Here is a 56,123-nt window from a genome sequence, read left to right as displayed (position 1 = left end):
GCAGCAGGTGCGCCGGGTCGGTGAGGCCGCAGGCCCGGCGGACGGCGGCGTCGTGGGCGGCGGCGAGGGCGTCGAGGCGGGTCAGCCGGGTGCGGCCCTGGCGGGAGAGGTGGGCGGTGATCCGGCGGCGGTCCTGGTCGTCCTGGCGCCGGTAGACCCAGCCGGAGTCGCACAGCGAGTCCACCAGCCGGCTCAGGCTCGCCTGCGGGATCAGCAGGGCCTGGGCCAGCTCTCCCATCGCGTGCCCCAGGCCGTCCGCGAGGGCGCGCAGCAGCCGCCACTGGTCGACGGTGCAGTCCTCCTCGGCCAGGGCGGCGGCGAGGCCGCCGGAGAGCCGGCGGTGGGCCAGCGTCACCAGCTCGACCAGCAGTGGCTCGGGGGCGGCGGGACGGTCGCCGGAGGGCTCACTCGTGGACGCGCCCGCGGACTCGCCCGGGGACCGGTTCGCGGCCGGGCCGACGGGATCACCGGGACGGGCGTCGATCCCCGGCGCGGCACCAGCTGCGGTCATCGGACGCTCCCTCTCCGGCCTTTCCCGATATCGGCGGTACGACGATACTCGCACCGTGAGCGTCGAGGTGAGCTTGATCGATCCGCTCGACGCGCTGCACTCGGCACGGGAGGGGGCGGCGCTTCGGGTGGGCCTCGTCGTGCCGCAGTCCGGCCCGCTCGGTCTCACCGGCCCGTCCGCGCTGGACGGGGCGCTGCTCGCCGCGCACGAGGTCAACGCGGCCGGCGGTGTCCGGGGCCGCCCGCTGGAGCTGGTGCTGGTGGACGGCGGCGGAGCGCCGGGCCGGGTCGCCGGCGAGGTGCGGCGGCTGTTGGACGCCGGGGCGCTGGACGCGCTCGCCGGGTGCCACACCAGCGATGTGCACCGGGCGGTGGAGAGCGTCGCCGCGGGCCGCGTCGCGTACGTCTTCACCCCGCCGCACGAGGGCGGTTCCCGGCTGCCCGGCGTGCTCTGCACCGGCATCGACCCGTACCGTCAACTCGGCTCGGCAGTACGGGAGGTGACGGTTCGTCACAGAGTTCGCCGCTGGGCGCTGATCGGCAACGACTACATCTGGCCGCGCGCCGTCCACCGGGCCGCCGAGGGTCTCGCGGCGCGGGCCGGTGCCCGGGTGGTGCTGGAGCGTCGGGTCCCGCTCGGGGCGGTCGAGGAGATGCTCGACCCGCTGCTGGACGCGCTGCGCGCCGCTCGCGCGGACGCCCTGCTGCTCAGCCTGATCGGGCGCGACCTGGTGCACTTCAACCGGGCGCTGCGGCGCAGCGGGCTCGACCGCACGCTCGTGCGGCTCTCCGGCGCCCTGGAGGAGAACGGCCTGCTCGCGCTCGGCGGCGACGACACCGGGACGCTCTACGCCGCGATGCCCTCCTTCGCGACGCTGGCGGAGGAGTGCCGGCAGAGCCTCGCCGAGCGGCACCGGGCGCTGTGCGGCCCGTGGGCGCCGGTCCTGGACGCCTACGCGGTGGGCCTGTACGAGGGTCTGCACCTGCTCGCCGACCTGGCGGCCCGCGGGGCGCTGGCCCCGGACGGTCTGCTGGCGGCGGCCGGCCGGCTGCTGCGCCGCGAGGGCGCGGGCCGGGCGCGGATCCACCTCGCCCGGGCCGAGGGCCTCGGCTTCGCGGTGCTGCCGCACTGATTGCGGGTGCCTCCTTCCCGTCAGGTGGAATGCCGCGGCAAAACCCTTCCATCTGGAAATAGTTGCCTCTACAGTCTCCCCACACACCCGCAGGGTCGTCACGGAGAGAGAGCACCATGGCCGACACACCCGCGCCCCAGGGCATCGAGAGCTACGGCTACCAGCAGGAACTGCGCCGTTCGCTCGGCTTCACCGACCTGCTCGTCTACGGGCTGGTGTTCATGGTGCCGATCGCACCGTTCGGCATCTTCGGCGGCGTCTTCCAGGGCTCCGGCGGCATGGTCGCCCTGGCCTACGTCCTCGGCATGGTGGCGATGATGTTCACCGCCCTGTCGTACGCCCAGATGTCCCGGGCCTTCCCGATGGCCGGCTCGGTCTACACCTACGCGGGCCGCGGCATCGCCGCCCCGGTCGGCTTCCTGTCCGGCTGGATGATCCTGCTCGACTACGTGCTGGTGCCCGGACTGCTCTACCTGATCGCCGGCGTGGCCATGAACTCGCTGGTGCCGTCCATCCCGGTCTGGCTCTGGCTGATCGGCTTCGTGCTGCTCAACACCGTGGTCAACTACCTCGGCATCGAGACCACCAACCGGGTCAACAGGGCGATGCTGATCGGCGAACTCGTCGTGCTGGCCCTGTTCGTGGTGGTCGGGGTCATCGCCCTGGCCAACGGCAAGGGCCGGGGCTTCGACTTCACCCCGCTGTACGACCCGCACACCTTCTCGTGGAGCCTGGCCTTCGGGGCGGTCTCGATCGCGGTGCTCAGCTTCCTGGGCTTCGACGGCATCTCCACCCTCTCGGAGGAGAACCGCGACTCCGCCAAGGCCATCGGCCGGTCCATGGTCGCCGCGCTGCTGCTCGCGGGCACACTGTTCATCGTGCAGACCTGGGTCGCCTCGCTGCTGGTCGCCGACCCCGACGCGCTGATCCGGGACGGCGACCCGAACGGCACCGCCTTCTACGACGCGGCCCGCACCGCCGCCGGCGGCTGGCTCGCCACGCTGACCGCCGCCTCCACCGCCGTGGCCTGGGGCTTCGCCAACTCGCTGGTCGCCCAGGCGGCCACCTCCCGGCTGCTGTACGCGATGGCCCGCGACCGCCAGCTGCCCGCCTTCCTGGCCCGGATCCACCCCACCCGCCGGGTGCCCGTCAACGCGACCCTGCTGACCGCCGGGATCTCGCTGGTGCTCGGCCTCTGGATGGCCTCGCGCGAGGACGGCATCACCCTGCTCAGCACCCTGGTCAACTTCGGGGCGCTGACCACCTTCCTGGTCCTGCACGTCGCCGTGGTCGTCCACTACCTCGTCCGCAGGCGCAGCAAGGACTACTGGCGGCACCTGATCGCCCCGGCGCTCGGCTTCGCGATCCTCGCGTACGTGGTCGTCAACGCCAACATCGCGGCCCAGCGGCTCGGCTTCGTCTGGCTGCTCGTCGGCGGGATCGTGCTCGCCGGGCTGACGGCCACCGGGCGCAAGCCCCGGCTGGCCGTCGCCGAGGCCGCCACCGACGGTTCCGCCGCCACCGCCGCCGCCCCGAACACCGCCAAGGAGAAGCAGTGAGCCTGCCCGAGATCGTCCGGCTGAACCCGGCCCTGGAGGACTACGCCTACACCTTCGGCGGCCGCGACCCGCTGGTCACCGTCCGGCCCGGCACCGTCATCGAGCTGACCACCGAGGACTGCTTCGGCGGCAAGGTGCGCGGCACCGGCGACCTGCCCAGCCAGGTGTGCGTCTTCCCCTACCTCAACCCGGTCACCGGCCCGATCGCGGTGGCCGGCGCCGAGCCCGGGGACGTCCTCGCGGTGCACTTCGTGGAGATCACCCCGGCCCGGGAGTACGGCATCTCCAGCACCTTCCCGCACTTCGGCGCGCTGACCGCGACCCACTCCACCGCGATGCTCCACCCGCCCCTGGAGGAGCGGGTCTGGGTCTACGACCTGGACGTCAAGTCGGGCGTCTGCCGGTTCCGGGCCCGCACCGGTGACTTCACGGTGGAGCTGCCGCTCGACCCGATGCACGGCACGGTCGGCGTCGCCCCGGCGGCCGGCGAGGTGCTGGCCTCCATCACCCCGGGCGCGCACGGCGGCAACCTGGACACCCCCGAGATGCGGGCCGGCACCACCGCCTACTTCCGGGTCAACGCCGAGGGCGGCCTGCTGGCCATCGGCGACGGCCACGCCCGTCAGGGCGAGGGCGAGGTCTGCGGCACGGCGGTGGAGGCGGCGATGCGCACCACGGTGATCGTCGACCTGATCAAGGGCGGCGGCCCGGCCTGGCCGCGGCTGGAGAACGACGACTTCCTGATCAGCACCGGCTCGGCCCGCCCGCTGGAGGACGCGTTCCGGATCAGCCAGCACGACCTGGTCGGCTGGACCGGCGAACTGCTCGGCCTCGACCAGCTCGACGCCTACCAGCTGGTCAGTCAGGCCGGGCTGGCTCCGGCGGCGAACGTCTGCGACACCAACTACACGATGGTCGCCAAGCTGCCGAAGAACCTGCTCGGCCGGGCCCGCGCCTACGACGGGCTGCACGACCGCCTGCGCGAGACCGCCGGGGCGTACCTGCGGCACCGGTAGCGGCGCCCCGCCGGTCCGGGCCCGCCGATCCGGACGCATCGACCCGGACGCATCGACCCGGACGCATCGACCCGGACGTGCCGGCCCGAACGCACGACGTCGACCCGCGGGTTCGCCCGCGCGGGTCAAAGTCCCGGCAAATCCCACGGACCCCCACCCAGCCCCCACCCGGGGCCCGTCGGCACCCCCACGCCGACGGGCCCGCGGGGGCGCCCAGGGGCGCCCCGGGGTGTCTCAGGGGTGCGGCGCGCAGACCAGCAGGTACGGGAGCAGCGGCAGCACCGGCACCCCGAACCGCCAGACCGGTCGGCGCCGTCCGGTCCCCGGCCGGGCCAGCCGCCGGACCCGGGCGAGCACCCCGGTGGACGCCACCCCCAGGGCCCCGCCGGCCTCGGCCCCAGCGGCCGGAGCCGGGCCGCTGGTCGCCAACGCGCAGAGGGCGGAGGCCAGTTCGTCGCGCGAAGCCCGCTCGAGCGCCGCGTCGTCCGCCGCCATCTCCAGCAGCAGCGCCACCTCGGAGCGCCCCAGCCGAGCCAGCGGCAGCGGCCCGAGCAGCAGCGCGAAGGTGTCGGCCGGCAGCCGGAACAGGTGGTGGCGGCCGCGGATGTGCCCGTGCTCGTGCGCGACGGCCGCCGCGAGCTGCCGCTCGTCCAGCAGCCGCAGCGCCCCGCGCGACAGCACCACCCGGGAGCGGCGCCCGGGCAGGCAGTAGACGGTCGGTCGGCCGTGCTCCAGCACCAGCGCGTCCCAGCGCCGGTCCGGTACGCCGACCACGTCCAGTACCGTCCGATGCCGTCGCCGGTCCCGTCCGGTGCGCAGACCGACGGCCGTCACCAGGGCGGCGAACAGGGCCCCGCCGACGGTGAGCAGCCACCAGTCGTGGGTGTGCGGCAGGCCCGGCCCGTCCGGTTCGCCGTGCGGGGGGCGGCCGAACAGGCCGAACAGGTCGAGCAGCCCGAGCAGTCCGGCCGGCCGGTGGGCGAAGGGCTCCACCGCGTGGTGCGCGGTGAGCAGCAGGGCCACCGCGAACGAGGCCATCAGGGCGAGCCAGAGCGCCGCGCCCGTCGCCGGACGGGCCTGGAGCCGGACGGAGCCGGCCAGCCGGCGGGGCAGCAGGACGCCGGTCACCAGCAGGTGGAGGCAGAGCACCGCGAGCGTCACTCAGGGCCCCGGGACTTCACCTGTTCGAGGGCGGCGAGCAGGGCCGAGGCCTCGTCCCCGCTGATCCGGTCGACGAAGTGGAGCAGTGCGCCCGCCCGGTCGGGGGTGGTCTCCAGCGCCTGGTGCATCAGCCGGGCGGTGTACTCCTCGCGGGTGCAGGTCGGTTCGTACACCCAGGCGCGGCCGACCTTGTCGCGGCGCAGCCAGCCCTTGGTGTGCAGGATGTCCGCGACCGTGGTGACAGTGGTGTACGCGACCGCCCGCTCCCGCTGGAGGTCGTCCACCACCTCGCGCACCGTGGCGGGCCGGCCCCAGGACCAGAACCGGTCCATGATCTCGGCCTCCAGATCGCCGAAGCCCCGTAGCACCGCCCTCTTCTCCCTCGCCGAGCCGACCACCGGCGCCTTTCGCCCGCCGGAACGCGGCCCATGGTACGGCGAGCGCCGGGCGCCCGCCCCCGGGTGAAGGGGACGGGCGCCCGGCGTGCCGCGGGTGGTGTCCAGGTGATGGTCGGCGGGTGTGCAAGCCGTGTCCGAAGCCGCCGACCGGGACTGGGGGCGGGCGGCTTCGGTCAGGGCGGCCACCCGCCCGGGACTCAGGACAGCCGCCGCCCGAGCGGGATGCGGGAGCGGGTGAAAAGGGCCGCGAGCAGCCCCGCGACCACCGGCAGCAGCAGCACGATCAGCAGCAGCTCGCCCCAGGGCGCGGTGATCAGCGCGGGCTTGGCCCCGAACCCGCTGGCCCGGGACTTCAGCAGCCCCACCGCGGGCACGAAGCCGTTGACCGCGCCGAGCAGTGCGCCCAGCAGGGCGATCAGCGTGCACTGGAGGCCCGCCATGGTCCGCCGGATCCGCGGTGGCGCGCCGACCGCGGCCAGGGTGGCCTGGTCCTGCCGGGAGTCGGCGGCCGCCAGGCCGGTGGCGATCCCGGCCGCGCCGAGCACGACCAGTCCGGCGAAGCCGGTGAGCGCCAGGGTGAGCGCGTCGCTCTTCGGCTGGTAACCGCGTTCGACCTCCAGCGTGGAGAAGCGGTCCAGTCGGGCGGCGGCCGCCTCGGCCCGTTGCTGCGCCTTGCGGTCGGGCGGGGTGGCGGGCAGCCAGACCGAGCCGGTCGGCCGGGCGGCGAGCCCGAGTCCGGGCAGGGCGGAGGGCAGCGCCAGGCCCTGGGCGAAGTCGGCGGCGGCCGGGTTGTCCACCAGCACCGCGTCGACCGGGACCTCCTGCAGGTCCGGCTTGGGTATCTCGCCGGGCTGCAGCGGAGCGCCGCCCCCGCCGCGCAGGATCATCACGGCCTTGCCGTCGGCGCCCACCAGGGCCCGGTCGAAGACCAGCAACTTCCCTGCGGCCAGAGCCTGTTCGGCGGCCGGGTCATGGATGCCGAACAGGTTGTGCAGCACGGTCGCGTCACCGGCGGCGAGGTGCGGCGGTGCGCCCAGGCCGCGCCGCTCCGGCGGGCCCTTGAGCTGGACGGTGCTGGCGCAGTTGTCGCAGAAGCGGTACTCCACCTGGCCGAGGTCGCCGCGCGGGCCGAGCCCGGACAGCTGCTTCTCCAGCTCGGCGCGCTCCTCGGCGAGCCGGGGCCCCTCGACGTGGCTGGTCAACTGGACGGCGCCGTAGGGGGCCTGGGGCCGGTAGTCGCGCCGGTTCTCGGCGTCGGTGCTGGTGGTGTAGACGCCGATGGCGACGGCTCCGGCCACCGCGGCCATCACCGCGGCCACCGCCGGAGCGGTGCGCGAGCGGTGCCGGGCGGAGTCGCGCAGGGCCAGCCGGGGGCCGAGCGGCAGCCGGCCGGCGGCCCGGCCGATCAGCGCGATCAGCATCGGGGTGCACAGCAGCAGGCCGAGTTCGGCGATCACCGAGCCGCCGAGCACGGTGAGGGTGCGGGTGTCGTAGCCGCCGACGCCCGGCCGGTCGCGCTGCACCGAGGCCGCGCCGTACATCGCGAGCACCGCGCCGAGGGCGAGCAGTGCGAAGCCGGACACGGTGACCAGGCGGTTGGGTCCGCGGACGGTGTCCCGGCCGGTCAGCCCGGCGGTGACGCTGCGCCGGGCGGCCTGCAGCGCGGGCAGCGCGGCCGCGAGCAGCGCGGTGGCCAGGCCGATCCCGGCGATGGCGATCAGGTCCAGCGGCGGTACGGCGAAGTGGCCGAAGCGCGCGCCGCCGATCTGCTCGATCCACGGTCGCAGCACGGCGACCACCGCGGTGCCGAGTACCACGCCGACCACGGCCCCGGCCGCGCCGAGGACCAGGCCGCCGCCGAGCACCACCGCACCGACGTGGGCACGGCTCCCGCCGGCCGCGCCGAGCAGGGCGAGCTGGCGGCGCGAGCGGCGGGCGCCGACGGCGAACGCGGGCCCGGCGAGCAGGGCGACCTCCAGCAGGGCCATCCCGGTGACGGTGGCGACGACCATCCTGGTGTTGTTGGCGGCCGTCGGGTCGCTGTAGCGGTGGGCGTCCCGGTAGTAGGGGACGGCCTGCTCCGGTGGCGGGGAGAGTGCCACCGAGCGTGCGGTGAGGGTGTAGCCGTGGGCGTTGAACCGCTGGACCTCGGCCCAGCCGAGGGAGGCGCCGGACGGCAGCCGGACCAGCCAGGCGGACCGGGCGGCCGAGGGCTTCTGCGCGGTGGGTCCGGCGCCGGCCAGTGCGGTGTTCAGCGGGTCGACCAACTCGCCGGGCCGGGCGACGAGTTCGACCCGTCCCAGCTCGCCCGGGTGCTCCACGACACCGGTGATGGTGTAGGTGGTGCCCTCCAGGCCCTGGACGGTGGTGGTGGCGCCGGGCCGGAGCCCGGAGCGGTCCAGAAAGGCCCGGGTGACGGCCACCTCGTGCGGGGCGCCCGGGGCGCGGCCCTCGACCAGGTCGAGCCGGCCGCGCCAGACCGGGTCGCCGAGATCGGCCTCGGTGGTGAGGGTGCGGACCAGGCCCTCGGGCGAGGTCGCGCCGGCCTCCGGGCCGGGCCGGGCCGGGGTGAGCACGCTGCCGGGCGGCAGCAGCGAGGTGATCAGGGCGGCCGGGGCGGTGCTCGCGCCCTTCTCCTGTTCGGCCGTCGGCTGCTCCCCGGGGCGGGGCTGGACGGAGAAGGCGCCGTCCTCGGCGATCGGGGCCTGCTCGACCGTCTGGCCCGGGTCGAGCGAGGTGACCAGGGCGTCCGCGCCGCCCACCACCCGCTCGACCCGTTCGGCCGGGGTCAGCTGCCCGCTGCGGTGGACCACGTCGGCGCCGGTGACGCCGAGGACGGGCAGCGCGATCATGGCGGCGATCAGCGCGCTGCGGCCCTTGGCCCGCAGGGCGTCGCGGCGGGCGATGCGCAGGGCGACCCGCCAGGCTCCGATCCTCACGGTGCCACCTCGCCGAGCACGCCGGTCGGGTGCACCGCGGCGAGGCGGGCGGAGGACCGGCGGCCGGGGGTCTCCGAGGCGACCGCGCCGTCCCGCAGGTGGACCACCCGGTCCGCCCAACTGGCGTGGGCCGCTTCGTGGGTGACCATCATGGCGGCGGCGCCGGCGTCGCAGCGGGCGCGCAGGACGGCGAGCACCGCCTCGCCGGTGGCCGAGTCGAGGGCGCCGGTCGGCTCGTCGGCGAGCACGAGCCGGCGCTCGCCGATCAGGGCCCGGGCGATGGCGACGCGCTGCTGCTGGCCGCCGGACATGTCGTCCGGGAAGCGGTCGGCGAGTTCCCCGATGCCCAGCTCCTCCAGCGCGGCCAGCGCCTCCCGGCGGGCCCGGCGTCCCGGGACGCCGTCGAGTTCGCGCGGCAGGGCGATGTTCTCGGCGGCGGTCAGGGCCGGGATCAGGTTGTAGTCCTGGAAGACGTACCCGATCGAGCGCCGCCGCAGGTCGGCGAGCCTGCCGCGGCCGAGGCCGCCGAGCGCGACCCCCTCCACCAGCACCTCGCCGCCGCTGGGCTGGTCCAGCCCGCCGGCCAGGGTCAGCAGGGTCGACTTGCCGGAGCCGGACGGGCCCATCACGGCGACGAACTCGCCCGGGTGGACGGCCAGGTCGATGCCGCGCAGGGCGTGCACCTCGGCGGCGCCCCGCCCGTGCACGCGGGTGACGCCCGCCAGGTGCAGGACGGGTGCGGGCCGGGTCGGATCGGTGTGGGACACACTTCCCCCTCGTGAGCTGCTCAACTGCATATGTCGGTGAACTATATATGCCGGAGGACGTGCTGCGCGGCGGGATGGTTCCCGGATGGTTTCCGGAGGGTTCTCCGGCGAGGGTGATCGGGTTCGGTCAAACTTCTACAAAGCTGTCGAGGATGTGGGCGGAAACCCGGCCCGGGTCGTTCGGGGGCGGTCTATGCTCGGGGCGGTTCGCGGTTCGCGGTTCACCGCTCGGGGGTCCGTGCCGTGCCGCGTCGCCGAGCGCGTCACCCGACGCGCGGTCGGCCCCGGGTGCGGCAACCGGCGGGGGGTCGGTGCGACCGTCCTGCGCGCCTACCCGTCGGCCGCGGGGGCGATGGCCATCATCGAGGTCGTCAAGACCGCGCGCCGAACCGTCGGCCGTGCCGACCGCACGTCACCGCCCGCCCCGCACGGACGGTCGGTGGGCGGCGGCTCGCCACCCGTCCGTACCCTCCTCCCGTGAAGGAGGTGCCGTCGTGCACACCCTGACCACCGTCGACTTCCTCGTCCGGCTCGCCACCGGCGTCGCCTGCGGCGCGCTGATCGGCGTCGAGCGCCAGTGGCGGGCCCGGATGGCCGGCCTGCGCACCAACGCCCTGGTCGCCGCCGGCGCCACCCTCTTCGTGCTCTACAGCGAGGCCGTCGTCGACACCGGCAGCCCCACCAGGGTCGCGTCGTACGTCGTCTCCGGCATCGGCTTCCTCGGCGGTGGAGTCATCCTGCGCGACGGCGCCGGCGTGCGCGGCCTCAACACCGCCGCCACACTGTGGTGTTCGGCCGCCGTCGGGGTACTGGCCGCCGCCGGCAAACTGCAGCTGGCCGTCCTCGGCACGCTCGCCGTGCTCGCCGTCCACCTGGTGCTGCGCCCGGCCGGCCGACTGCTCGACCGGGCCCCGCAGTCCGGCAGCGACCCGGACTCCACCAGCCGCGCCACCATCCACCTGGAGTGCGACCGCAAGTCCGAGGCCCACATCCGGGCCCTGCTGCTCCAGGCCCTCGCCGCCTCCGGACTCGCCCCGACCGGTCTGCGGGCCCGCCGCACCGACAGCGGGGACGCCACCAGCCTGCGGGCCACCGTCGCGATCACCGGGTCGGTCGCCCCGGCGCTCGAACAGGTCGTCACCCGGCTGTCGTTGGAGCCGGGCGTGCGCGACCTGCACTGGCACCTGGAGGACGAACCGGAGGACCCCGGCAACCCGGCGCTCGCCTGAGGCCGTAGCGCCGCAGTGCCGCAGTGCCGCAGTGCCGCAGTGCCGTGCAGCCGTGCAGCCGTGGCACCGAAGGCCCGGCACACCCCGGAACCGCCGCCCGACCCCACCCGAACCGACCGGAGGCCCGATGTTGACCCCCGACCCCGAGCACGGACCGCTGGTTCCGATGCTGCTGGTGCTGACCGTGGTCACCGGAGTGGTGGACGCGGTCAGCTACCTCGAACTCGGCCACGTCTTCGTCGCCAACATGACCGGCAACGTGGTGTTCCTCGGCTTCGCCCTGGCCGGTGCGGCCAACCTCTCCGCCACCGCCTCGCTGGCCGCCCTCGCCGCGTTCCTGCTCGGCGCGCTGGCCGGCGGTCACCTCGCCCGTCGCCTGCCCGGTCACCGCGGCCACCTGCTGACCGTCGCCGTCGCCGTCCAGTCGGCGCTGGTCGCGGCGGCCACCGTGCTGGCGGCCGTGGCCGGCCACACCGGCGACCCGGCCCGCTACACCCTGATCGGGCTGCTCGGCTTCGCCATGGGCGGCCAGAACGCGGTGGTCCGCGCCCTGAAGGTGCCCGACCTGACCACCACCGTGCTCACCATGACCATCACCGCCCTGGCCGCCGACCGCACCGGCCCCCGCCGTCTCGCCTCCGCCGTCTGGATGTTCGCCGGCGCCCTCCTCGGCGCCGTCCTCGTCCTCCGCGCGAACGTCCCGCTCGCCCTCGCCCTGGCCCTCGCGCTGCTCCTCGCCGTCGCCGCCTTCACCCACCGCGCGGCCGGGTCCACCCCCGCCCCGGCCTGGACCCGCCCTCGCTGACCGGGCGGCGACGCCCCCCCGGAGCCGCGGCCCTCCCGGTACGCTGTCGTCCCGGCAGGCCGCGGCCTGCGGATCGTCGTGAGGGACGGGTGAGTTGCATGGGCGCCGGCGCCTGGTCGTACGCGGTTCCCCACCGGGAGGACCTCCAGGCCGCCCTGGACGCGCTGAGGGAGAAGGTCTTCGGCGAGGACGAGTCCTACCGGGAGGAGGGGCTCGGATCGCTCGCGGAGCTCATGGTCTCCGGCCGGCTCGACGAGCAGGGAGCCCACTCCGTGCTCGATGTGGTCACCGTGGTCCACTGCGCCGTCGACGAGGAGGACCACGGCGACGTCCGGGTGGTGGAGGGTGCCGAGGTCGTGGAGCTGTTCGGCACCGGCCGGCCTTCGCTGGACATCGTCCGCGCCGCCGAGGAGAAGGGCGTGGGTGACATCGACTTCCCGCCCTCCTTCCGGGGCTCGGGCTGCTGCACGGTCACCTACGGGCCGGACGGCGCTCCTGACGGCCTCTACTTCTGGGGCGTCACCGGCGACTGACGGGCCGGGCCCGGGGCCCGGTCAGTCCTCGCTGCGGTGGCCGGCGCGGCCGCTCCAGCGGGGTTCGAGGCGGGCCCAGCCGGTGCTCCAGGCGGTCTCGGCGCGGCGGTCGAGGGCGTGCAGGCGCAGCCGGAGGGCGAGCGCGAGCAGGGCCAGGAGGGCGAGGAGGCCCCCGGCGCCCGTGCAGGCGGCGGAGACCGCGAGGGCCGCGCGGTCGGCCGGGGGAGCGGAGACGGCGCCGGCCTGGTCGACCCAGACGGGGACGCGGCTGCCGGTGACGGCGGAGTGCGGGGCCTGGACGGTGCCGACGCGCCGGGTGCCGTCGGGGGCGGTCCAGGCCGCGTCGGCGTCGATCCGGTTGCTGTAGCCGCCGGCGAAGCGGCTGCCGGCGGCGGTGGCGCGGTCCGGGACGCCGCGGACCACGGCGTCGACCTGCTGCAGCCGTGCGCGGTCGGTGTCGGCCAGGTGGGCGGTGGAGCGGTAGAGCAGCAGGGAGCCGCCCGCGGCGAGGGCGAGCGCGAGCACCGCGCCGAGCAGGGCGGACAGCCAGGCGCGGGCCCGGGAGCGGTCGAGGGGGCGGACGAGCGGCTCGTGCCGGGCACCGAGGGCCCGCCGCAGCTGTCGGCCGGCGCGTCGGGGGAGCGACGCGGGCCGGGCCGGACGGGGTGTGCTGGACACGGTGAGGGCTCCTCAGGGACGCGGGGGCGCAGGGTGGTTCCCGCCCCAATGTCCCCCCGGCGGGCCTCCGCGCACAAGACTCGTGCGCGCCCGGAGGATCGCCAGGGCCGCTCGGCCCCGCAGTCGGGACGTTCGGCCCTCGGCATCCGCCGGGCGGTCCGGGCAGGCTGGGGAGCGGCGGCGCCCTCCCGGTGCTTGGGCGCGGCCGTGGCCCGGTTCGGCCGTGGGGGCGCCGGGTCGAGGTATGGGGCAGGGGGTGGTCGTGGGGTCACCCCCTGCCTGTGCCGTGCCCGGCACCTGCCCGCTCTCCGCCCCTGCCCCGCAGGGAAGCTGACGACGTCCCAGGTCATGGCCGTATTCTGCCCAGATATACACTCGGAGTATACGCCGGGTGTATGTTTCCCCCATGAGTGTTCCCTTGACCCTCCTGGGGCTGCTGGAGCGTGAGCCCAGCCACGGCTACGACCTCAAACGCGACTACGACGCCCTCTTCGGCCGGGGCAAGCCCCTTCCGTACGGCCAGGTCTACTCGACCCTCGGCCGGCTGGCCCGCGACGGCAAGGTGATGGCCGGCGAGGCGGAGCCCGGCGACGGGCCCGAGCGCAAGCGGTACGTCATCACCGAGACCGGGGCGACCGAGTTCGAGACCTGGCTGCGGGAACCGGTCGCGCCCGAGCCCAACCTCCAGTCCGTGCTGTTCACCAAGGTGGTGCTGGCCCTGATGCTGGGCCGCGACGCCGAGCACTATCTGGACACCCAGCGCGCCGCCCACCTGCGCCGGATGCGCGAACTCACCGAACTGCGCCGCACCGGCGCCCTGGTGGACGCCCTGCTCGCCGACCACGGCCTGTTCCACCTGGAGGCCGACCTGCGCTGGATCGACCTCACCGCCGCCCGCCTGGACGCGCTCGCCGCGGAGGTGAACGCGTGACCGCCGTGATCGAGGCCCGGGACATTGCCCTCGCCTTCGGTGAGACCCCCGCCCTGCGCGGGGCCAGCCTGTCCGTCCAGGCCGGCGAGGTGCTCGCCATCATGGGCCCCAGCGGCTCCGGCAAGTCGACGTTACTGCACTGTCTGGCCGGCATCCTGGTGCCCGACGCGGGGGAGGTGCTGTTCGACGGGCAGCGCCTGGACACCATGCCGGAGGCCCGGCGCAGCGCCCTGCGCCGCGACAGGTTCGGCTTCGTGTTCCAGTTCGGTCAGCTGGTACCGGAGTTGACGGCCGAGGAGAACGTCGCCCTGCCGCTGCTGCTGAACGGCGTGCGCCGCTCCGCCGCGCTGGCCCAGGCCCGGCCGTGGTTCGCCCGGCTCGGCCTGGACGGCCTGGAGCAGCGCCGCTCCGGCGAGCTGTCGGGCGGTCAGGCGCAACGGGTCGCGCTGGCCCGCGGGTTGGTGGCCCGCCCGCAGGTGCTGTTCGCCGACGAGCCGACCGGCGCGCTGGACTCGCTGACCGGCGCGCTGGACTCGCTGACCGGCGAGCAGGTGATGGAGCTGATGGTCGCCTCGGCCCGCGAGCAGGGCACCACCGTCGTCCTGGTGACCCACGAGCCCCGGGTCGCCGCCTTCGCCGACCGCGAGGCGATCGTCCGCGACGGCAAGGCCCGCGCGCTCTCGGCCGGAGCCGGAACGGTGGCCCCGTGATCGCCTTCTCGCTCCGCCTGGCCGTCAGCGGCGGCCGGGAGGCGGTCGCCCGGCTGCTGATGATCGCGGCGGCGGTCGCGATCGGCGTCGGGCTGCTGCTGTCCACGCTCGCCGGCATGAACGCGATCGAGCGGGCCAACCAGCGCCAGGTCTGGCTCGACACCGGTGCCGCGAGCCGGACCGGGACCGCGCAGGTCGATCCGCTCTGGTGGCGGCCGCACCAGGACTACTACGACGGCTCGGACATCCGCGAGATCGATCTCGCCGCCACCGGGGCGACCTCGCCCGTCCCGCCGGGGCTCGACCGCCTGCCGGACCCCGGGGAGTACTACGCCTCCCCGGCCCTGGCCGAGCTGCTGCGCAAGGTCCCGGCCGCCGAACTCGGTGACCGCATCCCGGGCCGGATGGTCGGCACGCTGAACGACTCGGCGATGCCGTCCCCGGACACCCTGGCCGTGCTCGTGGGCCGGACGGTCGACGAGGTCAAGGGCGCGCACGGGGCCGTCGCCGTCACCACCATCGCCACCACCCGACCCGAGTGCGGGAACGGCGACTGCCTGAGCCGGGGCATCCGGGGCGATGCGATGGTGCTCATCCTGTCCGTCGTGGGCGGTGCGATGATCTTTCCGGTGCTGATCTTCATCGGCACCGCGACCCGTCTGTCCGCCGCCACCCGGGAGCAGCGGTTCGCCGCGATGCGGCTGGTCGGCGCCACCCCGCGGCAGATCGCGGTGATTGCCGCGGTCGAGTCCACCGTCGCCGCGGTGGCCGGTACGGTCGCCGGCTTCGGCCTCTACCTCGCGCTGCGCCCGCTGACGGCCGACGTGCCCTTCACCGGCGGCCGCTTCCACCTCGACGACCTGACCCTGACCGGGCTCCAGGTACTGGGCACCGCCCTGGCCGTGCCGTTGGCCGCAGCGGTCGCGGCCCGGTTCGCGCTGCGCCGGGTCGCCATCTCCCCCCTGGGCGTCAGCCGGCGGGTCACCCCGCGGCCGCCCCGGGCCTGGCGGCTGATCCCGCTGCTGGCCGGGCTCGCGGAGCTGGTGTACTTCGTCGGCCGCCGCCCGGCCACCGGCAACGGGCAGGCCGCGGCCTACCTGCCCGGGTTCCTGCTGGTGATGCTGGGTCTGGTGATCGCCGGGCCGTGGCTGACCATGGTCGCCGCCCGTACGGTCGCCCGCCGCACCGGCCGCCCGGCCACGCTGATCGCGGTGCGCCGGCTCGCGGACGACCCGAAGACCGGGTTCCGCGCGGTCAGCGGCCTGATCCTGGCACTGTTCGTCACCACGTCCACGGTGTGCATCATCGGCACGATCAACGCCAACCGCGACTCCCTGGACGGCGATCCGATGTCCCGGGCGTCCGTGGTGCAGGGCGAGTTCCGGGACGGCCGGCCGCCGCTGGCGCGCTCGACGCCGGAACAGGTGCTGGCCGAGGTGCGGGCGGTGCCGGGCTTCAAGGGCCTCGCGGTGGTCCACAGCAATCCGGACGGGCTCGCGAAGCTCCCCGTGAACCCGGGCCCGGACGCCCCGCTCATGACCCCCGGCCTGGTGTCCTGCGCGGACCTCGCCCGGATCCCCGTGGTCGGCCACTGCGCGGCCGGGGCGAGCGTCGCCGCCGTCCCGCCGCGCGACTTCCTCAACCTCACGTCGCACCCCGACGCCGAGTGGCCCGCCGCCCCGATCTCCGCGGAGGAGGTCGCCGGGCTCCCGGTCCAGGCGCTCTACGCCACGACCGACGGATCGGCGGCGGCGAAGGAGCGGGTCCGGACGGTCTTCGCCGCGGCATGGCCGGACCACGACGCGCACACGGTCGGCGACTGGGCCACCGAAGGGCAGCAACGGCTCGCCGGATGGCGGCAGTTGGCGAACGTCGTGCTGCTGACCACGCTTCCGATCGCCGGGTGCAGCCTCGCGGTCAGCGTGGTGGCCGGGCTCTCCGACCGCAGGCGGCCGTTCGCGATGCTGCGGCTCGCGGGGTCGCCGCTGCGCCTGCTGCAGCGGGTGATCGCGCTGGAGAGCGTGCTGCCGCTGCTGGCGGTGGCGGTGATCTCGCTCGGCGCGGCCTTCGCCGCCGCGGCTCTGTTCCTCTCGTCCCAGATGGACTACGGCCTGGTGTCGCCCGGGGCGGTGTACTTCGGCGTCGTCGCCCTCGGCATCGGCGCCTCGGTCGGGATCATCGCCTCCACCCTGCCGCTGCTGAGGCGGATCACCGGGCCGGAGGCGGCCCGCAACGGCTGACCGCCCCGGCCCGGAGGCCGCCCCGCCGCCCGCCCTCAGCGGGCGACGGGGTAGCCGTGCGTCCCGGCCCGCACCCGCGGGGACAGCCCCGGCAGCCAGCTGCCGAGGACCAGCGCGGACGGGTAGAACATCGGCTCCGGCAGCGCGTCCACCGGGAAGCGCTCCCAGCCGGCGCAGGCGTGCGGCTCGGTGAGCACGGCCTCGGCCAGGCTGGGCGGCGCCAGCACGGCGGCGGTCAGCCGGGGCCGCCCGAGCTCGTGGTCGAGGTGGACGGCGAGCACCCGCATCTCCTCGGCGGGCAGCACGATGCCGGTCTCCTCGGCGAGTTCGCGGGCCGCGGTCCGCTCGAAGGACTCGCCGAGGTCGACCTTGCCGCCGGGCAGGCTCCAGGTGGGCGGCTCGCCGGCGGTGGTCCGGCGGCCGATCAGCACCCGGCCGTCCCCGGTGGGCACGATGATCCCCGCGCCGAGCAGCGGTGCGGTCGGTGCTGTGCTCAACTCGCCATCTCCTTCAGCAGGTCACCAGTTGGCGCGGTCGTAGTCCTTGAGGAAGCAGCCGTACAGGTCCTCGCCGGCCTCGCCGCGCACGATCGGGTCGTACACCCGCGCCGCGCCGTCGACCAGGTCGAGCGGGGCGTGGAAGCCCTCGTCGGCGAGCCGCATCTTGTCCGGGTGCGGGCGCTCGTCGGTGATCCAGCCGGTGTCCACGGCGGTCATCAGGATGCCGTCGGTCCGGAACATCTCCTCCGCGCTGGTGCGGGTGAGCATGTTGAGCGCGGCCTTGGCCATGTTGGTGTGCGGGTGGCCGGCGCCCTTGTAGCCGCGCGCGAACACGCCCTCCATCGCGGAGACGTTGACCACGTACTTGCGGCGGGACGCGGAGGCGGCCATCGCCGGGCGCAGCCGGCTGATCAGGATGAACGGCGCGGTGGAGTTGCAGAGCTGGACCTCCAGCAGCTCCATCGGGCCGACCTCCGAGACGGTCTGCACCCAGCTGTTGGTGTCCGCGAGGTCGGGCACCAGGCCGCCGGCGTCGATCGCGGTGCCGGCCGCGATCCGGGCGGGCGTGGCGGAGCCGGTGACCAGGGCCAGCGAGGTGACGTCCTCGGCGGTGATCCGCTGCACGTCGCCGCCCGCCTGATGGGGGAGTGCGGGCAGGTCGACGCTGCCGCTGCCGAAGCGGCCGATGGTGGTGGCCTGCGGCAGCTCGCCGGCCGGCAGCGGCGCGGACTCGGCGTTCACCAGCTCGCGGTAGGACTCCGGCGGGCGGCGCACGGTCTGCGCGGCGTTGTTGATCAGGATGTCCAGCGGGCCGTCGGCGGCGACCTCGTCGGCCAGTGCCAGCACCTGGGCCGGGTCGCGCAGGTCGATGCCGACGATCTTGAGGCGGTGGATCCACTCGGCGCTGTCCGGCATCGCCTTGAAGCGGCGGATCGCGTCGTTGGGGAAGCGGGTGGTGATGGTGGTGTGGGCGCCGTCGCGCAGCAGCATCAGCGCGATGTACATCCCGATCTTGGCGCGGCCGCCGGTGAGCAGCGCGCGCTTGCCGGTGAGGTCGGCGCGGGCGTCCCGGCGGGCGCGGTTCCTGACCGCGCAGTTCTGGCAGAGGTTGTGGTAGAAGGCGTCGACCTCGACGTACCGCTGCTTGCAGGTGTAGCAGGAGCGCGGGCGCTCCAGAATGCCGGCGATCTCGGTGGTGGTGACGGTGGTCAGGCCGAAGGCGCCGGCCGTCTCGTCGTCGATCCGGCTCGGCGCACCGGTGGCGGTGCGGGCGGTGACCTCGCGGTCGTTGGCGGTCTTGCGGGCCCGGGTCTCCTGGCGGCGCCGCTGCTTCAGGGTGCGGAATATGCCGCCGACGGCCTGGCGGACGGTGATCGCGTCCGGGTGGTCCACGTGCAGCTCGTCGAGCTCGGCGATCACCTCCAGGCAGAGCTTCAGCCGCTCGGGGTCGAGGCCGGGACCGTAGTCGATCTCCTCGGCGTCCCCGATCCGGTCCGGCGCGATGTCCGGCCGCGCGATGTCCGTCTGTTCGATGTCCGTCTGCCCGATGCTCACGCCTGCTGCCGCTTTCCCGTTCGCCACGCCCACACGCGTGAAGCCATGCCCGTTACCGCGTGAATGCTACGGGAGCGGTCCGGACCGGGGCGAAAACCGGACGTCGGAGGGGGTCTTTGGATGATCCTCCATGTCTACGCGCGGAGCATTGATCACGGTTTGTGGACAGCCCCAGCAAAGCTCCTCGAACTGGCTTTTGACCCCGCCCTCACGGAGAATCGAATGCTGGGTGCCGGGCGCCCGAGTGCGCTCCGGCGGCATCGCCGCAACCGCACCCGAGGTGTATCCCCCAGCCAGAGAGCCCTTCTTCATGCGCTTCCTGAACGACCTCAAGCCCTCGTACGACCTGACGTACGACGACGTCTTCATGGTCCCCAGCCGTTCCGCCGTGGGCTCCCGGCAGGGCGTGGACCTCTCCTCGAACGACGGCACCGGCACCACCATCCCGCTGGTCGTGGCCAACATGACCGCCATCGCCGGCCGCCGGATGGCCGAGACCGTCGCCCGCCGCGGCGGCCTGGTCGCCATCCCGCAGGACATCCCCACCGAGGTCATCGCCGAGGTCGTCTCCTGGGTCAAGCAGCGCCACCTGGTCTTCGACACCCCGATCACGCTCGCCCCGGGCGCCACCGTGGCCGAGGCCATCTCGCTGCTGCCCAAGCGCGCCCACAGCGCCCTCGTGGTGGTCGAGGACGGCAGGCCGGTCGGCGTGGTCACCGAGTCCGACTGCCAGGGCGTGGACCGCTTCACCAGCCTGGCCGACATCATGTCCCGCGAGCTGCTGGTGCTGGACGAGGGCATCGACCCGCGGACCGCCTTCGACAAGCTCACCGAGGCGCACCGCAAGCTCGCCCCGGTCGTGGACGGCGAGGGCCGGCTGGTCGGCCTCCTCACCCGCAAGGGCGCGCTGCGCGCCACCCTCTACACCCCGGCCGTGGACGCGGCCGGCAAGCTGCGGATCGCCGCCACCGTCGGCATCAACGGCGACGTCGCGGGCAAGGCCGCGGCGCTGATCGAGGCGGGCGCCGACGTGCTGGTGGTCGACACCGCACACGGCCACCAGGAGTCCATGATCAGCGCGCTGCGCGCGGTGCGCGGCCTGGACCCGCAGGTCCCGATCGTGGCCGGCAACGTGGTCTCCGCCGTCGGTGTCCGCGACCTGGTCGAGGCGGGCGCCGACATCCTCAAGGTCGGCGTCGGCCCCGGCGCCATGTGCACCACCCGGATGATGACCGGCGTCGGCCGGCCGCAGTTCTCCGCGGTCCTGGAGTGCGCCGCCGAGGCGCGGCGGCTCGGCAAGCACGTCTGGGCGGACGGCGGCGTGCGCCACCCGCGCGACGTCGCGATGGCGCTGGCCGCCGGCGCCTCCAACGTGATGATCGGCTCCTGGTTCGCCGGGACCTACGAGTCCCCGGGCGACCTCCAGACCGCCGCCGACGGCCGCCAGTACAAGGAGAGCTTCGGCATGGCCTCGGCCCGTGCGGTGAGCAACCGCACCGCCCAGGACTCCTCGTACGACCGGGCCCGCAAGGCGCTGTTCGAGGAGGGCATCTCGCACTCCCGGATGTTCCTCGACCCGGCCCGCCCGGGCGTCGAGGACCTGATCGACTCGATCATCGCGGGTGTCCGCAGCTCCTGCACCTACGCGGGCGCCGCCAGCCTGGAGGAGTTCCACGAGAAGGCGATCGTGGGCATCCAGAGCGCGGCCGGCTACGCCGAGGGCAAGCCGCTGCACTCCAGCTGGGCCTGATCGCCGCCGGCGCCCGCCGCGCCCGCGTCCGTACCGCCGGCCGTCCGGTTCCTCGCCTCGGGGAGCCGGGCGGCCGCGGCCGTCACGGGGGCCTGCCGCCCGGTGCCCGGCACGTCTACCGGTCCGCTGCCCGGCCCGGCGTCCGGCACCTGGTCCGGCCCGGCGTTCGGCCCACCGTCCGGCCCGGGTGGGAGCAGTGCTCCGAGCGGGAGCAGCAGGGCGCGGCCGAGCAGTCCGACCGAACCGTCCAGCGCGGCGGCGAAGGCCCGGGCCGCGCCCGGCAGGTACCGCAGCTCCCACAGTGCCTCCACGGCGCTCCAGGCGCCCTCCCGGGCGGCCCCGACCGACCAGACGCCGAGCAGGTGGGGGAGCGGCTCGGCGAGCTCCAGCAGGTCGGGCCCGGGCATCAGCTGCTCCCGGACGGCCGTCTCCACCTCGGCCAGCACCTGGTTGATCCGGTGGTAGTCCTCCTCGACGGCGGCGGGCTCGCAGCCCCGGCGGCGGCAGGTTTCCACGACGGCCAGCGGCAGGTCGTGCTGGATGTGGGCGTTCATCCCGGCCAGTGCGAACTGCAGCGGGTGCACTCCCGGGTGGGCGCGCAGCGCGAACAGCGGCCGCCAGCAGGCGGGCGGCTCCCGTCCGGCCGCGTCGGCGGCCACGGCCCGCAGGTAGTGCCCGGCGAACACCACGTCCAGCTCGGCCGTCGCCCGCGGGTCGGCGAAGCACCCGCGGTCCAGCCGGTCGCGGACCGCCTGCGTCACGGTGAGGTAGATCCGGTTGAAGACCGCCACCCCGTCGGCCGGGGGCAGCCCCGCCCCGATCCGCCGCAGCCGGTCGATCACCCGCCCGACCGCGGCCGTCCTCGTGGCCGCCCGCGCCGGCGCTGCCGTCGTACGATCCACCGCCGTGCCGGGCATGCGCCACCCTCCGATGCCGATCGTGCACTGATCGCATCATCGTGACAGCGTGGGCGGGTGCCCGGGGGACGCAGCACGAGCCCGGCGAGCCGGTGTCACACGATCAGGCTGATTCCGTCCGTGGCACGGCAGGTATTCGGTCATGACGGTGCAGGGGCTTTGCCGATCCCCCACCCCCTGCCATCATCCCTGCCGTGATCAACCGACGAACCCTCATCGCCGCGTTCGCCGCGGCCCCGGCCCTCGGCACCCTCGGTGCCGTCGTGGGAAGCACCCCCGCGAGCGCCGCCGCCGACCTGTACCCCTCCAACACGGCCCTCTACGCCAGCCCGACCGTGGTCGAGGGCGTGGACTACGGCCGCCGCTACCGCCGGCACCTGATGGACGACCAGAGCCTGCAGGGCCGCACGTCCGTCGTCCGGACCACCGTCGTCGCCCCGCACGGCGGTGGCATCGAGGTCGGCACCTCCGAACTCTGCCTGGCCGTCGCCGGCTACCACCCGGCCGACCTCGCGCCGACCCCGGCCGCCGGGCCGACGCACGACTTCTGGATGTTCGAGGGCCTGCGCTCCTCCAACAACGGCGAGCTGCACGTCACCTCGACCCACTGCGACGACGGCGTGGCCCGGGCGATGTGCGGCGGCAGCCTCAACGTGGTGTCGCTGCACGGCTGCACCGCCGCCCAGGCCGGTCTGGAGGCCGGTGCCCAGGCCGTGCTGGTCGGCGGCCTGAACGCCACCCTCCGCCAGTACCTGATGGAGGAGTTCGCGGCGGCGGGCATCCGGGCGGTGACCGCCTCCGGCGAGGAGGAGATCGCGGGCATCTCCCCGGAGAACATCTGCAACCGCAGCCTGCTCGGGATGGGCGCCCAGCTGGAGATGACCACCGAGCTGCGGGCCGCGATGTTCGCCCCGGGCAAGAACACCCGCGCCGACCGGGCGACCAACACCCTGCCGCTGTTCTGGAGCTTTGCGACCGCGGTCCGGGCCGCGATCCGGCGGCTGGAAGCGGGCCAGCCCGTCCTCTGACGGGCCGGGCAGGCGGTCAGCCGGTCAGCCGGACAACTGGGCAGCCGGCCGTGGCACGCGCGGCCGGCGTCAGCCCGGCCGGCCACTCCAGGACGTGGCGTCAGCCCAGCTCGTACTCCAGGACGTAGGTGTGGGCGCCGGACCCGTCGACGGTCAGCCGGAACTCCCCGGTGATCCCGGACAGCTCGCCCGCGCCCGTGCCCGGCACCACGCGTATCGTCGTGCCGGTGGTGTCCCAGGCCGTGTGCTGGAGCACGAACGAGCCCGCGCGCCCGTCCAGTTCACCCGTCACGTGCTCCACCGCGACGTACGAGGCCGGGCTGCCGGAGGGGCCCGCGACGGAGAGCATTCGCACCTCGCTCGCCCCGCTCAGCCCGCCCGTGAAGGTCTTGGCGATCCGGACCCGCCCGAAGGCCGCGCCATCCCGCTCCTCCGTCTCCACCGGCTCGAACGCGGTGAGCTCGAACGACCCGCTCGCCCTGTTCCCCATGGCACCGTCCCCTCGTCGACCGTCCACTGCTGGGCGGCCGGCTCCCCGCCGACCGCGAACCGAGCCTTGCACACCCCACTGACAATCGCGTCCGGGCCACTCGCCGGAACCGCCGGAGCCGGTGGCGCGGCCCGGTCACGGCTCCCAGCGGATCGCCAGCACCGCCGCGTCGTCGGCCAGCCCGGTGGCCCCGACCCAGTCGCCGACGTCCTCCAGCACCGCGTCCAGCAGGTCCGCCGGCGAGCCGCCGTGCAGGCCGGGCAGCCGCTCCGCGATCGGGTAGAACCGGCCCCCGGCGTCCCGGGCCTCCGACACCCCGTCGGTGTGCAGGAGCAGGACGTCACCCGGCTCCGGCTCGAAGGGCCGGGCCGGGTACCCGCCGCCGGTGAGCCCGAGCAGCCCCAGCGGCGGCGCCGGGAACGGCGGCTCCAGCTCGCTCACCCGGCCCGCCCGGCGAAGCAGCGGGGGCGGGTGGCCGCAGTTCACCAGCCGCACCGGCCCCCGGTCCGCCGCCACGTCGAGCAGCAGCGCGGTGGCGAACCGCCCCTCGTCCGACGGCCGGGCGGCGAGCGCCGCGTCCAGCCGCTCGGCGAGCCGGCCGGGATCGGGTTCGGTCCGGGCGGCCTCCCGGAACACCCCGAGGACGTCCGCCGCCGTCTCCACCGCCGGCAGTCCGTGCCCCTGGACGTCCCCGAGCAGGATGCGCACCCCGAAGCGGGTCTCCACCACGGCGTACAGGTCCCCGCCGATCCGCGCCTCGGCGGCCGCCGCCACGTACCGCACCGCGACGCGCAACGGCCCGATCCGCTCCGGCGGCGGGCGCAGCAGGGCCCGCTGCGCCGCCTCGGCCACCGTCCGGACCTGGAACAGCTCCCGCTCGCGGGCCGCCACCAGGACGACACTGGCGGCGCTGGCCAGGGTCGAGGCCAGGACGGTGACCGGCACGCTGATCCGGACCGAGAGCGGCAGCTGCGCGTTGGCCGACTCCAGCAGCCCGACGGTGAGCAGCGCCACCGCACCGACCAGCAGCGGCACCCGGGCCCGCCGGGTGGTCGCGCCGGCCAGCACCGGGGCCACCGCGAGCAGCGGGGCCAGGGTGGTTCCGGGCCCGATCGCCAGTGCGGCCACGACGGCGGCGACCAGCAGCAGGAGCGCGCCGTAGAGCAGCAGCCGGGTCCGCCTCGGCAGGTGCAGCGGCGGCACCCCGTCCGGGCCGTCGGCGGTCACGCGTCCTCCAGTGGTGCCGGTCGGTCGTTCCGGCGGGTCGATCCCGGGGGTGGTCCGGCCGGCCGGTGTGCAGGTCGGCCGGGTCCGGCCGGGTCGGTCCGGCCGCACCCCGGTCCGCCGGCCGCCCGGCGTACGGTCGGAGGCCCCCGGCGGAACGAGGGCCTCCGGTCCACTGTCCCTGCCCGGCCCCGGGTCAGCACCTCGGCCGCGGGACGCGCGCCGGCGCGCACTACGCTGGGCCGGGAGATGAGACGCAAGAGCCGCCGACCGGCCTCCCCCCTCCCGCAGCGCCACGGCGTGGACCCGGTGCACCTCCGGCTGCCGCTCGAAGGCCCCTGGCCGACGGTGCGGGACCACCTGGTGGACCGGCTGCCCGCCGTCCCGGCCGAGCGGATCGACGCGGCCCTGCGGGACGGCGAGATCGTCGGCGAGCACGGCCCCGTCGCCCCGGCGGAGCCGTTCCGGCCCGGCGCCCACCTCTGGTTCCACCGGGACCGGCCCGAGGAGGTGCGCGTCCCCTTCGAGCTGGTCGTGCTGCACCGCGACGAGCACCTGGTGGTCGTCGACAAGCCGCACTTCCTGGCCACCACCCCGCGCGGCCGGCACGTGGCCGAGACGGCGCTGTCCCGGCTGCGGCACAGCCTCGACCTGCCCGCGCTCAGCCCCGCCCACCGCCTGGACCGGCTCACCGCGGGCCTGGCCATGTTCGTCGTCCGCCCGGAGGACCGCGGCGCCTACCAGACGCTGTTCCGGGACCGCCTGGTGCGCAAGGAGTACCGGGCGATCGCCGCGTACGACCCGGAGCTGAGCCTGCCGCGCACCGTGCGCAGCCACATCGTCAAGGAGCGCGGGGTGATCGCCGCGCGGGAGATCGACGCCCCGCCCAACAGCGAGAGCCGGATCGACCTGCTGGAGCGCCGCGACGGCCTGGCCCGCTACCGGCTGCGGCCGCTGAGCGGGCGCACCCACCAGCTGCGGCTGCACATGTGCGGCCTCGGACTGCCGATCCTCGGCGACCCGGTCTATCCGGTGGTGCTGCCCGAGCCGGCCCCGGACGACTTCCGCGGCCCGCTGCAGCTGCTCGCCTCGGCCGTCGAGTTCACCGACCCGCTGACCGGCCGCGAGCGCCGTTTCGAGACCCGCCGCACGCTGGCCGCCTGGACCGACCCCCAGGGCTGGGCCGACGGTGCCGCGACCGGGTCCCGGGACGTTCACAGGCCCTGAGGGGCGGTCCGCGCGGCGCGGGCCGTCGGCGAGGACGTGGGCGAAGGTGACGACCGGGAGGCCGTTCAGGCGGGCGGGGCGGTCCCCGGGGGCAGCTCCAGCTCGAACCAGACCACCTTGCCGTCCTTGGTCCGGCGGCTGCCCCAGCGGTGCGCGAGCTCGTTGACCAGGTGGATGCCCCGGCCGCCCTCGTCCTCGGTGCGGGCACGGCGGATCCGCGGCACCTCGGACTCCTGGTCGGCGACCTCGACGGTGAGCACCCGGTTGCAGTACAGCCGCAGCTGGGTGGGCGATCCGGCGTGCACCAGGGCGTTGGTGATCAGCTCGCTGGTGAGCAGTTCGGCCCAGTCGGCGAGCGCGTCGAGACCCCAGGCGGTCAGCGTCTCGCGGGTGAAGCGGCGCGAGTGGGCGACCATGGCGTGGTCCCCGGTGAGCGGGAGGGTGGCGATCCGGTCGGCTCCCCGCGGCCGGACCTGCGCCATGATGACGGCGATGTCGTCCTCGCCGGTGGTCTCGGTGAGCCGGCTCAGGACGGCCTCGCAGGTCTGCTCCAGCGAGTCGCGCCGATCGGCGACGGTCCGGCAGAGCAACTCCAGCCCCTCGTCCAGGTCCTGGCCCCGGCGCTCGACCAGGCCGTCCGTGTAGAGCGTGAGGATGCCCTCCTCGGGGAGGGTGAACTCGGCGTTCTCGAAGGCGACTCCGCCCACCCCGAGCGGAAGGCCGGACGGCAGCTCGACCAGGTGCGCCCGCCCCTCGGTGTCGGCGACCACGGGCGGCAGGTGCCCGGCGCTGGCCGCGGTGCAGTGGCGGTCCACCGGGTCGTACACCACGCAGACGCAGGTGGCGAACTGGCCCTCGCCGACCGTCGCGGTCGCCTCGTCCAGCCGGTACAGCACCCGCGCCGGGTCCAGGTCCAGGGTGATCAACGTCCGTGCCACCGTGCGGAGCTGGCCCATCGTGGCGGCGGCCCGGATGCCGTGGCCCATCACGTCGCCGACGATCAGCGCGACCCGCCCGGACGACAGCGGCACCACGTCGAACCAGTCGCCGCCGACCTCGCTGACCACGCTGCTCGGCAGGTAGCGGTAGGCGAGGTCCAGCCCGAGGGTGCGGTGCACCTCCTGCGGCAGCAGACTGCGCTGGAGGGTGAGCGCGGTGTCCCGCTCACGGCGGTAGAGCCGGGCGTTGTCGATCGCCAGCGCGGTGCGGGCGGCCAGCTCCTCGGCCAGCGAGCGGTCCTCCGGGCCGAACGGTGCCGGGTTGCGGGTGCGGACGAACTCCGCGCCGCCCAGCACGTGTCCGCGCGCCACCAGCGGCACCATCAGGTACGAGTGCACCCCGGCGTCCAGGCTCGGCTGCACCCGGTCGGGTGAGGCGACGATCCGGCGCAGCTCCTCCTCGGTCACCTCGGCGACCAGGATCGAGCGCCGGGTGCGCAGGCTCTGCGCGTACAGGCCGGCCGATTGCGAGGTCTCGCCCACCTCGTCGGCGGCCTCGTGCATGGTGCCGTCCGAGCCGGTCTCGCCGACCGCGACCGCCCGCATCAGCACCGGTCCCTCCGCCGGGACGGCCCCGGGCTCCTCGCCGCTGAGCACCGCCTCGCGCAGGTCCACGGTGACGAAGTCGGCGAAGCGCGGGATCACCACCTCCACCAACTCCCGGGCCGTGCGGTACAGATCGAGCGTGGTGCCGATCCGGTTGCTGGCCTCGTTCAGCAGCGACAGCCGCTGCTGGGCGGCCCACGCCTCGTCCAGCGCCCGCTGCCGGGCGGCGGCCGCGTCGCGCTCGCGGGTGAACAGCAGCGCGTTGTCGATCGAGACGGCCGCCCGCAGCGCCAACTCCCCGGCCAGCGCCACGTCGGCCTCCTCGTACGGGCGCTCGACCAGCGTGCGGTAGAAGCCCGCCACGCCGACCGGCGTGCCGCGCGCGATCAGCGGGACCGCCATGAACGACTGCACGTTCTGCTCCCGGACGGCGGCCTGGCGCACCGGGTCCTCGGCGAACCAGGCCATGCCCTCCTCGTCCATCCGCGGCACCAGCACCGGCTTGCGGTGCGCCAGGCACCACGCGTACGGCGAACCGGGCAGGAAGCGGTGCAGGTTGCCGGTGCGGTCGATCGGGGACAGGGTCGAGCCGCGCACCGAGTGGAAGGCCATCCGCCGCAGCAGCGCCGAACCGTCCACCGGGGCGGTCGCCTCGCGCTCGCCGCGGACCAGCTCCTCCAGCACCTCCACCACCACCGTGTCGGCCAGCCTCGGCGTCGCGACCTCGGCCAGCTCCTGGGCGGTCTGGGCGAGGTCGAGCGTGGTGCCGATCCGGGTGGAGGCCACGTTGACCAGCGCCAGGCGCTCCTGCGCGGCCTTGGCCTCGCGCAGCGCCTGCTGCCGCGCCAGCACCGTCCGGTGCTGGCGCAGGTACAGCCGGGCGTTGTCGATCGCGACGGCGGCGCGCGAGGCCAGCTCGTCGCCGAGCGTGATGTCGGCCGCCGCGAAGGATTCCCGCGAGCCGCGCCGCGAGTACACCACCATGCCGAGCGTCGTGCCGCGCGCCACCAGGGGGGTGATCCGCACCGAGCGCGGGCGGTCGCCGAAGAAGGCCTGGCGGCGGCTCTCGTTGAGGCGCTCGCTCAGCGCCGGCAGCTCCCAGGACGGCACCACCACCGTGCGCCCGCCGGTCAGCGCCCGGGCGTACGGGGAGTCCGGCGGCAGCTCGTACACGGCGTCCAGCGGCAGCGCCTCGGCCGGGTACTGGTTGTCGGCGGAGGCGATCGCCAGGCGCCGTACCAGCAAGGGGGCCTCCGGTGGGGACGGCTCGACGCTCCGGCCGGCCACCAGCTCCTCCAGCCCGAACACCGCGCTGATGTCGGCGACCCTGGGCACCATCGCGTCGACCAGTTCCCGGGCGGTCTGCCGCAGGTCCAGCGTGGTGCCGATCGAGGCGGTCGCGTCGACCAGCAGGGACAGCCGCTCCTGGGCGCGGGCCGCCCGGGCGTCGGCGTGGAACCGCTCGGTGATGTCGATGACGGTCGCGCACACCCCGAGCACCCGGCCGCCGCGGTCCCTCAGCCGGAAGTAGGAGGCCGACCAGGCGTGGTCGTGGCTCGGGTCGCCCGGGGTGCGGCCGTGCGCGAGGTCGTCCACCACCGGCTCGCCGCTCTCCAGCACCCGGCGCATCACCGCCTCGGACTCGGGGCCGTTGATCCTGGGCAGCACCTCGGTGAGCCGTCGGCCCAGCGGGCCTTCGACGCTCAGGCCGTTGGCCTCCGCCAGCGCCCCGTTCAGCCGGACGAAGCGCAGGTCGGTGTCGAACACCGCCATGCCCACCGGGGACTGGGTGAAGAACCCGTCGAGGAGGGCCAGGTCGGCCTGGAGCCGGTGCAGCGTGGTCACCTCGGAGGCGACCGCCAGCACCATCGGCGCGCCGCCGGGGCCAAGGATCGGATGGGTGCGGAACTCCAGGTCCACCAGGTGCCCGTCCCGGTGCCGGACCGGGAAGACCCCGGACCAGGGCCGGCCCGCCAGGATCTGCCGGAACAGCTGGAGCACCTCCGGCCGGTGCTCGTCGGAGGTCAGCAGGGTCGCCGCCCGGGCACCCACCGCCTCCTGCGCCGGGTGTCCGAGCAGCGCCTCCGCGTCACTGCTCCAGTGCAGGATGCGTCCGTCGGCGTCGATCAGCGCAGTGGCGATCGGCACCATCAGCAGGGCGTCCCGCCGAGGCTGCCCCGCGCGCTGCGCGTAGTGGTCCACCATGGCCAGAGAACCGTCCCAGATGCCGTCCGGAGATCGTTCCCACCAGCAACTGCCATCTTCGCACGCGCTCCCGGGCGGCCGCTCACCGTGGCAGCGGGCGCTCGGGGCGTTCCGGGCGCTCCGGTCCGGTGGAGGCCCGGTCCGGTGGGTGGGCGTCCGCCGGGGCCGACGTCCGGTGCGTCACCGCGGGGCCGTGGGCCGGCGGGCCGGCCGTGCGGCGTCCGTCCCCGCGCCCGAGCGGGCTTCGGCGGTGCGGGCGGCGAGGGCGAGCAGCGCGCCGGCCAGGCAGAGGGCGGCCGCGACCAGGACGGCCCGGTCGGCGCCCGCCGCCAGGGCGCGGGCCGCGGCCCCGGGGTCGGACGAGCCGGGCCGGGCGGATCCGGCGACGGCGACCGTGACCGCCACGCCGAGGGCCGAACCCAGGTAGCGGGAGGTGTTGTTGGCGCCGGAGCCCATCGCCGCCCGGTGCGCCGGGACGCTGCCGATCGCCAGCCGGGCCAGGGCCGCGTTGAGCACCCCGCTGCCGACGCCCGCAACCGCGAGCCCCGGCACCAGCCGCAGCCAGGACGAGCCGGGCGCGAGCCCGTACAGTCCCAGCTCGCCCGCGCCGCAGGCCAGCAGGCCGAGGGAGACCTGGGTGGTGGCGGACAGCCGGGCGGCCAGGCGGCGGGCCTGGAGCGCGGAGACCACCGACAGGCCCGACCACACGACCAGCACGCCGGCCGCGGCCGGACCGGAGAGGCCGAGTACGCCCTGGAGCAGGGTGGGCAGGTAGCTCATGAAGCCGACCAGCGACAGCCCGGTGAACAGCGCCCCGCCGGTGGCCGCGACGAAGCCGGGCTCGCGGAACAGGGCGAGGTCCAGCATCGGCTCCCGGGCCCTCGCCTCGACCACCGCGAACGCCGCCAGCAGCAGCACCCCGCCGGTCAGCAGTGCCACCGCGGTGGGCCGCCCCCAGCCGTCGCGGCCCTCGGCCAGTCCGGCGATCAGGCAGGAGGTGCCGGCGGCGAGGGTGAGCACCCCGTACGGGTCGAGCGCTCGCGGCCGCTCGGCCCGTGACTCGGTGAGGACGGCGACGGCGAAGCCGGCCACCACGGCCGAGCCCGCCGCGATACCGCCGCCGACCGCACGCCACCCGGCCCACTGCTGGACCAGCGCGCCGTACACCGGCCCGACCGCGATGCCGAGGCCGACCGCCGCGCCCCAGACGCCGAGTGCCCGGATCCGGTCGGGCCCGGTCGGGTGGGCGTGGCCGATCAGGCCGAGCGCGGGTGCCAGGACGGCCGCCGAGGCGACACCGAGGAGCACCCGGGAGGCCAGGTAGACGGCGCCGCCGGGGGAGAGTGCGGCCAGTGCCTCGGCGGCCGTGAACAGCAGCACGCCGAAGGTGAAGACCCGCTTGCGGCCGTGGTCGTCGGCGGCGCTTCCGGCGGTGAGCAGCAGCGCGGAGATGCCGACCAGGGTGCCGGTGAGGATCCAGGTGCGGCCGGCGGCGCCCAGGTGGGCGGCCTGGGCGGTGGCGGCGAGCGAGGCGGTGGGGGCGGTGTACGCGACGGTGGTCAGGGCGGTCGCCGCCGCGGTGGTCGCCAGCGTGGCGGCGGGCCGGAGGCGCGGGCCCGGGGCGGTGGGTGAGTCGGGCGAGGCGGGTGAGGAGCCAGGTGGTGCGGGGGACATGGGTGTTCCCTCCGGGGGCCGGACCCTTTGGTCTGGTGAATGAACCCCCTCTCGGGCGGCACGCTACCACCGTCAGTCTGTTCATTGAACCCTCAATGGGGGTGGACTAGGCTGACGCCCATGGCCCTGGGAACCGACTACGAGCTGCAGGAGTGCGCACTGGCCCGCGCCCTGGAGGTGGTCGGCGAGCGCTGGAGCCTGCTGATCGTGCGCGACGCGTTCTACGGGGTGCAGCGTTTCAACGACTTCCTCGCCCACCTCGGCATCCCGCGCGCCGTCCTCACCTCGCGCCTCAACGCCCTGGTCGCGGCCGGGGTGCTGCGCAAGGAGCCGTACCAGCGGGCGCCGCTGCGCCACGGCTACCTGCTCACCGGGACCGGCCTCGAACTCTGGGGCCCGCTCTACCAGCTGAGCCGCTGGGGTGGCCGGCACGCCACCGACGGCGGCTCGTACCACCTCTTCGCGCACGCCGACTGCGGCACCGACCTCGACCTGGTCGGTGTCTGTCCCGCCTGCGGCGGCGGGCCCGTCCCGCCGACCGCGGTCGTCATGCGGCCCAACCCCGCCCGCGCCGGCTCCCACCGGGAGGACCCGGTTTCTCGCGCCCTGGTCCGCCCCCACCCGCTGCTCGAACCGATCGCCTCGGCGGCGCCCCCGACCGGCTGACCGCCGGCCCGCGCGCCGCCGGCCCCACGCCGCCGGGCCCGCACGCCGCCGGGCGCGCACGCTGACGGGCCCGCACGCCGACGGGGCCGCCGGCGCAGTGCCGACGGCCCCGCCCGGGCCGCTGTCACCCGGGAGCGGCGACCGGGGACAGCCTTCAGGGGGTGAAGCGCACCTCCGGGGTGGCGGCGCTCGGCCCGTCGAGCAGCGGCTGCGGGACGCCCTTCAGCTGGAGGTCGAAGAAGGCCCCGACGTACTGCCGGGTGAGCGCGAGGGCGCGCCCGCTCCCGAGCGTGGTGTACGGGCCCTTGGGGAGGCCGAGTCCCTCGAAGAAGACCGGGAGGTCGGTGAAGCTGCCGTGGTCGGAGCCGTCGACGGTCAGCAGGCGCTTCCAGCCGTCCAGCCGGGCCCAGCTCGTGACCCAGGACGGGTCCTCGGCGCCGTCGGCCAGCGGGTGGCCGATCATCATGAACGGCTTGCCGCCGAGGCCGGACTCGGGCACCAGGTAGTGCATGGTGCCGTCCAGGTTGACCCCGGCCCGGATCCGGTCGTCGGTGAGCAGGGCGGGGACGGTGGAGGCGCCGCCCGCGGAGTGCCCGGCCATGCCGATCCGGTCGCGGTCGATCAGCCGGGCGTAGCGCCAGGCCGGGTGCGGGCGGTCGGTCAGCCGGTCGATGACGAAGGAGACGTCCTTCGCCCGGCCCGCCTCCAGGCGCGCCGCGGCCGCGTCGCCGACGACGATGCCGCAGGCCGTGCAGGGGAGCGTCCGGCCGTCGGGGAAGGTGGTCCCGGTGTTCTCGTAGGTGTGGTCGATCACCGCGACGACGTAGCCGTGGCTGGTCAGGTCCTCGGCGAGGCCGCTGAGCGTGGTGCGCGGCATGGTGAAGCCGGGCGACAGGACCACCAGCGGGTAGTGGCCGCCCTGCGGGCGCGCCCCGGACTCCGACCACGTTCGGGTTCCGGACACCACCTCGGTCGGGATGGTGTTGCCCGCCACCTTTCCGTCCAGCAGCGCCCGGGCGGCCGCAGGCGTCATGTACGGGGCGGGGGTGCCCGTCCCGGCGTGCGCGGGGTAGTACATCGAGACCATCAGCTGACGCGGACCGGAGGCGGGCACCCACGGGTCCGGACGGTTCCGGTCCACCAGGTGCAGGACCTCCTGCCCGACCGCGTACGGCCCGGTCGGGCGGGGGAGTTCGATCCGGGCGGCGGCCCGGTCGGCCGGGCCGGCGGCGGTGTCGGCTGCTGTGGTGCCGGAGTTGACGGGCGGCGCGGCCAGGGCCGGCGCGGCGGCGGCGACGGACAGCGGAAGTGCGAGCAGCAGGGCCGCCGCGGCGGCGGTCGTACGGAGTCGGCTCATGCCAGCGACGGTAGGTCGTGGGCAAGGGAACTGACGTCCGCTCAGCGGCGTACTGATCCCTTCCGGGAAGGGCTGCCGGCGCCCCTTAGGGGTGGGCGTCGGAAGGGCGGGCGGGTGCCCGCCCGGCGGCGGTCGACCGGCGGCGGCCGACCGACGGGGGTCAACCGACGGGGGTCAACCGGCGGCGGCCGCCCGGAGGTCCTCCAGGAAGTCCGCGGCCGCACGGGCGTTGGGCACCGCGAGGGCCAGCGGGAGACCGGCCGAGTGGGTTCGGATCTCCAACTCGCCGAGACCGGAGGCCCGGGCCGAGCGCACCTCCGCCCACCGGTGGGCCTCCGTCGCGGCGAGCGGGTGCGGCGGCCGGTGCACCAGCCCGCCGGCCGTCACCGTCAGCCGCCCCCGGACGAAGCGCACGCTCCCCTCGGTGCGCAGCGTCTCGTGCAGCGCGGCCCGGAACCCGGGGGAGAGGCGCTCCTCCAACTCCCGGAACAACGCGCCCAGGCCGCGCAGGTGCGCCAGCTCCAGCGGCTCGTCCGCGCCCGCCGGCCATATTCGCCCGTGCTCGGGCACCCCGCGCGGCCCGCCGGGGGAGTACTCGGTGGCCTCCACGGCGCCCCAGGGCAGCGACGTCTCCCCGCCCTCGGCCGGGACCAGCACCAGCCCGCCCTCGTGGACCCGGACGGAGCGCAGCCCGGGCGCGGGGCGCAGCCGCTCGTACCCGCTCACCGCCACCACCGCGGCGGCGGCCAGCACGGGCGAGGGCCACCACCCGCCGAGTGCCACGCAGACCGCCACGGATATGACCACTCCGCAGGAGTGCAGCCACACCCGTGCCGGCCAGGACAGCGGCCGGCACCTCCGGTGCACCCGCACCACCGGGCCGAGCCGACCGGCACCGCCGCTCGTCCCGGTGGTGCGGGAAGCGCCGGTCGCACCGGCCGAACCGGAAGCGCCGGCCGACCGCACGCGCGTCGGCGACCACGTCACCGCCATGGCGACCCCCTCTCACTCGGCGGAATCCCCCGTCGGAACCGCGACCGCCGGATCCCAGCATCAACCGCTCGTCGCCGCTGGCGACAGTGCCAATCGGCACCTTTTGGACCGAATCGGCCCCGCCATCATCGCGCCCCGGCCGGGGCCGCCCACCAGCGGGGGTGCGAACGGGGCGGGCCCGCCCTCACCCCGCCGTCGCGAACCCGTTCTGCAGCTCGCGCAGCAGCGCCGTGCCCGCCGGATCGGCCGACCGGCGGGTGTTGACCAGCACCACCACGCCCACCTGCTTCTCCGGGTCGAAGGCGACGAAGGAACGGAAGCCGCCCGTGCCCCCGTTGTGCCAGATCTGGAGGTGCCCGCCCTGCTGGGCGCGCAGCCGGTGCCCGAGCCAGCCCAGGTGCGTCCAGGCGAACGGGTTGACCCGGTGGCGGGTCTCCCGGGTGAGGGCGATCGCCGGCGACAGCGGCGCGTCCGGCTCGCGCACGGCGGCCAGTTGGGCCCGCAGGAACACCGCCAGGTCGGCGGCGGTCGAGCGGAGCCCGCCCATGCCGGGCACGGCCGCGAAGGTCCAGGGCGGCACCGGCCGGCCGCCCGGCGTGTGACCGTGCGCCAGGCGCGCGGACCGTTCCCCGTCCGGCCGCAGACCGGTGTCCGCCAGGCCCAGCGGCGCACCGACCTCGCGTGCCACCAACTCCTCGTACCCGAGGCCGGACCGCTGCGCGAGGGCCAGGCCGAGCAGGCCCGCGCCGAGGTTGGAGTAGCGGAATCCACGCCCGGGCGCGGACCGCAGTCGCGTCCGCGCGAGCCCGTCGAGCACCCGCTCGGCGGTGCAACCGGCATACGGATCGGGCATGTTGGGGGACAGCAGCGACTGCAGCGCCATGCCCCGGGGCAGTCGGGGGAGCCCCGAGGTGTGGGTGGCGAGGTGCCGCAGGGTGATCGGTTCCCGGCCCTTGGCCGGGACGACGGCAGGACCGCCCGAGGGCCCGGTGAGCACCTCGGCGAGCGGGTCGTCCAGCCGGACCGCACCGTCGAGGGCCAGCCGCGCGAGCGCGAGCGAGGTGAACACCTTGGTGACGGAACCTATCTCGAACAGGGTGCGCGGCCCGGGCACCCCACCACCCGGACCGGTCCGCCCGGCGCCGCGGATCTCCACAACACCGCCGGCCAGCCCGGCGACCACCGCGCCGACGTGGCGGCCCGCGAGCCGGTCGGCCGTCTGCTGCACGAGGCAGGCGAGTTCGTTCATGGTCGCGAGCCTAGACACCCCCACCGGCCGGATCGTCCGCCCGGAAAACGATATCGACCCCCGCCGGTGCTCCCGCAGGCGTACGCCCGCCGGTGCTCCCGCAGGCGTGCGCCCGGCAGTGGCCCGCAGGCGTACGCCCGGCAGTGGCCCGCAGGCGTACGCCCGGCAGTGGCCCGCACGCCGGCGACGTCCTCGACCCGCCGCGCCCCTCAGCCCTCCAGCGCCTCCCGCAGCCGGCCCGCGATCTCCGCCGCCCCCGCCTCGTCCGGATACCGCCGCCGCGGCCAGAAGAACCCGCGCAGCCCGTCCTTCGGATTGCGCGGCACCACGTGGACGTGCAGGTGCGGCACCGACTGGCTGATCCGGTTGTTCGCCGCGACGAAGCTGCCGGCCGCGCCCAGCCCGCGCTCGACGGCCGTCGCCACCCGCTGCACCCGCAGGAAGAACGGTCCCACCTCCGCGGCCGGCAGGTCGGCCAGGGTCGGGTGGTGGGCGCGCGGTACGACCAGCACGTGCCCGGGGAACAGCGGTCGGCGGTCCAGGAAGGCCACCGCGGCCTCGTCGTCCAGCACCCGGTGCGCCGGCTCCTCGCCCGCCACCACCGCACAGAAGACGCAGTCCATCCGTCCATTCAAACCACGGGCGGCCGTCCCGGCACTCCCGCCGACCCCCGCGGATCCGGCTTCACCCGTCCGGCTCCCGCCCGGGTGCGGCCGCTCCGGCGCCGGGCGCACGGTGGCGCCGGGGGCAGGGCGGCGGGCGCATCGAGCGTTCCGCGAGGCGGCCCCGCGAGGAGGTGGCCCGGATGCCGGGCAAGTTCGAGGTCTATCAGGACGCCGGCGGCAAGTACCGGTTCCGGCTCAAGGCGGGCAACGGCGAGATCGTCGCCACCGGCCAGGGCTACGCCAGCAAGGACGCCGCCCACAAGGGTGTCGAGGCGGTCCGGCGGGCCGCCGACGGCGCGGCCGTGGAGGACCTTCCCAGGGCGGCCTGAGCGCGCGCCGCCCGGCGACCGGTCCGCCCCGGGGCCGGTCGCCGGGCGTCCCGCGCGGAGCGGGGTCCGAGCGGCCCCGGCACCCCACTCGTATCACTCGTACCGGTACAGCAGTGCCTCCCGCTCGTACTGCTCGATCAGCTCCACGGTCAGCGACTCGTCCCGCAGGTGCGAGAGCGTGACCTCCGCCGAACTCGGCTGCGCGTCCTTGGCGAGCCAGTTCTCCGGCTTCCACGCCGAGGAGCGCAGGAAGGCCTTCGGGCAGTGCCCGTACACCTCCTCGACGGCGACCACGATCGCGCTGCGCGGCGGCTTGCCGACGGCGGTCAGCTGCCGCAGCAGCTCGGGGTCGGTCGAGACGCAGGCCCGCCCGTTGACCCGCAGCGTGGTGTCCCGGCCCGGGACGACGAAGAGCAGCCCGACCCGGCCGGTCTCCAGGATGTTGTGCAGGGTGTCCAAGCGCTTGTTGCCGGTGGCGTCCGGAATGGCCAGGGTGTACGGGTCGAGCACCGAGACCAGCCCGGCGGGCCCGCCGCGCGGGGAGACGTCGCAGCGTCCGGCGGCGTCGGTGCTGGCCACGAACACCAGCGGGGAGCAGGCGATCAGGTGCTGGGCGACCTCGTGCAGGTGGTCGACCTGCTTGCGGCGGGCCTGGTCGCCGGGCTGCTCGTAGATCTCCCGCAGCTGGGCGGGGTCGCTGAGCGCGCCCGCGTGGAGGGCGTCGAACAGGCCGCCCGGCCGGTCCGGCGCGGAGGTTGACGAAACGGCAGATTCCGGTGTGGTCGTCATACCGGGAATGTAGCCGAGGCCGCTCGGCGCACCCCGCCCCCGCACTCCCGCGGCCCGCCGTGAAATTCCGCCCTCACCCCTCCCCACCAGCGGTTCCACGCTCATAATGGGGGCCAGGGAGCACTGGGACAAGGCCCACCGGGCAGCCGGAGGTGGTGGTCGTGATCGTCAGAATCTGGGCCGGGCAGGTCCTCGCCGATCGACTCGATGAGTTCTGCGCGCACCTGGCCGCCCAGGTGATCCCGCAGCTCGGGCGGACCGAGGGCTGCCTCGGCGGCGAGCTGCTGCGCTCGGTGTCCGAGGACCGGCACCGGGTGCTGGTGCTGAGCCGCTGGCGCGACGAGGAGGCCCTGCGCGGGTACGCGGGGCCGATGTGGCGGATCCGGCCGGTCTGGTCGGAGGGTGAGCTGAGCTACCTCGCCCACCCGCCGGAGGTCACCCACTTCTTGCAGATTGCCGCACCGGCCACGCTCTGAGCCGGGCTCTCACACCGACAGCGGCACCGAATGGATCTCGTCCGCCGGGTGCCCGGAGCGGTCGTGGACCCGCTGCACGGCTTCCTTGGACGGCGCGTCGGAGAGGCAGTACACCGTGCCCGATTCCGGGTCCGCCCAGGCCTGCTGGAAGTGGACGCCCTCCTCGCCCTGGATCGCCAGATCGGCCATGTGGGCCTGTTTGAGCTGCTCCTCCGTGATGCCGGTCATCCCGTGGTGGACGTCCATGAACTTCGCCATCGCCCTCGCCTCCGTAGCTTCGACGTGTCATCGGCAGGGCCCCGACTACCAGCCTCGCCCCGGCCGTCCGCCTGCGCCACCAGACCGCCGGGCCCGTGCCCGCGGACCGGCTCGCGCGAGCGGCGGACGGCACCCGCCGCGCATTCCCCGCACGCCCGTGAAACAGACCACAGGCACGGGGCCTCCCTGCCGTTGCGCCGACCGTGGCACAATGACGGCATCAAGCAGTGACGTTCAGCGCACTCCGGGGTCGGTGAAAATCCGAACCGGCGGTTACAGTCCGCGACCCGTCCGCAGCCAGCGGCCGGTTGACCAGGTGAAATTCCTGGACCGACGGTTAAAGTCCGGATGGGAGGCGTGCGCGGGCGGACGAAGAGCAGTACCCGTGGGTCCAGTGGCGGAGAACCGTCCTCCGGGCCCCGGTCAGGTGAACGACGGGAGCGGTGTCTCCCGTGCCGGGCGAGCGATCTCCCGGCGGCCTCGGCATCCCCGGCGACGGGTGGTGTCCCCGGTCCGTGCGCCGGTGCCCGTCCGTGTCATCTCCCATGCCGCCCCGGAGTCCGCGCCCCAAGCGCGAGGAGAACCCGGGTGTTCACCGGCATCATCGAAGAGCTCGGCGAGGTCGTGTCGATCCAGGAGATCGGCGACTCCTCGCGGATCCGCCTGCGCGGCCCGGTGGTCTGTACGGGTGCCCGGCACGGCGACTCCATCGCGGTCAACGGCGTGTGCCTGACCGTCGTCGACGGCCCGGCGGAACTGGCCGCCGGCACCGGTGAGTTCAGCGCCGACGTGATGGCCGAGACGCTGCACCGCTCCAGCCTCGGCGAACTGGCGCCCGGCTCCCGGGTCAACCTGGAGCGCGCCATGGCGCTCGGCGACCGGCTGGGCGGTCACCTCGTCCAGGGCCATGTCGACGCCACCGGGCGGCTGTTGAGCCGAGAGCCCGGCGAGCGCGACGCGGCGGGCGACCTGCGCTGGGAGGTGCTGCGGTTCTCGCTGCCTGGGACCATCGCCCGCTACCTGGTGGAGAAGGGCTCGATCACGGTCGACGGCGTCAGCCTCACCGTGGTGGAGGCCGCGCGGGACAGCTTCACCGTCAGCCTCATCCCGGCCACCCTCGCGCTCACCACGCTCGGCGCCAAGGGCGTCGGGGAGAGCGTCAACCTGGAGGTGGACGTGCTGGCGAAGTACGTCGAGCGGCTCCTGGAGTCCCGCACCCTCCCGAACCTGCCGAACCTCTTTAACCCGTCGGGCCTGTCCGACCCGTCCGAGCTGTCCGACCTGTCCAACCCGTCCGGCCGGCCGGTCGACGGAACCCCGGGGGAGTCCAAGTGAGCTGGCTCAGCGGCGAGGCGTTCACCGTCCTCGGCGAACACGTCAAGTGGGCCGACATGTTCGGCAACATCCTCGGCCTCGGCGGGCTCGCGCTCGGCTGGCGCCGCTCGGTCTGGAGCTGGCCGGTCCAGCTGCTGTCCGGCGCCGTGCTGATCGCGGCCTACTTCGGCGGCCACGTCCCCGGCCTGATCGGCAAGCAGCTGATCGTGATCGCCACCGCCGCCTGGGGCTGGGCGCAGTGGCGGCGGGGCCGCCGCGACGGCGGCACGATCGCCGTACGGTTCGCGAGTTGGCCCGAGCGGCTCGTGCTGGCGGCGGGCACCGCGGCGGGCACCGTCGCGCTCGCCCTGCTCTTCACGTCCTTCCCCAGCCTGTCCTGGAGCCCCTGGTCGGACGCCTACATCTTCGTCGGCACGCTGGCCGCGATGGTCGCCCAGGCCCGCGGCTGGGTGGAGTTCTGGTTCGCCTGGATCGCGGTCGACGCGGTTGGCGTGCCGTTCGCCTTCAACAGCGGCTACACCTTCTCCGGCCTCACCTACTCCGTCTACTTCGTCCTGGTGCTGCTCGGCCTGCGTTCCTGGTGGCTGAGTACCCGTGAGCCGCGCGCCAAGTCCGCCACCGTCCCGCAGGGAGCCACGGTATGACCGAGATGACCGAGAACCAGTCCAGCAACGGCGCCACCGGGTCCGAGCCCGAACTCGTCCTCGACCCGGTCGAGCGGGCGATCGCCGACATCGCCCTCGGCCGCGCTGTGGTCGTGGTCGACGACGAGGACCGCGAGAACGAGGGCGACATCGTCTTCGCCGCGTCCGCCGCGACCCCGGAGCTGATGGCCTTCACCGTCCGCTACAGCTCCGGTGTGATCTGCGCCCCGATGACCGGCGAGGAGCTGGACCGCCTCAAGCTCCCGCCGATGACCCAGGTCAACGAGGACCGCAAGGGCACCGCGTACACCGTCTCGGTGGACGCCCGCGAGGGGGTCGACACCGGCATCTCCGCCGCCGACCGCGCCCGCACCGTACGGCTGCTCTCCTCGTCCGGCACCCAGCCCGGCGACCTCACCCGCCCCGGGCACGTCTTCCCGCTGCGCGCCGTCGAGGGCGGCGTGCTGGTCCGCCCCGGGCACACCGAGGCCGCCGTCGACCTGGCCCGGCTGGCCGGGCTGCCGCCGGCCGGCGCGATCGCCGAGGTGGTCAACGACGACGGCAGCATGGCCCGGCTGCCCGAGCTGGTCGCCTTCGCCCGCGAGCACGGCCTCGCGATCATCTCCATCGAGGACCTGATCGCCTACCGCCGCCGTACCGAGCTGCACGTCGACCGGGCCGCCGTCACCGCCCTGCCCACCGCGTTCGGGGAGTTCACCGCCGTCGGCTACCGGGGCACCATCGACGGCGTCGAGCACCTCGCGCTGGTGGCCGGCGGTCTGGACGCGCAGGGCCGGCTGCCGGACGACGAGGACGTCCTGGTGCGGGTCCACTCCGAGTGCCTGACCGGTGACGTCTTCGGCTCGCTGCGCTGCGACTGCGGCCCGCAGCTGCAGGCCTCGCTGCAGCGGGTCGCCGAGGCCGGGCGCGGCGTGGTGCTGTACCTGCGCGGCCACGAGGGGCGGGGGATCGGCCTGGCCCACAAGCTGCGCGCGTACGAGCTGCAGGAGCGGGGGCGGGACACCGTCGACGCCAACCTGGACCTCGGCCTGCCCGCCGACGCCCGGGACTACAGCATCGCGGCCCAGATGCTGGTGGACCTCGGCGTCCGCTCGCTCACCCTGCTCACCAACAACCCGCAGAAGCTGACCGCGCTCACCGAGCACGGGCTCAAGGTCAAGGGGCGCGAAGCGGTCGAGATCGCGCCCGGCGAGCACAACCTGCGCTACCTGCGCACCAAGCGCGACCGGATGGGCCACGAGCTGCCCGGCCTCGATTCCTGACCCCGGCCCGGCCCCGGCCCCGGGCCGTGACCACCCGAACCCGCACGACAGCCACCCGCACGACAGCCACCCGCACCCGCACGACAGACAGAACGGACGTAGAGACATGAGCGGCCACGGAGCCCCCGAGCTGACCATCGACGGCGCCGCCGACCTCAAGGTCGCCGTCGTCGCCGCCCAGTGGCACGACACGGTGATGAACGGCCTGCTGGACGGCGCCCACCGCGCGCTCAAGGAGCTGGGCGTCGCCGAGCCGACCGTGCTGCGGGTGCCCGGCACCTTCGAGCTGCCGGTCGCCGCCAAGCGCCTCGCCGAGCGCGGCTACGACGCCGTGGTGGCCCTCGGCGTGGTGATCCGCGGTGGCACCCCGCACTTCGACTACGTCTGCCAGGCGGCCACCGTCGGCCTCACCCAGGTCAGCGTCGACACCGGCGTACCGGTCGGCTTCGGCGTGCTGACCTGCGACAACGAGGAGCAGGCGATCGACCGCGCGGGCCTGCCCGGCTCCGCCGAGGACAAGGGCCACGAGGCCGTCACCGCCGCCGTCGCCACCGCCGCGGTCCTGCGCGCGGCGCTCTGACGACGAACCGCCCGGTCCCGGAGCACGGACGTCCACTGGACTGTCCACGCTCCGGGACCGTTTACCGTCCGTCCGCCCGCACGCCGTAAGGTGGGCCCATCATGGCTTCGAAGACATTCGAGGAGCTCTTCGCCGAGCTCCAGCAGAAGGCCGCCACCGGCGACCCCTCGTCCTCCCGTACCGCGCAGCTCGTCCAGCAGGGCGTCCATGCGATCGGCAAGAAGGTCGTCGAGGAGGCCGCCGAGGTCTGGATGGCCGCCGAGTTCCAGTCGGACGAGCAGACGGCGGAGGAGGTCTCGCAGCTCCTCTACCACGTTCAGGTGATGATGATCGCCCGCGGACTGACGCTCGACGACGTCTACAAGTACCTCTAGAAACCCCGCTCCCAGAGCACACCCATCCTCCCAACAGGTAAGGAAGCAACCTCCCATGCTGCGCATCGCCGTCCCCAACAAGGGTTCTCTCTCGGGTCCCGCGGCGGAGATGCTCCATGAGGCCGGCTACCGCCAGCGGAAGGACCCCAAGGAGCTCGTCCTCGTCGACCCGAACAACGAGGTGGAGTTCTTCTTCCTCCGCCCGCGGGACATCGCCGTCTACGTCGGCTCCGGCCGCCTCGACGTCGGCATCACCGGCCGCGACCTGCTGCTGGACTCGCACTCCAACGCGGAGGAGGTGCTCGCCCTCGGCTTCTCCGGGTCGACCTTCCGCTTCGCCCGCCCCGAGGGCGTGGACGTCGAGGACGTCAAGGGCCTGGAGGGCCTGCGGATCGCCACCTCCTACACCGGCCTGGTCGAGCAGCACCTCGCCGACCACGGCGTGAAGGCGACGGTCACCAAGCTGGACGGCGCGGTCGAGACCGCGGTGCAGCTGGGCGTCGCCGACGTGATCGCCGACGTGGTAGAGACCGGCACCAGCCTGCGCAACGCCGGCCTGGAGGTGTTCGGCGAGCCGATCCTGATCTCCGACGCCGTGGTGATCCGGCCCAAGGGCGCGGGCGAGGACACGCGGGTGGAGCAGTTCCTGCGCCGCCTCCAGGGCGTGCTGGTGGCCCGCCGCTACGTGCTGATGGACTACGACATCCGCGCCGAGAAGGTCGGCTCCGCCGTCGCGCTCACCCCGGGCCTGGAGTCGCCGACCGTCTCCCCGCTGCACACCGAGGGCTGGGTCGCGGTCCGTTCGATGGTGCTCCGCAAGGAGGCCCAGCAGATCATGGACGACCTGTGGAGCATCGGCGCCCGGGCCATCCTGGTCACCAACATCCACGCCTGCCGCCTCTGACCAGGGGGCCCGCCGCCCCCGAACCGCGCGTCCGGGCGACCTGCCCGCCGGCCCGCGGGTAAAGAACGGTTCAATGGGGCGGGGACGCCGACCGCGTCCCCGCCCCTCGTGCTGCCGCAACCAGAACCACCCCGGAGACCCCACGTGTCCACGCCGCCCGTCCAGTTCCCCGTCACCTGGGCGCCGCGCCGCACCCGCGCCGTGCTGCTGCCGGTCTGCGTGCTGCTGGTGGCGCTGTTCTCCGCGATGGCCGTGCTGCTCCCGGAGAACTGGCAGCTCAACGACCGGATCATGATGATGGCCAGCGGCGTCCTGTTCGCCGGCGTCGGCCTGATGCTGGCCCGCCCCCGGGTGAGCGCCGACGCGGAGGGCGTGACGGTGGTCAACTTCGTCCGCCGCCGCCGGCTCGCCTGGGCCGAGATCGTCCGGGTCAACTTCCGCCAGGGCGACCCGTGGGCCACCCTCGACCTCGCCGACGGCACCTCGCTCGCCGCGGTCGGCATCCAGTCCGGCGTCGGCAAGGACCGGGCGATCGCGGACGCCCGCGCGCTGCGCGACCTGGTCGAGCAGCACGCCCGGGTCTGAGTCCGGACCCGCCCCCACCGGGGGTTCTCCGTTCCCGGCGGGCCGAACAGGCTCCTTACCCCCATCCGGGTATGGTCTACGCTGGTAAAAGTAGGGCAAAGTTCGCCCTGCCCGAAATCGAGTGCCCGAACCCGACCAGAGGAGTGACACTCCCCCTCGATGGACGATCCGTCCGGTAGTACCTGCGCCGCCTCGCTTCCCGATCCCGGAAGGCAGGCGGCACTGTGATCACCGCTTGGCTGCTGTTGCTCGCGGCCGTTCTCCTGATCCTCGCCAATGGCCTCTTCGTGGCCGCCGAGTTCGCCTTCGTGACCGTGGAGCGCGGGGAGGTCGACCGGTCCGCCGAGGCGGGCGACGCCAAGTCCCGCCGCGTCGCCGGGGCCCTGCGGCACCTCTCCTTCGAACTCTCCGGTGCCCAGCTCGGCATCACCGTCACCTCGCTGGTGGTCGGCATGCTCGCCGAGCCGGCGCTGTCCACCCTGCTCGCACCCGTGATGTCCGCCATCGGCGTGCCCGACTCGGCCGCCCGCGGCGTCTCCGTGATCGTCGGCATGGTGCTGGCCACCGTCGTGCAGATGGTGATCGGCGAGCTGGTGCCGAAGAACTGGGCGATCTCCCGCCCGCTCCAGGTGGCCCGCGCGGTCGCCGCCCCGCACATGGCCTTCTCCTTCGCCTGCCGCCCGCTGATCAGCTTCCTGAACGGCGCCGCCGACCGGACCGTCCGGGCCTTCGGCATCGAGCCGCAGGAGGAGCTGGCGCACGCCCGCACCCCGGACGAGCTGGTCTCGCTGGCCCGCCACTCGGCCAAGGCCGGCGCCATAGACGAGGAGTCGGCGACCCTGTTCGTCCGGACCCTGGGCCTGCGCGAGCTGACCGCGGAGTCCGTGATGACCCCGCGCGTCGACGTGGCCGCGCTCCAGCGCGACGCCACCGCCTCCGACGTCATCAACCTGACCCGGGCCACCGGCCTGTCCCGCTTCCCGGTCTACACCGACAGCCTGGACGAGGTCACCGGCACCGTCACGCTCAAGGACGCCCTGGCCGTCCCGGCCGCCCGGCGCGGCCTGGTGCGGGTCGGCGAGCTGGCCTCGCCGCCGCTGCTGGTGCCCGAGACGCTGCCCGCCGAGCGGCTGCTCGACCAGCTGCGCCGCCTCCAGCCGATGGCCATCGTGGTCGACGAGTACGGCGGCACCGCCGGCGTCGTCACCGTCGAGGACATCGTCGAGGAGATCGTCGGCGAGGTGCAGGACGAGCACGACCCGGACGACCACCCCGAGCTGTTCCCGCTGCCGCCGGTCAACGGTCTGCCGGTCTGGGAGGCCGACGGCCGCGCCCGGATCGACCAGCTGGAGCGGATCGGCCTGAACGCCCCGGACGGCCCGTACGAGACCCTGGCCGGTCTGGTCTCCGACCTGCTCGGCAAGCTCCCCGAGGTGGGCGAGCAGGCCGAGCTGCCCGGCTGGCGCTTCACCGTCACCGGTGTCGACCGCCACCGCACCACCGAGGTCCGGGTGGAGCGCACCACCGCGCCCGCGCAGTTCGACGAGGACCGGGAGGAGGGCCGGTGACCGCCCTGCAACTGGCCGTCGCGCTGCTGCTCCTGCTCGGCAACGCCTTCTTCGTCGGCGCCGAGTTCGCCGTGGTGTCGGTGCGCCGCAGCCAGATCGAACCGCTCGCCGAGGCCGGGCACAAGCGCGCCCGCACCGTGCTGCACGCGCTGTCCAACGTCTCCGCGATGCTGGCCGCCGCCCAGCTCGGCATCACCGTCTGCTCGCTGGGCCTCGGCGCCCTCGCCGAGCCGACCATCGCCTCCCTGCTGGAGGGCCCGTTCCACGCGATCGGCGTCCCGTCCACGCTGATGCACCCGCTCTCGTACGGGATCTCGCTCGCCGTCGTGGTCTTCCTGCACATGGTGATGGGCGAGATGGTGCCGAAGAACATGGCCATGGCCGGCCCGGAGCGGGCCGCGCTCTGGCTCGGCCCGCCGCTGGACCGGCTGGCCCGCTGGCTCGCCCCGGTGATCCGGGTGCTGAACGCCCTCGCCAACGGCATCCTCAAGCTGTTCCGGGTGGACGCCAAGGACGAGGTCGAGTCGGTCTTCACCACCGAGCAGCTGATGTACCTGCTGGCGGACTCCCGGGACGCCGGGCTGCTCGACGAGGGCCGCCAGGAGCGCCTGGAGGACGCGCTGGAGCTGGGCCACCGCCCGGTCACCGAGGTGCTGCTCAAGCCCGAGCAGCTGGTCACCGTGGACACCAAGGCGACCGCCGCCGAGGTCGAGGAGCTGGCGCTGCGCACCGGCTTCTCGCGCTTCCCGGTCACCGACGGCGACCCGGCCGGCCACGGCTACCTCGGCTACATCCACCTCAAGGACGTCCTCGACGTGGAGGACACCTCGGCGCCCGTCCCGGCCCGCCTGTGGCGGCCGATCACGGTGCTGCGCGGCAGCCTCCCGCTGGACGACGCCCTCGGCGCGATGCGCCGGGCCACCTGCCACCTGGCCGCCGTGCTGGACCAGGACGGGCGCACGCTCGGCGTGGTCATGCTGGAGGACGTGCTGGAGGAGCTGGTCGGCGAGGTGCACGACCCGGACCACCGCGCCACGGCCTGACGCCCGCCCGGCAGGTCCGGGCCCCGCTGACGGCGTGTTCGCTCCCGGCGATTTCGCCCAGAGCATGCAGCCGTTCCATGCCGGCCACCCTGGGAGCAGGGTGGTCGGCATGAGACTTCTCCTGCTGGGTGGAACCGAGTTCGTCGGACGGGTCGTCGCCGAAGAGGCGCTGGCCAGAGGATGGGAGGTGACGGCCCTCAACCGCGGCACGCGGCCGGCGCCCGAGGGCGTCCGGACACTGCTGGGCGACCGCACCGCCGAGGGCGGCCTCGCGGCGCTCGGCAGCGGGGAGTGGGACGCCGTGGTGGACACCTGGTCCTGGGCCCCCGCGGCGGTGCGCGACAGCGCCCGCCTGCTGAACGGCCGGGTCGGCCACTACGCGTACGTCTCCAGCCGGTCGGTGTACGACTACCCGCTGCGGGCCGGGGCCGGCGAGGCCGCGCCCGTGGTCGCCTCCTCCCCGGACCTCACCGGCGAGGTGCCCTACGCCGAGGCCAAGCGCGGCGCCGAACTGGCGCTGGAGGCGGAGTTCGGCGGGCGGGCGCTGCTGGCCAGGGCCGGGCTGATCCTCGGCCCGCACGAGAACATCGGCCGGCTGCCGTGGTGGCTCAACCGGATCGCCGAGGGCGGCCCGGTGCTCGCCCCGGGGCCGCGCGGGCTGGCCCTGCAGTACATCGACGTCCGCGACCTCGCGGCCTGGACCCTGGACGCCGCGGCGGCCCGCCTCGCCGGCCCGTACAACCTGGTCGGCCCGTCCGGCCATGCCACCATGGGCGAGCTGCTGGAGGCCTGCGTACGGGCCACCGGCTCGGACGCCGAGCTGCGCTGGACGGACCCGGAGCGGATCCTCGCGGCGGGCGTCGAGCCGTGGACCGAGCTGCCGATCTGGTTGGCGCCCGGCGAGCTGTACGACTTCCTGCACACCGGCTCGGTCGAGCGCGCGCTCGGCGCGGGGCTGCGCTGCCGCCCGGTCGCCGAGACCGTGGCGGACACCTGGGCCTGGCTGCGGTCGATCGGCGGCAGCGCGCCGCGGCGGGCCGACCGGGTCAGGGTCGGGCTGGACCGGGAGCGGGAGGCGGCGCTCCTCAACGGCTGAACGGGCGGGCGGGCCGGTCCCCGGGCGGGGGCCGGCCTCCGCCCGTTGCCAGGCACCGCCCGCCGGTCAGCTCCGGCCGTCGATCAGCTCCCCGTACGCCTGGACCAGGTCCGGCAGCCGCAGGGTGGCGAGGTCCTCCCGGCCCGGCGGCTCGCGCAGCAGCGACAGCCGCAGGTCCCGGTAGGCGCAGGACTTCTCGTACAGGGTGCGGATGAACCGGCCGTTGCCCAGCTCGTCGATCCAGCCCTCGCGGACCACGTGGGCGCAGATGCTGGCCAGCTCCTCGGCGGCGTCCTCGTCCCAGCCGTCGCCGTCCCGGCCGGCCAGCGAGGCGCCGATCGCGGTCAGTTCGCCCGGGCGGTAGCTGGGGAAGTCGACCCGGGTGGTGAAGCGGGAGTTGAGGCCGGGGTTGGTGGCGAGCAGCCGGTTCATGCCCTCGGGGTAGCCCGCCAGGATCACCACCAGCCGGTCGCGGTTGTCCTCGGCACGCTTGAGCAGCACCTGGAGCGCCTCGTCGCCGTACGCGTCGCCCTTGGTGTAGCCGGAGTTGGAGAGGCTGTACGCCTCGTCGATGAAGAGCACGCCGTCCAGTGCGGAGTCGATCAGCTCGTTCGCCTTCACGGCGGTCTGGCCGAGGAACTCGCCTACCAGGTCAGCGCGTTGGGCCTCCACCAGGTGGTCGCCGGAGAGCAGCCCGAGGGCGTGGAAGACCCGGCCGAGGATGCGGGCCACGGTGGTCTTCCCGGTGCCCGAGGGGCCGGAGAAGACGAAGTGGCGCTTCGGCGGCTGGACGGGCAGGCCCTGCTCGGCCCGCAGCCGCGACATTCTCAACTGCGCGGACAGCGCCCGCACCTGGCGCTTGACCGGCTCCAGGCCGACCATCAGCGAGAGTTCGGCCAGGGCCGCGTCCAGCTCCCGTTCGTCGCCGGCGGACCGGGGCTCGGGCACGGCGGCGGTCCGGGGCTGCGCCCGGCCGAGGGCGGGCAGCGGCGGGGGTGCGGCGGAGGCCGGCGGCGCGCCCGAGCCGGAGCGTTCCCCGGCGGCCTGGGCGGCGCCGTCGGCCGCGCCGCCGTCCAGCAGGGCGCCGCCGGCGGTCAGGGCGCCGTCCGCCGGGGGCACGTCCACCAGTCCGGCGTCCACCAGCCCGGCGTCCACCGAGGGCCCGCCGCCCGACGGGAAGCCGCCGGACAGGGCGCCGGTCGACACCCCGTCGCCGGAGACGGTCGGCCCGCTCGGCCCGCCCGCGTCCCCGAACTCCTCGCCGTACCCGGGCAACCCGCCGTACCCGGGCAACCCGGTGAACCCGGCCTCGTCCGGGTACTCGGCGTCGAAGCCGGGGGCGTCCGGCAGGGCGGCGTCGGCCGCTCCCGGGCGCCCGCCGGCCGGCAGTCCGTCCGCGATTGCGTCCATGAGTCCGTCCGCGAGCGCGTCCTCGGCCGCGATGGCCGTCAGCCGGGTCGCGGTGTCCATGAACGCCGGGTCCGCCCGGTGCACCGCCCGGTAGAGCGGCAGCGCCGCGGCGCTGCGTCCGGCGCCCTCGTACGCCCGGGCCAGCCAGTACCGCAGTTCCTTGCGCTGGGGCTGTTCGGAGCGGCAGCGGGCCAGCGAGACGGCCAGCGGCGCCTGCGCCTGGGCGCACATGTCGAGGCGCACCCGCGCCATGCCGGCGAACAGCCCGGCCTCGATGCCGAGCAGCGGGTCGTCCAGCAGGCGGTCGGTGTCCCTGATCAGCTGCTCCCAGTCCTTGAGCAGGTAGGACCGGCAGGCGTACAGGAAGCGGGCGCAGGGGTCCTCGCCGGGCGCCGGGCACTGTTCCAGCGCCCGGTCCAGCTCGGCCAGGTGGCGGCCGTCCAGCCAGTGCGAGGCGTGCGCCAGCGCGAGGTCGCGGGCGTCCTCCAGCACCGGCTGCACCCACCAGCCCAGCCAGTACCAGGAACTGAGCGGCCGTCGGTGCAGCCGCCGCTGTTCGCCGAACCGCTTCTGGTGGCGGTACATGGCCAGCAGCGCGGCCGAGGTGTCGCTGCGCAGCGCGTGCAGTCCGAGCCAGGCGTCGGCCATGCCCGGGTCCAGCCGGACGGCGGCCCGGAACTCCTCCTCGGCCCGGGTGTACGCACCGGCCGTGTAGGCGTCCATGGCGCGCAGCCAGGCGCGGTCGGCGAGCCGGTCGGGCCCGCCCGCCGTGCTGTCGGAACTGTCCACCGTCGTCACTCACGCCCCCCGCGGTGCGGCCCGGGGCTCGGCCGGCGGGTTGCCTGCGCCTAGCCTGGCCGGTGGTCGTCGACCCCCTTGCGGCGCATCTGCGCCTGCCAGGAATCGTACCGGCGCGGCGCTGATCCGGAAGGGTGCCGAACAGGGTCAAATGCGATCGCACGAGCGGCCGTTGAGCGGCCGGGCGACGAAACGGGCTGCCGGGGAGCGAGTTTCGGAAGGGGACCGGACGGCGTCCCCGGCTCACGGGGGAACAAGCCGGGGGCGCCGGGTCCGAGGCAACCGGAAGCTTTCGTTCCGGCAGCTGAGGAGAACCTAGATCCTGGCGATGTCGCAGGTCAAGGCGGTGGTTGAAGTTTCACCGACGGTGCCCGGGGCGATCCGGCCGGTCACCCCGTCGACCCGCGTCGCGGCGTACGGACGGCTCGGATCGGCGGCGAAATGCGCCGATTCGGCCCGGGCCCAGCCCGCCCAGAACTCGGCCAGTTCCGGACCGTCCCGCTCCTCCCCGCGCCGCCGGGCCGAAGCGGCGTCCAGCTCCATCCAGATCACCCGGGCCAGCCACGGCCGCACCGCCCGCCGGCCCGCGCCGACCCCCTCGACCAGCACCACCGGGGCGGCCGGCACCGCGGCCGTGCCCGCGAAGCGGCGCAGCGTCCAGTCGTACACCCGGTACTCGGCGTCCCGCCCGGCCGCCAGCGGCTCCAGCACCTGCCCGCGCAGCCGTCCGGTCCACCCGAACGGCTCGCGGTGGGTGGCCAGGTCGTCGAGGTGGACCACCGGGGCCCCGCCGAGCGCCGCCGCCAGCCGGCCGGCGAAGGTGGTCTTGCCGGACCCCGCGTGCCCGTCCACCGCGACCAGCCGCACCGGCCCGCAGGAGGGCGGCAGCGCGCGCAGCTCCGCCGCGAGCGCGGCCGGCAGGTCCTCCGGAGCGGGCCGGAGCGGGGGCGGGAAGGGTTCGGATGCAGCCACAACGTCAACCCTACGGTGCCGTAGCCCGCCACTGCGGACAGTTCATCTGTGCAGGTCGTGACGGCAGCGCGGGTTTCGGGCATACTCGCCTTCGCCACGACTGTGAACGGCCGTTCACCGCAACCCGGTGCCGGTCGGTCCGACAAGCCGCACCCCGCCGGGTCAGCCGACACCTCGGTCCGGCGCCCGATCGAGGAGGCGACCACCGCCATGACCCCCTCCCCTGTGAAAGCCGTGGAGCGCCAGCTGCCGAGCGAGGAGGCCCGCGAGCTGCTGAGCCTCACCCGCGACCTGGTCCAGCGCGAGCTCCAGCCGCGTGCGGCGGAGGACGAGGCCGCCGACCGCTTCCCGCGCGACGTCTTCCGCACCCTCGGCGAGGCCGGCCTGCTCTCCCTCCCGTACGACGAGAAGTACGGCGGCGGCGAACAGCCCTACGAGGTGTACCTGCAGGTGCTGGAGGAGCTCGCGGCCGGCTGGCTGGCCATCGGCCTCGGCGTCAGCGTGCACACCCTCTCCTGCCACGCGCTGGCCACCTTCGGCACGGACGAGCAGCGCGACGCGTGGCTGCCCGCCATGCTCTCCGGCGAGCAGCTCGGCGCCTACTGCCTCTCCGAGCCGCAGTCCGGCTCGGACGCGGCCGCGCTGCGCACCCGCGCCGACCTCGACGGCGAGGCGTACGTGGTGAACGGCACCAAGGCCTGGATCACCCACGGCGGCCAGGCCGACTTCTACAGCGCCCTGGTGCGCACCGGCGTCGACGGCCCCAAGGGCATCAGCTGCCTGCTGGTCCCCGGCACCCAGCAGGGCCTGTCCGCGGCCCCGCCGGAGCACAAGATGGGCATGCGCTCCTCGCCGACCGCGCAGCTGCACTTCGACGGCGCGCGCGTCCCGAGCGAGCGGCTGATCGGCGAGGAGGGGCAGGGCTTCCAGATCGCGCTCGCCGCGCTGGACTCCGGCCGCCTCGGCATCGCCGCCTGCGCGATAGGCGTGGCCCAGGCCGCGCTCGACCTCGCGGTCGACTACGCCCGCACCCGGCGCCAGTTCGGCCGCCCGATCGCCGAGTTCCAGGGCCTGTCCTTCATGCTCGCCGACATGGCCACCCAGATCGAGGCCGGGCGCTCGCTCTACCTGTCCGCCGCCCGGCTGCGGGACGCCGGCCGGCCGTTCTCCAAGGAGGCGGCGATGGCGAAGCTGTTCTGCACGGACGCGGCGATGCGGGTGGCCACCGACGCCGTCCAGGTGCTCGGCGGCTACGGCTACACCCAGGACTTCCCGGCCGAGCGCTACATGCGCGAGGCCAAGGTGCTGCAGATCGTCGAGGGCACCAACCAGATCCAGCGCCTGGTGATCGGGCGCCACCTCACCAAGGGCTGACGCCCGGGGGCCGTCCGGCGGGGGAGCCGCCGGACCGCCCCGATCCCCCCGTACGGCCTCCGGCCGTCACTCCAGGGTGCGGAGTGACGGCCGGAGGCGTTCCCGGCGGAGCGTCAGCTCGCCTTGGCGGTGCGGCCGGTCAGCGCCGGACGACGGCGGCGCTGCTCCGGGATGGCGGCCCGCAGCGCCGCGACGGCCGGGACGGCGGGCGCCACCGGGGCGGCCTCGGGGACCGCGGCGAGCCGTACCGGGCAGTGCGCGACGGCGTGCGAGAACGGCTGGGTGCGCCAGTCCAGCCCGCTCGGAAGCTTGAACAGCGCGTCGAAGCCGGCCGGTTCGGCGTCCTCCTGGGCCTCGACCTCGGCCAGGTCGTCCGTCGGCGTGCCCGAACCCGGGCAGATCGCGGGGGAGAAGGGGTTCCAGGCGGTCGGCAGCAGCGCGTGTTGCGGCAGCCGCTCCTCGTCCGCCACCAGGGCGATCGGGCGGCGGCACTCGGGGCAGTCGACCCGGAAGATGTCCCAGGTCTCCGCCTCACCGGGGTCGGTGCCCGGCAGGTGGCCGACCGCGAGGTCCTCGCGGTCGGCCATATCGTCGGTCTCGTCGGAGCCCAGCACACGCTGGTCGGTAGCAGGCATGAGGATCCCCCTAGGATCGGGCCCGGCGTGGTCGTCCAGGGCCACAACCAGCACTTCCCTGTGATCCGGACTCATAATCCTGCGGTCCCGTGCACCATGATGCACCGGGTGTGTCCTTGGCCACACCGGATGCCACATTCGCCCGGCATGTGCCCGCCCGGCACCTGCGAACCCGTCCCGTGCCACCGCGTGCGCCCCCCGTGCTCCCGACCGGGTAGGTTTGCGCACTGTGGAGGATCTCGACCAACGCATCGTCCAGCTGCTCCTCGAGGACGGCCGGATGAGCTACACGGACCTGGGCAAGGCCACCGGCCTGTCCACCTCGGCGGTGCACCAGCGGGTGCGCCGCCTCGAACAGCGCGGGGTGATCCGCGGCTACACCGCGATCATCGACCCCGACTCCGTCGACCTGGCGCTGACCGCGTTCATCTCGGTCAAACCCTTCGACCCGAGCGCCCCGGACGACACCCCCGAGCGGCTGGCCGGCCTGCCCGAGATCGAGGCCTGCCACAGCGTCGCGGGCGACGAGAACTACATCCTCAAGGTCCGCGTCGGCGCCCCCGGCGACCTGGAGGACCTGCTCGCGCGCATCCGCAGCGCCGCCGGCGTCTCCACCCGCACCACCGTCGTCCTGTCCACCCCGTACGAGGCACGCCCCCCGAAGCTCTGACCGCGAACCGGTGGGGTGCAGACTTGGCGGCATGACCGAACGCACCTCCTGGACCGTCCTGCTGCGCGGCGGCGCCGTCTACAGCCCCGCCGACCCCTTCGCCACCGCGATGCTCGTGGAAGGCGGGCACGTCGCCTGGGTCGGCAGCGACGGCGCCGCCGAGGCGTACGCCGCGACCGTCGACGAGATCGTCGAGCTGGACGGCGCCCTGGTCACCCCCGCCTTCGTGGACGCCCACGTGCACGCCACCGCCACCGGCCTGGCGCTCACCGGCCTCGACCTCACCGGCAGCCCCTCGCTGGCCGCCGCCCTGGCCGCCGTCACCGCCTTCGTCGACGCCCGGCCCGAGCCCGGCGGGGTGCTGATCGGCCACGGCTGGGACGAGACCGGCTGGCCCGAGGGCCGCCCGCCCACGCTCGCCGAACTCGACGCCGCCGCCCGTGGCGCCGCGCTCTACCTCTCCCGCACCGATGTGCACTCCGCGCTCGCCACCACCGCGCTGCGCACCCTCACCGAGGGCCTGGCCGGGGCGCCCGGCTTCGACCCCGAGGGCCCGCTCACCAAGGACGCCCACCACGCCGTGCGGCAGACCGCGCTGGCCCGCCTCACCCCCGGGCAGCGCCGCCGGGCCCAGCGCGCCACCCTGGCCCGCGCCGCCGAACTCGGCATCGGCGCCCTGCACGAGTGCGCCGGCCCGGAGATCTCCTCGGAGGCCGACCTGGCCGCCCTGCTGGCCCTGGCCGCCGAGGGCGAGGGGCCCGAAGTCTTCGGCTACTGGGGCGAGTTGGGCGGTGTCGACACCGCCCGCAGGCTCGGTGCGGTGGGCGCCGGAGGCGACCTCTTCGTGGACGGCGCGCTCGGCTCGCACACCGCCTGCCTGCACGCCCCGTACGAGGACGCGGAGCACACCGGCACCGCCTACCTGACCGCCGAGCAGGTCGCCGACCACGTCGCCGCCTGCACCGAGGCCGGGATCCAGGCCGGGTTCCACGCCATCGGCGACGCGGCGGTCACGGCGGTCCTCGACGGCGTCCGGGAGGCCGGCGCCCGGGTCGGCGCCGCCCGGGTCAAGGCCCTGCGCCACCGCGTCGAGCACGCCGAGGCCCTGGACGACAAGGCCGTCGCCGCCTTCGCCGAACTCGGCCTGACCGCCTCCGTCCAGCCCGCCTTCGACGCCGCCTGGGGCGGCCCGGAGGGCATGTACGTCCAGCGCCTGGGCGCCGAGCGGGCGGCCGCCCTCAACCCCTTCGCCGCGCTGCTGCGGGCCGGCGTCCCGCTGGCCTTCGGCTCGGACGCCCCGGTCACCCCGCTCGACCCCTGGGGCACCGTCCGCGCGGCCGCCTTCCACCGGACCCCGGAGCACCGGATCTCGGTCCGCGCGGCCTTCACCGCCCACACCCGCGGCGGCTGGCGCGCGATCGGCCGCGACCAGGACGGCGTGCTCGTCCCCGGCGCCGTCGCCAGCTACGCGATCTGGGCGGCCGGCGAGCTGGTCGTCCAGGCCCCCGACTCCCGGGTGGCGGGCTGGTCCACCGACCCGCGCTCGGGCACCCCCGGGCTGCCCGACCTGACCCCGGGCCACCCGCTGCCGACCTGCCTGCGCACCGTGGTCCGCGGCCGCACGGTGTACCAGCGGTAATCCCCGTGGAACGTCGGGCGGGCACGCCCAAGGGCGTGTCTGACCATTCGCGTCGGATCAGGGCGCGGCGTTGGGGTGCGTGCATCGCAAGGCGGAGGAGGGAGTCACTGCGGAGCATTGGCGACCGACGACAACGCGGCGAGGTGCGTGCTCCGGCGTCGCGCACCCGGCGGGAATTGTCAGACACGCCCTAGGTTGATCGGCATGACCGAACCGGTGCCCGCCGACTTCACCGTCCCGCGCGAGCTGCTCGCCCCGGAGTTCCGCCTGGAGCCCCTGGGCGAGCGGCACAACGCCTCCGACCACGCCGCCTGGACGAGCAGCATCGCGGCATCCGCGCCACCCCCGGCTGGGCCGGCCGCGGCTGGCCGCCCGCCGACGGAATGCCCCCGGAGCGCAACCTCGACGACCTGCGCCGCCACGCCGCCGACTTCGAGGCCCGCACCGGCTTCACCTACACCGTCCTGGAGCCGGACCGCGACGAGGTGATCGGCTGCGTCTACATCTACCCGGACCGCGAGGACCCCTCGGTGGTCTCGGTCAGCTCCTGGGTCCGGGCCGACCGCGCCCACCTGGACGCGCCGCTGCACCGCGCCGTCTCCGACTGGCTCACCGGGCACTGGCCGTTGCGGGATTTCCGCTACGCCCCGCGCTGACCCCGCCGTCACCCTCACCGCACGGGCCACCGACGTTCCGGGGTACCTTCTTCGCACAGCGTCCGAACAGCAAGCCCCAGGAAGATGGTGCGCCGGTGGCCACTCCCGTCACCCAGGAACGGCCCGAGGCCGTACCCGAGCCGCAGGAGCCGGCGCCCCGACCGAGCCGCGGAGCCCGCGCGCTCGCCAGGATCCGCGCCGGGCTCCCGCGCACCGGCCTCGCCGTCCTGGCCGGCCTGCTGCTGGCCCTCGCCTTCCCGCCGTACGACCTGTGGCCGCTGTCGCTGCTCGGGGTCGCCGCGCTCTCGCTGCTGACCCGGGGCCGCACCTTCCGCCAGGGCCTGTGGACCGGTTTCGCGTTCGGCCTGCCGTTCTTCCTGATGCTGCTCAGCTGGCTGCGGGTGGTCGGCTGGGACGCCACGATCGGCCTGTCCGTCGTGGAGGCGCTGTTCCTGGCCCTGCTGGGCGGCGCCCTGGCCGTCACCTCCCGGCTGCCGGGGTGGCCGCTCTGGGCGGCCTGCCTGTGGGTCACCCAGGAGTGGGCCCGCGACCGGCTGCCGCTCGGCGGCTTCCCCTGGGGCCGGCTCGCCTTCGCCAACACCGCCAGCCCGTTCACCCCGCTGGCCGCGCTCGGCGGCGCACCGCTGGTGACCTTCGCGGTCGCCCTCTGCGGCGCCCTGCTGGGCTGGGCCGCGCTGCGGGTGCGCGGGCCCGGCAGGGCCCCGAGGGCGGCCGCGCTGGCGGCGCTCGGCGCGGTGGCCGCGCTGCTGGCCGGCTACCTCGTCCCGGTGCCCACGGCCGCCGACGACACCGTCAAGGTCGCCATCGTCCAGGGCAACGTGCCCAACCCGGGCATGGACTTCCTGGGCCGCTCGATGATGGTCCTCAACAACCACGCCTCGGCCACCGAGCGGCTCGCCGCCGACATCAGGGCCGGCAAGGTCGAGCGCCCCGACATCGTGATCTGGCCGGAGAACTCCTCCGACCTCGACCCGTTCAGCGATCCGCTGGCCCGCCAGCGGATCGACCAGGCGGTCAAGGCGGTCGGGGTGC

The 56,123-nt window shown here is 74.9% G+C and carries 51 protein-coding genes, 1 pseudogene and 1 riboswitch (2 of these 53 running past the window's edge); of the genes and pseudogenes, 30 read left to right on the top strand and 22 right to left on the bottom strand.

All coding sequences use genetic code 11. The annotated features are described in order from the left end of the window. Positions 1–511 carry the 5' portion of a MarR family winged helix-turn-helix transcriptional regulator gene (locus tag ACFVVA_RS12315; RefSeq protein ID WP_387688470.1) on the bottom strand. Its footprint begins 20 nt before the window's first position, so the window shows 511 of its 531 coding nt (coding positions 1–511); its start codon is at positions 509–511; its stop codon lies beyond the left edge, outside the window. 55 nt (positions 512–566) lie between these two features. On the opposite strand from ACFVVA_RS12315, the gene ACFVVA_RS12310 reads away from it, so the two are divergent. The 3 genes from ACFVVA_RS12310 (at position 567) to ACFVVA_RS12300 (ending at position 4,218) form a co-directional block, all read left to right on the top strand. Then, on the top strand, positions 567–1,643 hold the full coding sequence (locus tag ACFVVA_RS12310; RefSeq protein WP_387688468.1) for an ABC transporter substrate-binding protein: 1,077 nt from the start codon (positions 567–569) through the stop codon (positions 1,641–1,643). Positions 1,644–1,759: 116 nt separating this feature from the next. Next, on the top strand, positions 1,760–3,202 hold the full coding sequence (locus tag ACFVVA_RS12305) for an APC family permease (RefSeq protein WP_387688466.1): 1,443 nt from the start codon (positions 1,760–1,762) through the stop codon (positions 3,200–3,202). Continuing rightward, positions 3,199–4,218, top strand: coding sequence for an acetamidase/formamidase family protein (locus tag ACFVVA_RS12300; protein WP_387688464.1), 1,020 nt, complete (start codon positions 3,199–3,201; stop codon positions 4,216–4,218). The genes ACFVVA_RS12305 and ACFVVA_RS12300 overlap by 4 nt, the downstream gene beginning before the upstream one ends. Before the next feature lie 234 nt (positions 4,219–4,452). On the opposite strand, the gene ACFVVA_RS12295 is transcribed toward ACFVVA_RS12300, so the two are convergent. The 4 genes from ACFVVA_RS12295 to ACFVVA_RS12280 all read right to left on the bottom strand — a co-directional run bounded on the left by ACFVVA_RS12295 (position 4,453) and on the right by ACFVVA_RS12280 (position 9,513). Continuing rightward, positions 4,453–5,379, bottom strand: a complete 927-nt coding sequence (locus ACFVVA_RS12295) for a M56 family metallopeptidase (RefSeq protein ID WP_387688462.1) — start codon at positions 5,377–5,379, stop codon at positions 4,453–4,455. Next, the gene (locus ACFVVA_RS12290) at positions 5,376–5,747 is read right to left on the bottom strand and encodes a BlaI/MecI/CopY family transcriptional regulator (RefSeq protein WP_359898734.1); all 372 of its coding nucleotides are present in this window, start codon (positions 5,745–5,747) and stop codon (positions 5,376–5,378) included. The genes ACFVVA_RS12295 and ACFVVA_RS12290 overlap by 4 nt, the downstream gene beginning before the upstream one ends. A 227-nt stretch (positions 5,748–5,974) precedes the next feature. Then, positions 5,975–8,716 carry an FtsX-like permease family protein gene (locus tag ACFVVA_RS12285; protein WP_387688460.1) on the bottom strand — a complete coding sequence of 914 codons (2,742 nt, stop codon included), beginning with the start codon at positions 8,714–8,716 and terminating at the stop codon, positions 5,975–5,977. Further along, on the bottom strand, positions 8,713–9,513 hold the full coding sequence (locus ACFVVA_RS12280; protein ID WP_387688458.1) for an ABC transporter ATP-binding protein: 801 nt from the start codon (positions 9,511–9,513) through the stop codon (positions 8,713–8,715). Before ACFVVA_RS12280 ends, ACFVVA_RS12285 begins: the two co-directional genes overlap by 4 nt. Positions 9,514–9,977: 464 nt before the next feature. On the opposite strand from ACFVVA_RS12280, the gene ACFVVA_RS12275 reads away from it, so the two are divergent. The 3 genes from ACFVVA_RS12275 (at position 9,978) to ACFVVA_RS12265 (ending at position 12,050) form a co-directional block, all read left to right on the top strand. Further along, on the top strand, positions 9,978–10,712 hold the full coding sequence (locus ACFVVA_RS12275) for an MgtC/SapB family protein (RefSeq protein WP_387688456.1): 735 nt from the start codon (positions 9,978–9,980) through the stop codon (positions 10,710–10,712). Positions 10,713–10,839: 127 nt separating this feature from the next. Beyond that, positions 10,840–11,517, top strand: coding sequence for a YoaK family protein (locus ACFVVA_RS12270; protein ID WP_387688454.1), 678 nt, complete (start codon positions 10,840–10,842; stop codon positions 11,515–11,517). A gap of 98 nt (positions 11,518–11,615) precedes the next feature. Beyond that, the gene (locus tag ACFVVA_RS12265; RefSeq protein ID WP_387688452.1) at positions 11,616–12,050 is read left to right on the top strand and encodes a hypothetical protein; all 435 of its coding nucleotides are present in this window, start codon (positions 11,616–11,618) and stop codon (positions 12,048–12,050) included. Positions 12,051–12,071: 21 nt separating this feature from the next. Here the strand turns inward: ACFVVA_RS12265 and ACFVVA_RS12260 are convergent, their stop codons facing one another. Next, complete coding sequence (locus tag ACFVVA_RS12260) at positions 12,072–12,728, bottom strand: hypothetical protein (RefSeq protein WP_387688450.1); 657 nt, start codon at positions 12,726–12,728, stop codon at positions 12,072–12,074. 406 nt (positions 12,729–13,134) lie between these two features. Here ACFVVA_RS12260 and ACFVVA_RS12255 point away from each other — a divergent pair, with 406 nt between their 5' ends. From ACFVVA_RS12255 to ACFVVA_RS12245, 3 genes are read left to right on the top strand one after another with little or no spacing between them, the layout of a single operon-like run. Then, positions 13,135–13,659 (top strand): PadR family transcriptional regulator, encoded by a 525-nt coding sequence (locus tag ACFVVA_RS12255; protein WP_387688448.1) that lies wholly within the window; start codon positions 13,135–13,137, stop codon positions 13,657–13,659. Further along, the gene (locus ACFVVA_RS12250) at positions 13,656–14,369 is read left to right on the top strand and encodes an ABC transporter ATP-binding protein (protein ID WP_387688446.1); all 714 of its coding nucleotides are present in this window, start codon (positions 13,656–13,658) and stop codon (positions 14,367–14,369) included. Before ACFVVA_RS12255 ends, ACFVVA_RS12250 begins: the two co-directional genes overlap by 4 nt. Further along, complete coding sequence (locus ACFVVA_RS12245) at positions 14,366–16,609, top strand: FtsX-like permease family protein (RefSeq protein ID WP_387688444.1); 2,244 nt, start codon at positions 14,366–14,368, stop codon at positions 16,607–16,609. Before ACFVVA_RS12250 ends, ACFVVA_RS12245 begins: the two co-directional genes overlap by 4 nt. A 35-nt stretch (positions 16,610–16,644) precedes the next feature. On the opposite strand, the gene ACFVVA_RS12240 is transcribed toward ACFVVA_RS12245, so the two are convergent. Next, entirely contained in the window at positions 16,645–17,106 is a 462-nt protein-coding gene (locus ACFVVA_RS12240; protein ID WP_387688442.1) for an NUDIX hydrolase, read from the bottom strand. A gap of 21 nt (positions 17,107–17,127) precedes the next feature. Continuing rightward, on the bottom strand, positions 17,128–18,597 hold the full coding sequence (locus ACFVVA_RS12235) for an SDR family NAD(P)-dependent oxidoreductase (protein WP_387688758.1): 1,470 nt from the start codon (positions 18,595–18,597) through the stop codon (positions 17,128–17,130). A gap of 376 nt (positions 18,598–18,973) precedes the next feature. Between ACFVVA_RS12235 and ACFVVA_RS12230 the strand changes: the two genes are divergently transcribed. Further along, a complete protein-coding gene (locus ACFVVA_RS12230) occupies positions 18,974–20,413 on the top strand; it encodes a GuaB1 family IMP dehydrogenase-related protein (RefSeq protein ID WP_387688440.1) in 1,440 nt (479 codons plus the stop codon). A 203-nt stretch (positions 20,414–20,616) separates the two neighbouring features. Here ACFVVA_RS12230 and ACFVVA_RS12225 read toward each other — a convergent pair. After that, positions 20,617–21,330: pseudogene (locus tag ACFVVA_RS12225) on the bottom strand (DUF5995 family protein); the annotation flags it as partial. Between the two features lie 197 nt (positions 21,331–21,527). Here ACFVVA_RS12225 and ACFVVA_RS12220 point away from each other — a divergent pair. Continuing rightward, complete coding sequence (locus tag ACFVVA_RS12220) at positions 21,528–22,358, top strand: poly-gamma-glutamate hydrolase family protein (protein ID WP_387688756.1); 831 nt, start codon at positions 21,528–21,530, stop codon at positions 22,356–22,358. 100 nt (positions 22,359–22,458) lie between these two features. Here ACFVVA_RS12220 and ACFVVA_RS12215 read toward each other — a convergent pair whose 3' ends face one another. Further along, complete coding sequence (locus tag ACFVVA_RS12215) at positions 22,459–22,848, bottom strand: DUF3224 domain-containing protein (protein WP_387688438.1); 390 nt, start codon at positions 22,846–22,848, stop codon at positions 22,459–22,461. A 135-nt stretch (positions 22,849–22,983) separates the two neighbouring features. Next, positions 22,984–24,075: a PP2C family protein-serine/threonine phosphatase gene (locus ACFVVA_RS12210; RefSeq protein WP_387688436.1), complete on the bottom strand. Its 1,092-nt coding sequence runs from the start codon at positions 24,073–24,075 to the stop codon at positions 22,984–22,986. Positions 24,076–24,321: 246 nt separating this feature from the next. Between ACFVVA_RS12210 and ACFVVA_RS12205 the strand changes: the two genes are divergently transcribed. After that, positions 24,322–25,299: a pseudouridine synthase gene (locus tag ACFVVA_RS12205; protein WP_387688434.1), complete on the top strand. Its 978-nt coding sequence runs from the start codon at positions 24,322–24,324 to the stop codon at positions 25,297–25,299. 65 nt (positions 25,300–25,364) lie between these two features. Here ACFVVA_RS12205 and ACFVVA_RS12200 read toward each other — a convergent pair whose 3' ends face one another. After that, positions 25,365–29,048 carry a SpoIIE family protein phosphatase gene (locus ACFVVA_RS12200; RefSeq protein ID WP_387688432.1) on the bottom strand — a complete coding sequence of 1,228 codons (3,684 nt, stop codon included), beginning with the start codon at positions 29,046–29,048 and terminating at the stop codon, positions 25,365–25,367. Positions 29,049–29,228: 180 nt separating this feature from the next. After that, on the bottom strand, positions 29,229–30,722 hold the full coding sequence (locus tag ACFVVA_RS12195; protein WP_387688430.1) for an MFS transporter: 1,494 nt from the start codon (positions 30,720–30,722) through the stop codon (positions 29,229–29,231). 120 nt (positions 30,723–30,842) lie between these two features. Here ACFVVA_RS12195 and ACFVVA_RS12190 point away from each other — a divergent pair, with 120 nt between their 5' ends. Next, positions 30,843–31,388, top strand: a complete 546-nt coding sequence (locus ACFVVA_RS12190) for a winged helix-turn-helix transcriptional regulator (RefSeq protein WP_380349656.1) — start codon at positions 30,843–30,845, stop codon at positions 31,386–31,388. 154 nt (positions 31,389–31,542) lie between these two features. Here the strand turns inward: ACFVVA_RS12190 and ACFVVA_RS12185 are convergent, their stop codons facing one another. The 4 genes from ACFVVA_RS12185 to ACFVVA_RS12170 all read right to left on the bottom strand — a co-directional run bounded on the left by ACFVVA_RS12185 (position 31,543) and on the right by ACFVVA_RS12170 (position 35,610). Next, on the bottom strand, positions 31,543–32,745 hold the full coding sequence (locus ACFVVA_RS12185; protein ID WP_387688427.1) for an alpha/beta hydrolase family protein: 1,203 nt from the start codon (positions 32,743–32,745) through the stop codon (positions 31,543–31,545). A 174-nt stretch (positions 32,746–32,919) separates the two neighbouring features. Further along, on the bottom strand, positions 32,920–33,552 hold the full coding sequence (locus ACFVVA_RS12180; RefSeq protein ID WP_387688425.1) for a hypothetical protein: 633 nt from the start codon (positions 33,550–33,552) through the stop codon (positions 32,920–32,922). Between the two features lie 370 nt (positions 33,553–33,922). Then, positions 33,923–34,987 (bottom strand): serine hydrolase domain-containing protein, encoded by a 1,065-nt coding sequence (locus ACFVVA_RS12175; RefSeq protein ID WP_387688423.1) that lies wholly within the window; start codon positions 34,985–34,987, stop codon positions 33,923–33,925. A 209-nt stretch (positions 34,988–35,196) separates the two neighbouring features. Continuing rightward, positions 35,197–35,610, bottom strand: coding sequence for an HIT family protein (locus ACFVVA_RS12170; RefSeq protein ID WP_387688421.1), 414 nt, complete (start codon positions 35,608–35,610; stop codon positions 35,197–35,199). A 182-nt stretch (positions 35,611–35,792) separates the two neighbouring features. On the opposite strand from ACFVVA_RS12170, the gene ACFVVA_RS12165 reads away from it, so the two are divergent. Then, on the top strand, positions 35,793–35,981 hold the full coding sequence (locus tag ACFVVA_RS12165; protein WP_359898688.1) for a DUF1508 domain-containing protein: 189 nt from the start codon (positions 35,793–35,795) through the stop codon (positions 35,979–35,981). A 93-nt stretch (positions 35,982–36,074) separates the two neighbouring features. On the opposite strand, the gene ACFVVA_RS12160 is transcribed toward ACFVVA_RS12165, so the two are convergent. Further along, on the bottom strand, positions 36,075–36,770 hold the full coding sequence (locus ACFVVA_RS12160; protein ID WP_387688419.1) for an MSMEG_1061 family FMN-dependent PPOX-type flavoprotein: 696 nt from the start codon (positions 36,768–36,770) through the stop codon (positions 36,075–36,077). 161 nt (positions 36,771–36,931) lie between these two features. Between ACFVVA_RS12160 and ACFVVA_RS12155 the strand changes: the two genes are divergently transcribed. Beyond that, entirely contained in the window at positions 36,932–37,246 is a 315-nt protein-coding gene (locus ACFVVA_RS12155) for an antibiotic biosynthesis monooxygenase family protein (protein ID WP_359898684.1), read from the top strand. Between the two features lie 9 nt (positions 37,247–37,255). Here the strand turns inward: ACFVVA_RS12155 and ACFVVA_RS12150 are convergent, their stop codons facing one another. After that, positions 37,256–37,504, bottom strand: a complete 249-nt coding sequence (locus ACFVVA_RS12150; RefSeq protein ID WP_387688417.1) for an SCO4226 family nickel-binding protein — start codon at positions 37,502–37,504, stop codon at positions 37,256–37,258. Positions 37,505–37,740: 236 nt separating this feature from the next. After that, positions 37,741–37,868: riboswitch (FMN riboswitch) on the top strand. Between the two features lie 224 nt (positions 37,869–38,092). Between ACFVVA_RS12150 and ACFVVA_RS12145 the strand changes: the two genes are divergently transcribed. The 10 genes from ACFVVA_RS12145 (at position 38,093) to ACFVVA_RS12100 (ending at position 46,916) form a co-directional block, all read left to right on the top strand. Continuing rightward, on the top strand, positions 38,093–38,839 hold the full coding sequence (locus ACFVVA_RS12145; RefSeq protein WP_387688415.1) for a riboflavin synthase: 747 nt from the start codon (positions 38,093–38,095) through the stop codon (positions 38,837–38,839). Between the two features lie 56 nt (positions 38,840–38,895). Continuing rightward, entirely contained in the window at positions 38,896–39,483 is a 588-nt protein-coding gene (locus tag ACFVVA_RS12140) for a nicotinamide mononucleotide transporter family protein (protein ID WP_359898858.1), read from the top strand. Between the two features lie 5 nt (positions 39,484–39,488). Further along, on the top strand, positions 39,489–40,766 hold the full coding sequence (locus ACFVVA_RS12135) for a bifunctional 3,4-dihydroxy-2-butanone-4-phosphate synthase/GTP cyclohydrolase II (RefSeq protein WP_387688754.1): 1,278 nt from the start codon (positions 39,489–39,491) through the stop codon (positions 40,764–40,766). Positions 40,767–40,872: 106 nt separating this feature from the next. After that, positions 40,873–41,346: a 6,7-dimethyl-8-ribityllumazine synthase gene (gene ribH, locus ACFVVA_RS12130; RefSeq protein ID WP_380543959.1), complete on the top strand. Its 474-nt coding sequence runs from the start codon at positions 40,873–40,875 to the stop codon at positions 41,344–41,346. 101 nt (positions 41,347–41,447) lie between these two features. After that, a complete protein-coding gene (locus ACFVVA_RS12125) occupies positions 41,448–41,720 on the top strand; it encodes a phosphoribosyl-ATP diphosphatase (protein WP_280685086.1) in 273 nt (90 codons plus the stop codon). Positions 41,721–41,775: 55 nt separating this feature from the next. Next, positions 41,776–42,624, top strand: a complete 849-nt coding sequence (hisG, locus tag ACFVVA_RS12120) for an ATP phosphoribosyltransferase (protein ID WP_387688413.1) — start codon at positions 41,776–41,778, stop codon at positions 42,622–42,624. 144 nt (positions 42,625–42,768) lie between these two features. Beyond that, the gene (locus ACFVVA_RS12115) at positions 42,769–43,209 is read left to right on the top strand and encodes a PH domain-containing protein (RefSeq protein WP_359898675.1); all 441 of its coding nucleotides are present in this window, start codon (positions 42,769–42,771) and stop codon (positions 43,207–43,209) included. 224 nt (positions 43,210–43,433) lie between these two features. After that, entirely contained in the window at positions 43,434–44,777 is a 1,344-nt protein-coding gene (locus tag ACFVVA_RS12110; protein ID WP_387688411.1) for a hemolysin family protein, read from the top strand. Further along, positions 44,774–45,820 (top strand): hemolysin family protein, encoded by a 1,047-nt coding sequence (locus ACFVVA_RS12105; RefSeq protein WP_359898672.1) that lies wholly within the window; start codon positions 44,774–44,776, stop codon positions 45,818–45,820. The genes ACFVVA_RS12110 and ACFVVA_RS12105 overlap by 4 nt, the downstream gene beginning before the upstream one ends. A gap of 109 nt (positions 45,821–45,929) precedes the next feature. Then, positions 45,930–46,916 (top strand): NAD-dependent epimerase/dehydratase family protein, encoded by a 987-nt coding sequence (locus ACFVVA_RS12100; protein WP_387688409.1) that lies wholly within the window; start codon positions 45,930–45,932, stop codon positions 46,914–46,916. 66 nt (positions 46,917–46,982) lie between these two features. Here ACFVVA_RS12100 and ACFVVA_RS12095 read toward each other — a convergent pair whose 3' ends face one another. Then, positions 46,983–49,049 carry an AAA family ATPase gene (locus tag ACFVVA_RS12095; protein WP_387688752.1) on the bottom strand — a complete coding sequence of 689 codons (2,067 nt, stop codon included), beginning with the start codon at positions 49,047–49,049 and terminating at the stop codon, positions 46,983–46,985. 390 nt (positions 49,050–49,439) lie between these two features. Then, positions 49,440–50,096, bottom strand: a complete 657-nt coding sequence (locus tag ACFVVA_RS12090; protein ID WP_387688407.1) for a uridine kinase — start codon at positions 50,094–50,096, stop codon at positions 49,440–49,442. Between the two features lie 210 nt (positions 50,097–50,306). Here ACFVVA_RS12090 and ACFVVA_RS12085 point away from each other — a divergent pair, with 210 nt between their 5' ends. Continuing rightward, positions 50,307–51,470 (top strand): acyl-CoA dehydrogenase family protein, encoded by a 1,164-nt coding sequence (locus tag ACFVVA_RS12085; protein WP_387688405.1) that lies wholly within the window; start codon positions 50,307–50,309, stop codon positions 51,468–51,470. 113 nt (positions 51,471–51,583) lie between these two features. Here ACFVVA_RS12085 and ACFVVA_RS12080 read toward each other — a convergent pair whose 3' ends face one another. Beyond that, entirely contained in the window at positions 51,584–52,105 is a 522-nt protein-coding gene (locus ACFVVA_RS12080) for a hypothetical protein (protein ID WP_387688403.1), read from the bottom strand. A gap of 229 nt (positions 52,106–52,334) precedes the next feature. On the opposite strand from ACFVVA_RS12080, the gene ACFVVA_RS12075 reads away from it, so the two are divergent. The 4 genes from ACFVVA_RS12075 to lnt form a co-directional block, all read left to right on the top strand. Further along, complete coding sequence (locus tag ACFVVA_RS12075; protein ID WP_030243361.1) at positions 52,335–52,775, top strand: Lrp/AsnC family transcriptional regulator; 441 nt, start codon at positions 52,335–52,337, stop codon at positions 52,773–52,775. Between the two features lie 31 nt (positions 52,776–52,806). Then, a complete protein-coding gene (locus ACFVVA_RS12070; protein WP_387688401.1) occupies positions 52,807–54,414 on the top strand; it encodes an amidohydrolase in 1,608 nt (535 codons plus the stop codon). Between the two features lie 383 nt (positions 54,415–54,797). After that, on the top strand, positions 54,798–55,070 hold the full coding sequence (locus ACFVVA_RS12065) for a hypothetical protein (protein ID WP_387688399.1): 273 nt from the start codon (positions 54,798–54,800) through the stop codon (positions 55,068–55,070). Positions 55,071–55,165: 95 nt separating this feature from the next. Beyond that, a protein-coding gene (lnt, locus tag ACFVVA_RS12060) for an apolipoprotein N-acyltransferase (RefSeq protein ID WP_387688397.1) crosses the window boundary here: on the top strand, positions 55,166–56,123 show its 5' portion. It continues 641 nt past the right edge of the window; the window shows 958 of its 1,599 coding nt (coding positions 1–958); the start codon lies at positions 55,166–55,168; its stop codon lies beyond the right edge, outside the window.

It is taken from the genome of Kitasatospora sp. NPDC058048 (assembly GCF_042885555.1).
Lineage (GTDB): Bacteria > Actinomycetota > Actinomycetes > Streptomycetales > Streptomycetaceae > Kitasatospora > Kitasatospora lactacystinica.
Note: the sequence above shows the minus strand (reverse complement) of the source record. Positions and strands in the feature narration are given on the sequence as shown.

Excerpts from the sequence above, each read along its gene's own strand:
- ACFVVA_RS12305 (WP_387688466.1), top strand. The coding sequence starts at position 1,760 with ATGGCCGACACACCCGCGCCCCAGGGCATCGAGAGCTACGGCTACCAG.
- ACFVVA_RS12280 (WP_387688458.1), bottom strand. The coding sequence starts at position 9,513 with ATGCAGTTGAGCAGCTCACGAGGGGGAAGTGTGTCCCACACCGATCCG.
- ACFVVA_RS12270 (WP_387688454.1), top strand. The coding sequence starts at position 10,840 with ATGTTGACCCCCGACCCCGAGCACGGACCGCTGGTTCCGATGCTGCTG.
- ACFVVA_RS12265 (WP_387688452.1), top strand. The coding sequence starts at position 11,616 with ATGGGCGCCGGCGCCTGGTCGTACGCGGTTCCCCACCGGGAGGACCTC.
- ACFVVA_RS12255 (WP_387688448.1), top strand. The coding sequence starts at position 13,135 with ATGAGTGTTCCCTTGACCCTCCTGGGGCTGCTGGAGCGTGAGCCCAGC.
- ACFVVA_RS12230 (WP_387688440.1), top strand. The coding sequence starts at position 18,974 with ATGCGCTTCCTGAACGACCTCAAGCCCTCGTACGACCTGACGTACGAC.
- ACFVVA_RS12215 (WP_387688438.1), bottom strand. The coding sequence starts at position 22,848 with ATGGGGAACAGGGCGAGCGGGTCGTTCGAGCTCACCGCGTTCGAGCCG.
- ACFVVA_RS12205 (WP_387688434.1), top strand. The coding sequence starts at position 24,322 with ATGAGACGCAAGAGCCGCCGACCGGCCTCCCCCCTCCCGCAGCGCCAC.
- ACFVVA_RS12200 (WP_387688432.1), bottom strand. The coding sequence starts at position 29,048 with ATGGTGGACCACTACGCGCAGCGCGCGGGGCAGCCTCGGCGGGACGCC.
- ACFVVA_RS12195 (WP_387688430.1), bottom strand. The coding sequence starts at position 30,722 with ATGTCCCCCGCACCACCTGGCTCCTCACCCGCCTCGCCCGACTCACCC.
- ACFVVA_RS12190 (WP_380349656.1), top strand. The coding sequence starts at position 30,843 with ATGGCCCTGGGAACCGACTACGAGCTGCAGGAGTGCGCACTGGCCCGC.
- ACFVVA_RS12185 (WP_387688427.1), bottom strand. The coding sequence starts at position 32,745 with ATGAGCCGACTCCGTACGACCGCCGCCGCGGCGGCCCTGCTGCTCGCA.
- ACFVVA_RS12175 (WP_387688423.1), bottom strand. The coding sequence starts at position 34,987 with ATGAACGAACTCGCCTGCCTCGTGCAGCAGACGGCCGACCGGCTCGCG.
- ACFVVA_RS12170 (WP_387688421.1), bottom strand. The coding sequence starts at position 35,610 with ATGGACTGCGTCTTCTGTGCGGTGGTGGCGGGCGAGGAGCCGGCGCAC.
- ACFVVA_RS12165 (WP_359898688.1), top strand. The coding sequence starts at position 35,793 with ATGCCGGGCAAGTTCGAGGTCTATCAGGACGCCGGCGGCAAGTACCGG.
- ACFVVA_RS12160 (WP_387688419.1), bottom strand. The coding sequence starts at position 36,770 with ATGACGACCACACCGGAATCTGCCGTTTCGTCAACCTCCGCGCCGGAC.
- ACFVVA_RS12150 (WP_387688417.1), bottom strand. The coding sequence starts at position 37,504 with ATGGCGAAGTTCATGGACGTCCACCACGGGATGACCGGCATCACGGAG.
- ACFVVA_RS12140 (WP_359898858.1), top strand. The coding sequence starts at position 38,896 with ATGTTCGGCAACATCCTCGGCCTCGGCGGGCTCGCGCTCGGCTGGCGC.
- ACFVVA_RS12135 (WP_387688754.1), top strand. The coding sequence starts at position 39,489 with ATGACCGAGAACCAGTCCAGCAACGGCGCCACCGGGTCCGAGCCCGAA.
- ribH (WP_380543959.1), top strand. The coding sequence starts at position 40,873 with ATGAGCGGCCACGGAGCCCCCGAGCTGACCATCGACGGCGCCGCCGAC.
- ACFVVA_RS12125 (WP_280685086.1), top strand. The coding sequence starts at position 41,448 with ATGGCTTCGAAGACATTCGAGGAGCTCTTCGCCGAGCTCCAGCAGAAG.
- hisG (WP_387688413.1), top strand. The coding sequence starts at position 41,776 with ATGCTGCGCATCGCCGTCCCCAACAAGGGTTCTCTCTCGGGTCCCGCG.
- ACFVVA_RS12100 (WP_387688409.1), top strand. The coding sequence starts at position 45,930 with ATGAGACTTCTCCTGCTGGGTGGAACCGAGTTCGTCGGACGGGTCGTC.
- ACFVVA_RS12095 (WP_387688752.1), bottom strand. The coding sequence starts at position 49,049 with ATGGACGCCTACACGGCCGGTGCGTACACCCGGGCCGAGGAGGAGTTC.
- ACFVVA_RS12085 (WP_387688405.1), top strand. The coding sequence starts at position 50,307 with ATGACCCCCTCCCCTGTGAAAGCCGTGGAGCGCCAGCTGCCGAGCGAG.
- ACFVVA_RS12080 (WP_387688403.1), bottom strand. The coding sequence starts at position 52,105 with ATGCCTGCTACCGACCAGCGTGTGCTGGGCTCCGACGAGACCGACGAT.
- ACFVVA_RS12070 (WP_387688401.1), top strand. The coding sequence starts at position 52,807 with ATGACCGAACGCACCTCCTGGACCGTCCTGCTGCGCGGCGGCGCCGTC.
- ACFVVA_RS12065 (WP_387688399.1), top strand. The coding sequence starts at position 54,798 with ATGCCCCCGGAGCGCAACCTCGACGACCTGCGCCGCCACGCCGCCGAC.